The 54,720-nt window shown below is 72.3% G+C and carries 56 protein-coding genes (2 of these 56 running past the window's edge); 34 read left to right on the top strand and 22 right to left on the bottom strand.

Annotated elements, in window-relative coordinates; genetic code table 11:
* Positions 1 to 998: the 5' portion of an ATP-binding cassette domain-containing protein gene (locus ACIRB4_RS03320; RefSeq protein WP_403288122.1), read on the bottom strand. Its footprint begins 34 nt before the window's first position; the window shows 998 of its 1,032 coding nt (coding positions 1-998); it begins with the start codon at positions 996 to 998; its stop codon lies beyond the left edge, outside the window.
* Positions 999 to 1,212: 214 nt separating this feature from the next.
* On the bottom strand, positions 1,213 to 2,442 hold the full coding sequence (gene ilvA / locus ACIRB4_RS03315) for a threonine ammonia-lyase (protein ID WP_403288121.1): 1,230 nt from the start codon (positions 2,440 to 2,442) through the stop codon (positions 1,213 to 1,215).
* A gap of 147 nt (positions 2,443 to 2,589) precedes the next feature.
* Here ilvA and ACIRB4_RS03310 point away from each other — a divergent pair, with 147 nt between their 5' ends.
* From ACIRB4_RS03310 to ACIRB4_RS03295, 4 genes are read left to right on the top strand one after another with little or no spacing between them, the layout of a single operon-like run.
* A complete protein-coding gene (locus ACIRB4_RS03310) occupies positions 2,590 to 3,105 on the top strand; it encodes a MarR family winged helix-turn-helix transcriptional regulator (protein WP_403288119.1) in 516 nt (171 codons plus the stop codon).
* A gap of 31 nt (positions 3,106 to 3,136) precedes the next feature.
* Complete coding sequence (locus ACIRB4_RS03305) at positions 3,137 to 3,616, top strand: sigma factor-like helix-turn-helix DNA-binding protein (protein WP_403288118.1); 480 nt, start codon at positions 3,137 to 3,139, stop codon at positions 3,614 to 3,616.
* The gene (locus ACIRB4_RS03300) at positions 3,613 to 3,864 is read left to right on the top strand and encodes a hypothetical protein (protein WP_403288117.1); all 252 of its coding nucleotides are present in this window, start codon (positions 3,613 to 3,615) and stop codon (positions 3,862 to 3,864) included. The genes ACIRB4_RS03305 and ACIRB4_RS03300 overlap by 4 nt, the downstream gene beginning before the upstream one ends.
* Before the next feature lie 54 nt (positions 3,865 to 3,918).
* Entirely contained in the window at positions 3,919 to 4,110 is a 192-nt protein-coding gene (locus tag ACIRB4_RS03295; RefSeq protein WP_403288116.1) for a DUF1059 domain-containing protein, read from the top strand.
* A gap of 93 nt (positions 4,111 to 4,203) precedes the next feature.
* Here ACIRB4_RS03295 and ACIRB4_RS03290 read toward each other — a convergent pair whose 3' ends face one another.
* The gene (locus tag ACIRB4_RS03290; RefSeq protein WP_403288115.1) at positions 4,204 to 5,358 is read right to left on the bottom strand and encodes a cystathionine gamma-synthase; all 1,155 of its coding nucleotides are present in this window, start codon (positions 5,356 to 5,358) and stop codon (positions 4,204 to 4,206) included.
* Positions 5,359 to 5,442: 84 nt separating this feature from the next.
* Between ACIRB4_RS03290 and ACIRB4_RS03285 the strand changes: the two genes are divergently transcribed.
* The 5 genes from ACIRB4_RS03285 to ACIRB4_RS03265 all read left to right on the top strand — a co-directional run bounded on the left by ACIRB4_RS03285 (position 5,443) and on the right by ACIRB4_RS03265 (position 12,181).
* Positions 5,443 to 6,552: a hypothetical protein gene (locus ACIRB4_RS03285; RefSeq protein ID WP_403288114.1), complete on the top strand. Its 1,110-nt coding sequence runs from the start codon at positions 5,443 to 5,445 to the stop codon at positions 6,550 to 6,552.
* Between the two features lie 151 nt (positions 6,553 to 6,703).
* Entirely contained in the window at positions 6,704 to 8,293 is a 1,590-nt protein-coding gene (locus ACIRB4_RS03280) for a M48 family metalloprotease (protein WP_403288112.1), read from the top strand.
* A 32-nt stretch (positions 8,294 to 8,325) separates the two neighbouring features.
* On the top strand, positions 8,326 to 9,444 hold the full coding sequence (locus ACIRB4_RS03275) for a hypothetical protein (RefSeq protein WP_403288662.1): 1,119 nt from the start codon (positions 8,326 to 8,328) through the stop codon (positions 9,442 to 9,444).
* Between the two features lie 93 nt (positions 9,445 to 9,537).
* A complete protein-coding gene (gene msrA, locus ACIRB4_RS03270) occupies positions 9,538 to 10,197 on the top strand; it encodes a peptide-methionine (S)-S-oxide reductase MsrA (RefSeq protein WP_403288111.1) in 660 nt (219 codons plus the stop codon).
* Positions 10,198 to 10,465: 268 nt separating this feature from the next.
* Positions 10,466 to 12,181 (top strand): ABC-F family ATP-binding cassette domain-containing protein, encoded by a 1,716-nt coding sequence (locus tag ACIRB4_RS03265; RefSeq protein ID WP_403288110.1) that lies wholly within the window; start codon positions 10,466 to 10,468, stop codon positions 12,179 to 12,181.
* On the opposite strand, the gene ACIRB4_RS03260 is transcribed toward ACIRB4_RS03265, so the two are convergent.
* Together ACIRB4_RS03260 and ACIRB4_RS03255 are read right to left on the bottom strand one after the other, a co-directional pair.
* Positions 12,164 to 12,532, bottom strand: a complete 369-nt coding sequence (locus ACIRB4_RS03260) for a DUF1330 domain-containing protein (protein ID WP_403288109.1) — start codon at positions 12,530 to 12,532, stop codon at positions 12,164 to 12,166. The genes ACIRB4_RS03265 and ACIRB4_RS03260 overlap by 18 nt on opposite strands.
* 109 nt (positions 12,533 to 12,641) lie before the next feature.
* Positions 12,642 to 13,685, bottom strand: a complete 1,044-nt coding sequence (locus ACIRB4_RS03255; RefSeq protein WP_403288108.1) for an NAD(P)-dependent alcohol dehydrogenase — start codon at positions 13,683 to 13,685, stop codon at positions 12,642 to 12,644.
* 129 nt (positions 13,686 to 13,814) lie between these two features.
* Here ACIRB4_RS03255 and ACIRB4_RS03250 point away from each other — a divergent pair, with 129 nt between their 5' ends.
* Positions 13,815 to 14,678, top strand: a complete 864-nt coding sequence (locus tag ACIRB4_RS03250; RefSeq protein ID WP_403288107.1) for a helix-turn-helix domain-containing protein — start codon at positions 13,815 to 13,817, stop codon at positions 14,676 to 14,678.
* An 89-nt stretch (positions 14,679 to 14,767) separates the two neighbouring features.
* Here ACIRB4_RS03250 and ACIRB4_RS03245 read toward each other — a convergent pair whose 3' ends face one another.
* Together ACIRB4_RS03245 and ACIRB4_RS03240 are read right to left on the bottom strand one after the other, a co-directional pair.
* A complete protein-coding gene (locus tag ACIRB4_RS03245) occupies positions 14,768 to 16,036 on the bottom strand; it encodes an Ig-like domain-containing protein (RefSeq protein WP_403288106.1) in 1,269 nt (422 codons plus the stop codon).
* A gap of 203 nt (positions 16,037 to 16,239) precedes the next feature.
* Positions 16,240 to 16,614, bottom strand: a complete 375-nt coding sequence (locus tag ACIRB4_RS03240) for a hypothetical protein (RefSeq protein ID WP_403288105.1) — start codon at positions 16,612 to 16,614, stop codon at positions 16,240 to 16,242.
* Positions 16,615 to 16,722: 108 nt separating this feature from the next.
* Between ACIRB4_RS03240 and ACIRB4_RS03235 the strand changes: the two genes are divergently transcribed.
* Positions 16,723 to 17,010 (top strand): hypothetical protein, encoded by a 288-nt coding sequence (locus tag ACIRB4_RS03235; protein WP_403288104.1) that lies wholly within the window; start codon positions 16,723 to 16,725, stop codon positions 17,008 to 17,010.
* A 76-nt stretch (positions 17,011 to 17,086) separates the two neighbouring features.
* On the opposite strand, the gene hutH is transcribed toward ACIRB4_RS03235, so the two are convergent.
* From hutH to ACIRB4_RS03210, 5 genes are all read right to left on the bottom strand, one after another.
* Positions 17,087 to 18,628: a histidine ammonia-lyase gene (gene hutH / locus ACIRB4_RS03230; protein ID WP_403288661.1), complete on the bottom strand. Its 1,542-nt coding sequence runs from the start codon at positions 18,626 to 18,628 to the stop codon at positions 17,087 to 17,089.
* A 183-nt stretch (positions 18,629 to 18,811) separates the two neighbouring features.
* Positions 18,812 to 19,927 (bottom strand): diguanylate cyclase domain-containing protein, encoded by a 1,116-nt coding sequence (locus ACIRB4_RS03225; RefSeq protein WP_403288103.1) that lies wholly within the window; start codon positions 19,925 to 19,927, stop codon positions 18,812 to 18,814.
* 109 nt (positions 19,928 to 20,036) lie between these two features.
* On the bottom strand, positions 20,037 to 20,834 hold the full coding sequence (locus tag ACIRB4_RS03220; RefSeq protein ID WP_403288102.1) for an enoyl-CoA hydratase/isomerase family protein: 798 nt from the start codon (positions 20,832 to 20,834) through the stop codon (positions 20,037 to 20,039).
* A 76-nt stretch (positions 20,835 to 20,910) separates the two neighbouring features.
* The gene (locus tag ACIRB4_RS03215; RefSeq protein WP_403288101.1) at positions 20,911 to 22,047 is read right to left on the bottom strand and encodes an adenylate/guanylate cyclase domain-containing protein; all 1,137 of its coding nucleotides are present in this window, start codon (positions 22,045 to 22,047) and stop codon (positions 20,911 to 20,913) included.
* Positions 22,048 to 22,248: 201 nt separating this feature from the next.
* Entirely contained in the window at positions 22,249 to 23,100 is an 852-nt protein-coding gene (locus ACIRB4_RS03210; protein ID WP_403288100.1) for a biotin--[acetyl-CoA-carboxylase] ligase, read from the bottom strand.
* Positions 23,101 to 23,233: 133 nt separating this feature from the next.
* Here ACIRB4_RS03210 and ACIRB4_RS03205 point away from each other — a divergent pair, with 133 nt between their 5' ends.
* Together ACIRB4_RS03205 and ACIRB4_RS03200 are read left to right on the top strand one after the other, a co-directional pair.
* The gene (locus tag ACIRB4_RS03205; RefSeq protein ID WP_403288099.1) at positions 23,234 to 24,826 is read left to right on the top strand and encodes an acyl-CoA carboxylase subunit beta; all 1,593 of its coding nucleotides are present in this window, start codon (positions 23,234 to 23,236) and stop codon (positions 24,824 to 24,826) included.
* A 17-nt stretch (positions 24,827 to 24,843) separates the two neighbouring features.
* Positions 24,844 to 25,056, top strand: a complete 213-nt coding sequence (locus tag ACIRB4_RS03200) for an acyl-CoA carboxylase subunit epsilon (protein WP_403288098.1) — start codon at positions 24,844 to 24,846, stop codon at positions 25,054 to 25,056.
* Positions 25,057 to 25,143: 87 nt separating this feature from the next.
* On the opposite strand, the gene ACIRB4_RS03195 is transcribed toward ACIRB4_RS03200, so the two are convergent.
* The gene (locus tag ACIRB4_RS03195; protein WP_403288097.1) at positions 25,144 to 26,388 is read right to left on the bottom strand and encodes an SGNH/GDSL hydrolase family protein; all 1,245 of its coding nucleotides are present in this window, start codon (positions 26,386 to 26,388) and stop codon (positions 25,144 to 25,146) included.
* 79 nt (positions 26,389 to 26,467) lie between these two features.
* On the opposite strand from ACIRB4_RS03195, the gene ACIRB4_RS03190 reads away from it, so the two are divergent.
* The 3 genes from ACIRB4_RS03190 to ACIRB4_RS03180 all read left to right on the top strand — a co-directional run bounded on the left by ACIRB4_RS03190 (position 26,468) and on the right by ACIRB4_RS03180 (position 27,957).
* Positions 26,468 to 27,106, top strand: a complete 639-nt coding sequence (locus ACIRB4_RS03190) for a TetR/AcrR family transcriptional regulator (protein ID WP_403288096.1) — start codon at positions 26,468 to 26,470, stop codon at positions 27,104 to 27,106.
* Positions 27,107 to 27,181: 75 nt separating this feature from the next.
* Entirely contained in the window at positions 27,182 to 27,310 is a 129-nt protein-coding gene (mmpB, locus tag ACIRB4_RS03185; RefSeq protein WP_403288095.1) for a morphogenic membrane protein MmpB, read from the top strand.
* A gap of 41 nt (positions 27,311 to 27,351) precedes the next feature.
* Positions 27,352 to 27,957: a nucleoside triphosphate pyrophosphatase gene (locus ACIRB4_RS03180; protein ID WP_403288094.1), complete on the top strand. Its 606-nt coding sequence runs from the start codon at positions 27,352 to 27,354 to the stop codon at positions 27,955 to 27,957.
* A 6-nt stretch (positions 27,958 to 27,963) separates the two neighbouring features.
* Here ACIRB4_RS03180 and ACIRB4_RS03175 read toward each other — a convergent pair whose 3' ends face one another.
* On the bottom strand, positions 27,964 to 28,395 hold the full coding sequence (locus ACIRB4_RS03175) for a hypothetical protein (RefSeq protein ID WP_403288093.1): 432 nt from the start codon (positions 28,393 to 28,395) through the stop codon (positions 27,964 to 27,966).
* 361 nt (positions 28,396 to 28,756) lie between these two features.
* Here ACIRB4_RS03175 and ACIRB4_RS03170 point away from each other — a divergent pair, with 361 nt between their 5' ends.
* Positions 28,757 to 30,511: an acetyl/propionyl/methylcrotonyl-CoA carboxylase subunit alpha gene (locus ACIRB4_RS03170; protein WP_403288092.1), complete on the top strand. Its 1,755-nt coding sequence runs from the start codon at positions 28,757 to 28,759 to the stop codon at positions 30,509 to 30,511.
* 94 nt (positions 30,512 to 30,605) lie between these two features.
* A complete protein-coding gene (locus ACIRB4_RS03165; protein WP_403288091.1) occupies positions 30,606 to 31,151 on the top strand; it encodes a TetR/AcrR family transcriptional regulator in 546 nt (181 codons plus the stop codon).
* 100 nt (positions 31,152 to 31,251) lie between these two features.
* Here ACIRB4_RS03165 and ACIRB4_RS03160 read toward each other — a convergent pair whose 3' ends face one another.
* Positions 31,252 to 32,184 carry a DeoR/GlpR family DNA-binding transcription regulator gene (locus ACIRB4_RS03160; protein WP_403288660.1) on the bottom strand — a complete coding sequence of 311 codons (933 nt, stop codon included), beginning with the start codon at positions 32,182 to 32,184 and terminating at the stop codon, positions 31,252 to 31,254.
* A 214-nt stretch (positions 32,185 to 32,398) separates the two neighbouring features.
* Positions 32,399 to 33,838 carry an NAD(P)H-quinone dehydrogenase gene (locus tag ACIRB4_RS03155; protein WP_403288090.1) on the bottom strand — a complete coding sequence of 480 codons (1,440 nt, stop codon included), beginning with the start codon at positions 33,836 to 33,838 and terminating at the stop codon, positions 32,399 to 32,401.
* 194 nt (positions 33,839 to 34,032) lie between these two features.
* On the opposite strand from ACIRB4_RS03155, the gene ACIRB4_RS03150 reads away from it, so the two are divergent.
* From ACIRB4_RS03150 to ACIRB4_RS03135, 4 genes are all read left to right on the top strand, one after another.
* Positions 34,033 to 34,470: a gamma-glutamylcyclotransferase gene (locus ACIRB4_RS03150; protein WP_356885787.1), complete on the top strand. Its 438-nt coding sequence runs from the start codon at positions 34,033 to 34,035 to the stop codon at positions 34,468 to 34,470.
* Positions 34,471 to 34,694: 224 nt separating this feature from the next.
* A complete protein-coding gene (locus tag ACIRB4_RS03145) occupies positions 34,695 to 35,498 on the top strand; it encodes a purine-nucleoside phosphorylase (protein WP_403288089.1) in 804 nt (267 codons plus the stop codon).
* A gap of 149 nt (positions 35,499 to 35,647) precedes the next feature.
* On the top strand, positions 35,648 to 37,297 hold the full coding sequence (locus ACIRB4_RS03140) for a phospho-sugar mutase (RefSeq protein WP_403288088.1): 1,650 nt from the start codon (positions 35,648 to 35,650) through the stop codon (positions 37,295 to 37,297).
* A 170-nt stretch (positions 37,298 to 37,467) separates the two neighbouring features.
* Positions 37,468 to 38,652, top strand: coding sequence for a hypothetical protein (locus ACIRB4_RS03135; RefSeq protein ID WP_403288087.1), 1,185 nt, complete (start codon positions 37,468 to 37,470; stop codon positions 38,650 to 38,652).
* Positions 38,653 to 39,104: 452 nt separating this feature from the next.
* On the opposite strand, the gene ACIRB4_RS03130 is transcribed toward ACIRB4_RS03135, so the two are convergent.
* On the bottom strand, positions 39,105 to 39,740 hold the full coding sequence (locus ACIRB4_RS03130; protein WP_403288086.1) for a PH domain-containing protein: 636 nt from the start codon (positions 39,738 to 39,740) through the stop codon (positions 39,105 to 39,107).
* Positions 39,741 to 39,911: 171 nt separating this feature from the next.
* Between ACIRB4_RS03130 and deoC the strand changes: the two genes are divergently transcribed.
* The 3 genes from deoC to ACIRB4_RS03115 are packed head-to-tail and all read left to right on the top strand — an operon-like array spanning position 39,912 to position 43,191.
* A complete protein-coding gene (gene deoC, locus ACIRB4_RS03125; RefSeq protein WP_403288084.1) occupies positions 39,912 to 40,871 on the top strand; it encodes a deoxyribose-phosphate aldolase in 960 nt (319 codons plus the stop codon).
* A 6-nt stretch (positions 40,872 to 40,877) separates the two neighbouring features.
* The gene (locus ACIRB4_RS03120; protein WP_403288083.1) at positions 40,878 to 42,314 is read left to right on the top strand and encodes an aldehyde dehydrogenase family protein; all 1,437 of its coding nucleotides are present in this window, start codon (positions 40,878 to 40,880) and stop codon (positions 42,312 to 42,314) included.
* The gene (locus ACIRB4_RS03115) at positions 42,307 to 43,191 is read left to right on the top strand and encodes an aldehyde dehydrogenase family protein (RefSeq protein ID WP_403288081.1); all 885 of its coding nucleotides are present in this window, start codon (positions 42,307 to 42,309) and stop codon (positions 43,189 to 43,191) included. The genes ACIRB4_RS03120 and ACIRB4_RS03115 overlap by 8 nt, the downstream gene beginning before the upstream one ends.
* 132 nt (positions 43,192 to 43,323) lie before the next feature.
* Here ACIRB4_RS03115 and ACIRB4_RS03110 read toward each other — a convergent pair whose 3' ends face one another.
* The gene (locus tag ACIRB4_RS03110; protein WP_403288080.1) at positions 43,324 to 44,049 is read right to left on the bottom strand and encodes a TetR/AcrR family transcriptional regulator; all 726 of its coding nucleotides are present in this window, start codon (positions 44,047 to 44,049) and stop codon (positions 43,324 to 43,326) included.
* Positions 44,050 to 44,160: 111 nt separating this feature from the next.
* Here ACIRB4_RS03110 and ACIRB4_RS03105 point away from each other — a divergent pair, with 111 nt between their 5' ends.
* A complete protein-coding gene (locus tag ACIRB4_RS03105; protein ID WP_403288079.1) occupies positions 44,161 to 44,748 on the top strand; it encodes an NADPH-dependent FMN reductase in 588 nt (195 codons plus the stop codon).
* 57 nt (positions 44,749 to 44,805) lie between these two features.
* A complete protein-coding gene (locus ACIRB4_RS03100; protein WP_403288658.1) occupies positions 44,806 to 46,281 on the top strand; it encodes an MDR family MFS transporter in 1,476 nt (491 codons plus the stop codon).
* Here the strand turns inward: ACIRB4_RS03100 and ACIRB4_RS03095 are convergent.
* Complete coding sequence (locus ACIRB4_RS03095) at positions 46,208 to 46,585, bottom strand: hypothetical protein (protein WP_403288078.1); 378 nt, start codon at positions 46,583 to 46,585, stop codon at positions 46,208 to 46,210. The two genes, ACIRB4_RS03100 and ACIRB4_RS03095, sit on opposite strands and share 74 nt — an antisense overlap.
* A 119-nt stretch (positions 46,586 to 46,704) precedes the next feature.
* On the opposite strand from ACIRB4_RS03095, the gene ACIRB4_RS03090 reads away from it, so the two are divergent.
* A complete protein-coding gene (locus ACIRB4_RS03090; protein ID WP_403288076.1) occupies positions 46,705 to 47,334 on the top strand; it encodes an ATP-binding protein in 630 nt (209 codons plus the stop codon).
* 158 nt (positions 47,335 to 47,492) lie between these two features.
* Here the strand turns inward: ACIRB4_RS03090 and ACIRB4_RS03085 are convergent, their stop codons facing one another.
* Complete coding sequence (locus tag ACIRB4_RS03085; protein WP_403288075.1) at positions 47,493 to 48,221, bottom strand: SigE family RNA polymerase sigma factor; 729 nt, start codon at positions 48,219 to 48,221, stop codon at positions 47,493 to 47,495.
* A 158-nt stretch (positions 48,222 to 48,379) separates the two neighbouring features.
* Here ACIRB4_RS03085 and afsQ1 point away from each other — a divergent pair, with 158 nt between their 5' ends.
* The 5 genes from afsQ1 to ACIRB4_RS03060 all read left to right on the top strand — a co-directional run bounded on the left by afsQ1 (position 48,380) and on the right by ACIRB4_RS03060 (position 52,162).
* Positions 48,380 to 49,057, top strand: a complete 678-nt coding sequence (afsQ1, locus tag ACIRB4_RS03080; RefSeq protein WP_175439295.1) for a two-component system response regulator AfsQ1 — start codon at positions 48,380 to 48,382, stop codon at positions 49,055 to 49,057.
* 8 nt (positions 49,058 to 49,065) lie between these two features.
* Positions 49,066 to 50,538, top strand: a complete 1,473-nt coding sequence (locus ACIRB4_RS03075) for an ATP-binding protein (RefSeq protein WP_403288657.1) — start codon at positions 49,066 to 49,068, stop codon at positions 50,536 to 50,538.
* Positions 50,535 to 51,176, top strand: a complete 642-nt coding sequence (locus ACIRB4_RS03070; protein ID WP_403288074.1) for a hypothetical protein — start codon at positions 50,535 to 50,537, stop codon at positions 51,174 to 51,176. The genes ACIRB4_RS03075 and ACIRB4_RS03070 overlap by 4 nt, the downstream gene beginning before the upstream one ends.
* Positions 51,177 to 51,286: 110 nt before the next feature.
* Positions 51,287 to 51,868, top strand: a complete 582-nt coding sequence (locus tag ACIRB4_RS03065; protein WP_403288073.1) for a VanZ family protein — start codon at positions 51,287 to 51,289, stop codon at positions 51,866 to 51,868.
* A 93-nt stretch (positions 51,869 to 51,961) separates the two neighbouring features.
* Entirely contained in the window at positions 51,962 to 52,162 is a 201-nt protein-coding gene (locus ACIRB4_RS03060; protein ID WP_403288071.1) for a PspC domain-containing protein, read from the top strand.
* Positions 52,163 to 52,273: 111 nt separating this feature from the next.
* On the opposite strand, the gene ACIRB4_RS03055 is transcribed toward ACIRB4_RS03060, so the two are convergent.
* Both ACIRB4_RS03055 and ACIRB4_RS03050 read right to left on the bottom strand, forming a co-directional pair.
* On the bottom strand, positions 52,274 to 52,639 hold the full coding sequence (locus tag ACIRB4_RS03055) for a hypothetical protein (RefSeq protein WP_403288070.1): 366 nt from the start codon (positions 52,637 to 52,639) through the stop codon (positions 52,274 to 52,276).
* Between the two features lie 160 nt (positions 52,640 to 52,799).
* The gene (locus tag ACIRB4_RS03050; protein WP_403288069.1) at positions 52,800 to 53,954 is read right to left on the bottom strand and encodes an adenosine deaminase; all 1,155 of its coding nucleotides are present in this window, start codon (positions 53,952 to 53,954) and stop codon (positions 52,800 to 52,802) included.
* Between the two features lie 114 nt (positions 53,955 to 54,068).
* Between ACIRB4_RS03050 and ACIRB4_RS03045 the strand changes: the two genes are divergently transcribed.
* On the top strand, positions 54,069 to 54,720 hold the 5' portion of the coding sequence (locus ACIRB4_RS03045) for an alpha/beta hydrolase (protein WP_403288066.1). Its footprint extends 125 nt past the window's final position; 652 of the gene's 777 nt are visible here — the first part of the coding sequence; its start codon is at positions 54,069 to 54,071; its stop codon lies beyond the right edge, outside the window.

Below are 54,720 nucleotides of genomic sequence, written 5' to 3'. Positions count from 1 at the left end.
CCCTTGGCGTCCTGCGGCGCCTCGCCGTTCTCCTCTTCCGCCAGTTCGGCCGCGTGGCCGGTCAGGGAGATGAAGACGTCGTCGAGGGTGGGCCGCCGCAGTCCGATGTCGTCGATCTCGACGCCCCGGGTGTCGAGATCGCGGATGACCTCGGCGAGCAGCTTGGCGCCGCCGGTGACGGGGACGGTCAGCTTGCGGGTGTGTTCCTCGACCGCGACCTCGCCGTGGCCGATGCCGGCCAGGCCGTAGCGGGCGAGCACGTCGCGGGCGGGGCCGATCATCGCGCGTTCGTGGACGACGACCTCGACGCGCTCGCCGCCCGTCTGGGCCTTGAGCTGGTCGGAGGTGCCGCGCGCGATGACCTTGCCGTGGTCGACGACGCAGATGTCGTGGGCGAGGTGGTCGGCCTCCTCCAGATACTGGGTCGTCAGGAGCAGGGTCGTACCGCCCGCGACCAGCTCCTGGATGACTTCCCACAGCGCCTGCCGGTTGCGGGGGTCGAGGCCGGTGGTCGGCTCGTCCATGAACATCACCGGCGGTGAGACGACGAGGGCGGCGGCGAGGTCGAGGCGGCGGCGCATGCCGCCGGAGTAGGTCTTGGCGGGGCGGTCGGCCGCGTCGGCGAGGTTGAAGCGCTCCAGGAGTTCGCCCGCCCGGGCCTTCGCCCGCTTGGCGTTCATCTGGTAGAGCCGGCCCACCATCTGAAGGTTCTCACGTCCCGTCAGATACTCGTCGACGGCGGCGAACTGGCCGGAGAGGCCTATCGATCGGCGCACCTCGTTGGGGTGCTTGAGGACGTCGATTCCGGCGACGACCGCCCTTCCGCTGTCCGGCTGGAGCAGTGTCGTCAGGACGCGGACGGTGGTCGTCTTCCCCGCGCCGTTCGGGCCGAGCAGGCCCAGGACCGTGCCCTCGGGTACGTCGAGGTCCACTCCGTCCAGAGCTCGTACGTCGCCGAAGGTCTTCACCAGTCCTTCGGCGTAGATCGCGCCTGGCATGTGGTTTCTCCCAGGGATATGGGCGTTTCACGCGAGCTTAGGTTTGAAGGGCGGCTACCGCCCACTGAATTTGTGACCGCGACCACACGCTAACGCGATACATCGCGATACACAACCCCTGGGCGTACGAGCGGACGAAAAGGGCGCGGGAGACCTCTCCGGTCTCCCGCGCCACGCCGTTGCCTCTTCCGCCCGACGCCTGCGGCCGCCACCTCTAGCCGATCACCGTGTACCCCGCCTCCCGCAGCGCCGTCGCGACCTCCTCGCAGTGCTCCGGGCCCTTCGTCTCCAGGTGCAGCTCGACCTCCGCCTCCGTGAGCCCCAGCCGCGGATCGGTCCGCACATGGCTCACGTCCAGGACGTTCGCGTCGACCACCGTCAGCACGGCGAGCAACGTCGCCAGCGCCCCCGGCCGGTCCGTCACCCGCAGCCGCAGGCTCAGATAGCGGCCGCCCGCCGCCATGCCGTGGCGCAGGATCCGCTGCATCAGGAGCGGATCCACGTTCCCGCCGGACAGCACGGCCACCACCGGCCCCTGGAACGCCTTCGGGTCGCTCAGCAGCGCCGCCACCGGGCTCGCGCCCGCCGGTTCGACCACCAGCTTCGCCCGCTCCAGGCAGAGCAGCAGCGCCGTGGAGAGCGCGTCCTCCGAGACCGTACGGATCTCGTCGACGTACTCCTGGATGATCGCGAACGGTACGTCGCCGGGCCGCCCCACCTTGATGCCGTCCGCCATCGTCACCGGCGCGTCGATCGCGACCGGGTGCCCCGCGGCCAGCGAGGGCGGGTAGGCGGCCGCGCCCTCCGCCTGGACACCGATGACCTTCACATCGGGGCGCACCGACTTCACCGCGAGCCCGACGCCGGCCACCAGCCCGCCGCCGCCGACCCCGACCAGGATCGTGCGGACCTCCGGGCACTGCTCCAGGATCTCCAGGCCGACCGTGCCCTGGCCGGCGATGATGTCCGGGTGGTCGAAGGGGTGGATGAAGACCGCGCCGGTCTCCGCCGCGTACTGCTCCGCCGCCGCCAGCGTCTCGTCCACGACATGGCCGTGCAGCCGCACGTCGGCGCCGTACTCCCGGGTCGCGGCGACCTTCGGCAGCGGGGCCCCGACCGGCATGAAGACCGTCGCGTGGACGCCGAGGAGGGCGGAGGCGAGCGCGACGCCCTGCGCGTGGTTCCCCGCCGAGGCGGCGACCACCCCGGCCGCCCGCTGCTCGGGGCGCAGACCCGAGATCCGTACGTACGCCCCCCGCAGCTTGAACGAACCCGTGCGTTGGAGGTTCTCGCACTTGAAGTGGACCGGCGCCCCCACCAGCGAGGACAGATAGCGGCTGCCCTCCATCGCCGTCACCCTGGCCACCCCCGAGAGCATCTTCTGCGCCCCGCGCACATCGTCGAGGATCAGGGGATGCAAGGGGTGTGGCGTACGGAAGCTCATGACAGCAAGTCTCGCAGCTCACGGGCCCCATGGCCGCCCGGGGAGCGGGGCCGCATCGGGTTTGCGCAGCGCCGGTACGGACTCACGCCGCTCCGCGTACTCTGTCCCCCACCAACCGACCACCGCACGAGAGAGCCCCCCACAGCCATGCCCACATCTCAGGACATGACGACTGAGCTCGACCCCGGTCTCCTCGATGCCCTCCAGCACCAGGTGGCCGTCTTCGCCCGCCGGGCCGAACAGACCCGCCTCGGCGGCACCGGCCAGCTCCGCAACTCCATGGACCGCGCCGCGTACCTGCTCCTCAACCGGCTGGACCAGGAGGGCCCGATGGGCGTCAAGGCGCTCGCGGCGGGCATGGGCATCGACTCGTCCACCGTCACCCGCCAGGTCGCCCCGCTCGTCGACACGGGCCTGGTCAAACGCACCTCGCACCCGGAGGACGGGCGGGCGGTCGTGCTCCAGCTCTCCCCCCGCGGTCTGGCCCGCCTGGAGGAGGTCCGTTCCTCGCGCCGGCAGCTGATGGCCGAGGTGACGGAGGGCTGGACCCCGGCCGAGCGCGAGTCGTTCTGCACCCTGCTCACCCGTTTCAACTCGGCTCTGTCCGCCCGCCAGACGGGTCTTCCCGCCCACCCGGAAGCGGAGTCCTCCCCGACCTCTTGACCCGGGGCCCGGGCTGTCCTCATATGAGGACGTGCGAGATCGGCGGGACGGTCCGGGCGGTGAAGAGCGCCGCCGCACCCGGCAGTTCGAGGGATTCGTGGCGGGCGCGGCGGGGCGGCTGCTGCATGCGGCGACCCTGCTCACCGCCGAGACCCGGGCCCGCAACCCGCGCGCCCAGGCGCTGTTGACCGCCTCCCTCGCCCACACCTACGCCCACTGGGACCGGCTGCGGGGGGAGGATCCGTACGACGTCACCCGTGCCGACCTCGCCGCCCGCTTCGCCCGCGCCGCCTGGCGCCACCATCGCGCCCGGGGCGGCGGCATCCTCGCCGTACTCACTCCGCAGGAACGTCTCGTCGTCGTGCTGCGGCTGTACGAGGGGGTGGCCGAGGAACAGGCGGCGGCGCTCCTCGGACTGCCCGAGGAGCGGGTCCGGGCGATCTGCGCCCGCGCCGTCTCCGCCCTGAGCGACAGGCGGGCCGGCGCTCCGCCGAGGAAGGCGGCCTCATGATCCGGCCCGAGCGACCGGAGGACCGGGTCCGGCGCATGCTCGAATCCCCGCATCCGCAGGTCCCGCGCGACCTGGCGGCACGGGCGGTCGAGCGCGGCACCCGTCTGCTGCACCGGGGCCGGATGGTGCGCCGGATCCTGTGGGCGCTGCTGGCGGCGGCCGTGATCGCGTTCACGGTGTGGGCGTCGGTGGCGGAGCCGTGGGCGGTCCCGCCGGCCGGCACCACGCCGCCCCTCGAAGGCTGGTGACAGGGGGACTAGCGTGGAAGGTGCAACACGCGGTCCGACACCGAGGAGACCCTCATGACCAGGAAAGTCGCCGACTGCCGCAAGACGCCCAGCGTCATGAACTGCACGCTCACGATCATCGGTGAGGAAGAGGAAGTCGTACGGGCCGCGGCCGAGCACGCCGTCTCCGTGCACGGTCACACGGACAGCCCCGAGCTGCGCGCGATGGTCCGCGAATCGCTGGAGGACGAGAAGGTCCACGCCTGAGCCGTGACCGGGCGCCCCGACGGGAGCGCCCGGCCCGACGACGTACATGCAGGCGTACACAGGTCCGGAACGGCGTACGGACCGGCGTACCGACTAACCGAGCGCCTGGCGCAGGTCCGCGAGCAGGTCGTCGGCGTTCTCGATGCCCACGGAGAGGCGCACCAGGTCCGCCGGGACCTCCAGGGCCGAGCCGGCGACGCTGGCGTGCGTCATCCGGCCGGGGTGCTCGATCAGCGACTCGACGCCGCCCAGGGACTCGCCGAGCGTGAACAGCCGCGCCCGGTTGCAGACCTCGACGGCCGCCTCCTCGCCGCCCACCACCTGGAACGAGATCATTCCGCCGAACGCCCGCATCTGCTTCGCGGCGATCTCGTGGCCCGGGTGCTCCGGGAGACCCGGGTAGAGCACCTTGGTGACCTTGGGGTGCTGGGTGAGCATCTCGGCGATCTTGCCGGCGTTCTCGCTGTGCCGGTCCATCCGGACGGCGAGCGTCTTGATGCCGCGCAGCACGATCCACGAGTCGAACGGACCGGCGATCGCGCCCATCGCGTTCTGGTGGTACGCCAGCTCCTCGCCGAGCGCCTCGTCGGCCGTCACCAGCGCACCGCCGACGACGTCCGAGTGGCCGCCCATGTACTTGGTGAGCGAGTGCACCACGACGTCCGCGCCGAGGGCCAGCGGCTGCTGCAGATACGGGGAGGCGAAGGTGTTGTCGACGACCAGCTTCGCGCCGGCCGTGCGGGCCACGTCCGCGACCGCCGCGATGTCGGTGATGCCGAGCAGCGGGTTCGACGGGGTCTCGACCCAGATCACCTTCGTACGGTCGTTGACCGCTCCCCGCACCGAGGCGAGGTCGGAGGTGTCGGCGACCGAGAAGTCGACGCCCCAGCGCTCGACGACCTTGGCGAAGAGCCGGAAGGTGCCGCCGTAGGCGTCGTTGGGGATGACCACGTGGTCGCCGGGGGCCAGCAGCGTGCGCAGCAGGCAGTCCTCGGCGGCGAGCCCGGAGGCGAAGGCGAGGCCGCGGCGGCCGCCCTCCAGAGCCGCGAGGTTCTCCTCGAGGGCGGTACGGGTGGGGTTGGCGCTGCGGCTGTACTCGTAACCGCCGCGCAGCCCGCCCACGCCGTCCTGCTTGTAGGTGGACACCTGGTAGATGGGCGGGACGACCGCGCCGGTCAGCGGGTCGGCGGTGTTGCCCGCGTGGATCGCGCGGGTCTCGAAGCTCTGGTGGGAGTGCTGGTCGCTCATGAGTCAGGAGCGTAGTCCGGACAGCCGTCCGCCGCCGCCCACCGTCTCAGCCGGTGTCTCACGGGCGTACGGGACAATGGGCGCATGGAGATTCTCTGGTTCCTGCTCGCGATGGGCCTGCTGTTCGCGGTCGTCGCTCCGTACGTCCGCCGCCGTCGGGGCGGTGGCGGCATCCAGCAGGTCGCGCCCGGTTCGCCCGACGCCGCCGACCCGGAGGCGTACGGCTTCCTGCGCCAGGAGGAGCAGGACGTACGGATGCCGGGGCCGGACCGCGATCTGGTCGACGTCCTCGACGTGGTGCAGGCGACCCAGGACTGGCGGGCTGCCTCGCAGCTGCTCGCCGGCACGGACAAGGAGGGCGAGGTCCGCTGGCAGCGCGTCCAGGCGTTCGCGGGCGCGGCCTCCCTGGAGCTGCAGCAGCGGCCGGGAGCGGGCGGGGCGTGGCTGCGCGCCTGGCGCTCGGAGTCGCCCAAGGACGCGGGCGGCGCGGCGGTGCACGCCGAGTTCCTGGTGCAGCAGGCGTGGCGGTCCTCCGCGGCCGGCACGGACGACTTCCGGATCATCCTCGAAGAGGCCCGCAAGGTGAGCGAGGAGGCGGCGCTGCTGGCTCCGGGCGACCCCGTCCCGTACATCACGCAGCTCGCGGTCGCGCGGGGACTGGGCTACAGCCACGAGGAGTTCGACCAGGTCTGGGCGAAGATCATCGACCGGGCGCCGCATCACATGGGCGCGCATCTGGCGGCCCTGCACTACTGGTGCGAGAAGTGGCACGGCTCGCGCGAGGACGCCGACCGCTTCGCGACGGCGGCCGCGGCCCGCGCTCCGCGGGGCTCGCTGCTCGCCGCGCTGCCGCTGTTCGCGGTGTACGAGCATCTGCCCGAGGTGGCGCTGGTACGGGACTTCTACGGCTCCGCCGTGGTGAGCAGGGCGATCGAGGGCGCGCTGTACGCGGTCCACTCGGCCCGCCCCGACGACCCGATGCTCGCCCACGTCCGCCACCTCCTCGTCTTCTTCCTGGTCCGCGCGGAGCGCTGGTCCGAGGCGATGCACCAGCTGGTGCACGTGGACGGCCATGTCGGCGCCCTGCCGTGGACGATGAACGGCGACCCGGCGGCGGAGTACACCGTCTACCGCAACCTGGCGGTGGCGGGCTACGAGGCGAACGGCGGCAGCCCGGCGACGCTGCCGCGGTAGCCGTTCGACACCGTCCCGCCGGCCCTCCGTCCTCGTACGGTCACGGAGGTCGCTCCGGATCCCTGTGGACGGCATCGTGCCTGATGGGCGATACTCCGCTTCCCCCCACAGCTCAGCCGATCACACCTTTCCCGTGGGGGGACTCTGCCCGATGGGCGCTTCTCTGCGCGCTCTGCGCGCACTCGTACTGCTCGCCGGTTTCCATCTGCTCGGCGTGCTCATGCTCGCGCTGCTCGGCGCGATCGACTGGGCCGCCACGCTCTGGACGCCCGGCAGCGTCTACCTCAAGCTCTACGTCGTCACCGCGGTCCTGGCGATCCCGATCGTCCGCGGCATGTTCATGCTGCGGACGCCGAAGGACGAGGGCACCGCGGGCGTCCCCGTCAGCGAGTCCGACGAGCCGCGGCTGTGGCGGACCGTGCGGGAGCTGGCCGAGCGCGTCGGCACCCGGGCTCCCGACGAGATCCGGCTGACCGCCGACATGAACGCCGCCGTCAGCGAGGAGTCCCGCCTCCTCGGCCTGCTCGGCGGCAGGCGGCGCCTGTACCTCGGGCTGCCCCTGATGGCCGGGCTGAGCGAGGCCCAGCTGCGGGCCGTCCTCGCCCATGAGCTCGGGCACTACGGCAACGCCGACACCCGCCTCACCGGCATCACCGAGCGCGGTCGCGTCCAGGTCCTCCGGACCATCGCTCACTTCGAGGAGAAGGCCGGCGGCAAGGTCGCCAAGGAGCGGGCGCGGCAGGAGAGGAAGGCCGCGAAGCGCCTCGCCCGGGGCGAGGCGGCCAAGGAGGTCGACACGACCGGCGCGGGCATCACCTACCGCACGATGGCGAAGATCTACACCGCGTACGCGCACTTCTACATGCGGGCCACGCTGGCCGGTTCGCGCCGTCAGGAGCTCGCCGCCGACCTGGCGGCCGCCCGGATCGCCGGCCGGGACGCCACGGCGTCCGCGCTGCGCGAGATCCCCGTCCTGGACGCCGCGCACGGCTTCTACCTCAACGCGTACGCCACCCTGGGCGCCGAGTTCGGGATGCTGCCGCCGCGCGGTGAGGTGATCGGCGGCGTACGGCATCTGCTGGCCGCCCGGCGGGAGGAGCTGGACGAGCTGCGCCGCGAACTGCCGACCGAGCCCGCCTCGCCATACGACTCCCACCCGGCGATGGCCGAGCGGGTCGCCCGGATCGAGGCCCTGCCCGACGACGGGCGCGCCTCGGAGCCGGCCCTGCCCGCGCTCGGTCTGCTCGCCTCGGCCGAGGTCTCCCTGACGGCCGTCGAGGGCACCACCCTGACCCCGGAGGCGCTGCGGATGCGCCGCGTGGAGTGGCCGGACCTCGTCCACACGTCGATGACCGCGCACGCGGCCCGGCAGGCGGAGCCGCTGCTGAAGGCGACCGGCGAGGTCACGGGGAGCGCGTCGCTCCCGGCCCTGCTCGACGCGATCGACGCCGGCAAGGCCTGGCAGATCACCGACCGGCTGCCGAAGTCCGAGGAGGCCGCCTCCGCGACCGGCCGTGCCGCCCGCGAGTTCGCCCGGCCGGTGCTGCGCCAGGGGCTGTCGCGGCTGGTGACGACCGCTCTCACCGAGGACGGCCGGGCGCGCTGGCAGCTGTCCTGGGTGGAGTCGGCGACCCTGCGCCTCCCGCCCGGCTACGAGGACGAACTCCCGGAGGCCCTGGACGCGGCGGTCGCGGACCGCCCGGACACCGGCCCCCTCCGGCTCCTTCTGCACACCCCCTGAACCCGTCCCTCGAACCACTCACCGAGGTCGTCATTGTGATCATCCTCTGGGTCGTCCTGACCCCCCTCGTCCTGGGCGTGCTGGCCCTCGGGCTGTACTTCCTCAAGGCCATCGTCCAGGGCACCATCGAGGGCCTGCGCTCGGACCCGGAGGCCGAGGCCGCCGCCGAGGAGACGGCCGCGCGCGTCGCCGCGCTGGGGCTGCTCCCCGCCGAGCGCCAGAACACCGAACTCGCGGCGCCGCTGCGGCCGGCCCTCACGCTGGCCCTGGCGGCGGCCAAGGCCGGCGACTGGCAGCCCGCCGCCGATCTCCTCGACGAGACGGCGGAGAAGCGCGACTGGGAGCTCCGCGCGCACTTCTGCGAACGGCTGGCCGATCTGGCCGCCGACGACGACGCCTGGCTGCTGTCGTGGGAGGCCGCCAGCCCTGACGATCCGGCGGCGGCCCTGCTGCGGGCGCGCAGCACCGTGTTCCTGGCCTGGAACATACGGGGGGACAAGCGCGCGCGGTACACCACGCAGGAGCAGTTCGAGGGCTTCCGCCGCACCCTGCTCCGCTCACGCGACGAGCACGCGCGCGCCGTGGCCCTCGCACCGGACGACGACCCGGTTCCGCACGTCGGAGCCGTCTGGACGGCGATCGGTCTCGGCCTTCCGCACGAGGAGATGCGCCTCCTCTGGAAGGAGATCACCAGCCGCGCGCCGCACCACTACGAGGGCACCTTCTCGGCACTGCAGTACTGGTGCGCGAAGTGGCGCGGGTCCGAGGAACTCGCCCGGGCGTTCGCCGTACGGGCCGCGGCCGAGGCCCCGGCCGGGACGTTGATGTCGGTGTTCCCGCTGATCGCGCACTTCGAGCACGACGACTCCGACTCGGCCGACGTGGACCGCACCCCCGAGATGTTCGCGACGGTCGACGCGGTGCTCGCCGACGTGGCCTCCGCCGATCCGAACCACCCCCGGCTTCCGGAGGTGCGCCATCTGCTGGCGTACTACCTCTACCTCCAGGAGCGGTGGGACGAGGCGCTCGAACAGTTCCGCCACGTGGACGGCCACGCGGGCGCCTTCCTGCCCTGGCGCTACCGGGGCAACGCGGCGGAGGAGTTCTGCCGGATGCGGGACGAGTGCGTGGCCAACGGGTCGGGTTCCTGATCGCCGGAACCGCCGGGCGCCCCGGGGCCCGGCGGGGAATCCCTCCCGGGCCCCGGGTGTTGTGGGTAACGCCCACCGTCGAGGAGATGCCGCATGTTCCTGTCACGCACCCCCGTCCTCCCCACCCCCGAGCAGGCGCTCAAGGGGCGCCCGGAGCCCGAGTTCGCCGTGCCGGAGCGTCACACGGTCCTCGGCAACCCGCTGCTCGGGCCGTACCCCGAGGGTCTTGAGATCGCTGACTTCGGGCTCGGCTGCTTCTGGGGGGCCGAGCGCAAGTTCTGGCAGACCGAGGGCGTCTGGACGACCCTCGTCGGCTACCAGGGCGGTCTGACCCCGAACCCGGTCTACGAAGAGGTCTGCTCGGGCCTCACCGGCCACACCGAGGCCGTCCGGGTCGTCTTCGACCCGCGGATCGTCTCGTACGAGCGGCTGCTCAAGCTCTTCTGGGAGTCCCACGACCCGACCCAGGGCTTCCGCCAGGGCAACGACGTCGGCACCCAGTACCGCTCGGCGATCTACACCCACTCCCCCGCCCAGGCCGAGGCGGCCGAGTCCTCCCGCGCCGCGTACCAGAAGGTCCTGACCGGCTCCGGCCACGGCACCATCACCACCGAGATCCTCCCCGCCGAAGGCCGCGCCTTCTACCCGGCGGAGGCGTACCACCAGCAGTACCTGGACAAGAACCCGGCCGGCTACTGCGGCATCGGCGGTACGGGCGTCTCCTGCCCGATCGGCGTGGCGACGGCGGAGTAGTCCGCCCGCCCCAGCGGCGTGATCCCGGCCCCGGTGACGTTCCCGGGGCCGGGACCCCCGCCCGAGCGCGGCCGCCGGACGATATTCACCTCGTCGTCGTCCGGCCGGCCGCCTACACTCGAGCCCATGGGTGCGTACTACTTCTTTCTCTGATTCCGGCCGTGGACACGGCTCGACCCGCTGATCGCGTCGCACGGCGCGGCGGTGGCGGTCGCCGGTGTCCCCTTCCCGACCGGCCCGAAGGAACCCAGCTCTCAGGGAAAGAACCATGCGCGACCGCGCCCAGCTCACGCTCAGTCATGTCTCCAAGTCGTACGGGGACCGCTCCGTCCTCGACCAGGTCTCCCTCACCGTCCGCCCCGGCGAGAAGGCCGCCGTCATCGGGGAGAACGGCTCCGGCAAGTCCACCCTGCTCCGGCTGATCGCCGGTGCGGAGGCCCCCGACACCGGGCAGCTCACCGTCCGCTTCCCCTGCGGCACCGGCCATCTCGCCCAGACGCTCGCCGAGACGTTCGGCGTCGGCCCCGAGCAGACCGTGCGGGACACCGTCGACGCGGCCCTCGCCGATCTGCGCGCGATGGAGCGGGAGCTGCGCGCGGCCGAGGAGCTGCTCGGCTCCGCGACCCCCGCTGAACTCGCCGCCTACGGCGAGCTGTCGGCCCGGTACGAGGAGCGCGGCGGCTACCAGGCCGACGCCCGGGTCGGCGCCGCCCTGCACGGGCTCGGTCTCGGCCATGTGTCGTACGACCGCCGGATCGGCACGCTCTCCGGCGGTGAGCAGTCGAGGCTCGCCCTCGCCTGTGTGCTCGCCTCGGGGGCCGAGCTGCTGCTGCTCGACGAGCCGACGAACCATCTCGACCGGGCCGCCACCCGCTGGTTGGAGGAGCGGCTGCGGTCCCACCGGGGGACGGTGGTGGCGGTCACCCACGACCGGGCGTTCCTGGAGGGGATGGCGACGGCGATCCTGGAGGTCGACCGCGACACCCGCGCGGTCACCCGGTACGGCGACGGCTGGTCCGGCTACCGCGCGGCGAAGGCCGCTGCCCGCCACCGCCGGGCTCAGGAATACGAGGAGTGGCGGGAGGAGCTGGCCCGTACGGAGGAGCTGGTGGCCGCGGCCGAGCAGCGGCTCGCGGTCTCCGGCAGGGACCCCCGGCAGGGCTTCGGCAAGCACCGCCGCTCGCACGAGAACAAGCTGTCGGGGCAGGTCAGGGCGGCCCGCCAGCGGCTCGACCGACTGCGCCGGGAGCCGGTCCCGGCGCCGCCGGAGCCCTTGCGGTTCACGGCGAGGATCACCACGGCGCGGCCCGCCCCGGCGGTGACGGCCGACGCGGGACCGGGCACGACCGGCACCGGCCCGGGCCCGGCCGGCACCACCACCGGAACCGGCACCACCGGCACCACCACGCACCGTGTTCTCGCCGAGCTGTCCGACATCGTCGTCGGCGACCGGCTGCGTCTCGACCGGCTCCGGATCGGGGCGACGGACCGGCTTCTGGTCTCCGGTCCCAACGGCGCCGGGAAGACGACCCTGTTGCGTGTCCTCGCCGGTGACCTGGTGCCCGACAGCGGGACGGTCGCCCGGCAGGCCCGGGTCGGCTATCTGCCCCAGGAGCTGCCCGCCGTACCGTCCCGCGAGCCGCTGCTCACGGTGTACGCGGCGGGCCGCCCCGGCCCTCCCGAGGAGCACGCGGACGAACTGCTCGCCCTCGGGCTGTTCCGGGAGGAGGACCTGCGCGTACCGGTGGCCGCGCTCTCGGTGGGCCAGCGGCGCCGCCTCGAACTGGCCCGGCTGGTGACCCGGCCGGCCGATCTACTCGTCCTGGACGAGCCGACCAACCATGTGGCGCTCAGCCTGGTGGAGGACCTGGAGGCGGCGCTCGCCGTGTTCGAGGGCGCGGTGGTCGCGGTCTCCCACGACCGCCGCTTCCGCGCCGGTTTCGGCGGCGGGCGGCTCGACCTGCGCTCAGGCCGGGCCTCCTGAGGCGTCGGCCCGCGCTGCCCGCATCAGGGCCGCCGTCGCCGCCGGGTCGTAGTCGGGTCCGACGCCGTCGATCAGGAGGATGTCGCCGTCCATGTGCCGGGTCCGCAGCGGTATCAGCTCCTGGTAGGCGGCGGAGTCGTACCAGTCGCGGGCCTGGTCGAAGGACGGGAAGCCGATGATCACGAGCGCGCACGGCCACGCGCCCTCGCGGACCTCGCGCCTGGGCGCGCCGTGGACGAGGAAGCGGCCGCCGAAGGGGTCCAGCGTGGCCTGGATGCGCTCGATGTAGGTGAGGACCTCGTCGGCGGGGACGGGGCCGGGGCGCAGGTTTCCGATGGCGTAAGCGGTCATGACGCAAGAGTGCCGGGGCATGCCGTACGGGGTCGATTACCCCGCACGTCATGCCCCGGGGCTCAGGCGTTCAGCCGCTCAGGTGTTCAGGGCGCAGGGCCCTCACGGGTCAGATCGTCGACGCGTCGATCACGAAGCGGTAGCGCACGTCGCTCGCGAGCACCCGCTCGTACGCCTCGTTGATCTGGTCGGCGCGGATGACCTCGATCTCCGCGCCGAGGCCGTGCTCCGCGCAGAAGTCGAGCATCTCCTGGGTCTCGGCGATGCCGCCGATCATCGAGCCGGCCAGTGTCTTGCGGCCGCCGATGAGGGAGAAGAGGTTGAGGGCGATCGGCTCCTCGGGGGCGCCGACGTTGATGAGGGCGCCGTCCGTCCTGAGCAGGCTCAGATAGGCGCCGAAGTCCAGCGGGGCCGAGACCGTGGAGATGATCAGGTCGAAGGTGCCGGCGAGCATCTCGAAGGTCGCCGGGTCGCTGGTGGCGTGGTAGTGGTCGGCGCCGAGCTTGAGGCCGTCCTCCTGCTTCTTCAGCGACTGGCTGAGCACGGTCACCTCGGCGCCCAGCGCGTGGGCGATCTTGACGCCCATGTGGCCGAGGCCGCCGAGGCCGACGATCGCGACCTTCTTGCCGGGGCCGGCGTTCCAGTGGGCCAGCGGCGAGTAGAGGGTGATGCCGGCGCAGAGCAGCGGGGCGGCGACATCGAGGGAGAGGCCCTCCGGGATCCGCAGGACGTAGTTCTCGTCGACGACGATGTGGGTGGAGTAGCCGCCGTAGGTCGGCTCGCCGTTCTTGTCGAGCGCGTTGTACGTGCCGGTGCCGCCCTTGACGCAGTACTGCTCCAGGCCCTGGCGGCAGTACGCGCACTCCCGGCAGGAGTCGACGAAGCAGCCGACGCCCACCCGGTCGCCGACGGCGTACCTGCTCACCCCGGTGCCGACCTCGGTGACGATTCCGGCGATCTCGTGGCCCGGCACCATCGGGAAGATGCCCTCGCCCCAGCCGTCACGGGCCTGGTGGATGTCGGAGTGGCAGATACCGGCGTACTTGATCTCGATGAGGACGTCGTGCTCGCCGACCTGGCGGCGCGGCACGGTGGTGCGCTCCAGCGGGGCGTTGGCGGCGGGTGCGGCGTAAGCGGAAACGTTCGTGGTCATGGCGCCCAGCCTGCCCGAGCGGGCGAGATGTACCCAGGGCCCTGTTCTGCCTACGTCCAGCGTGCCTACCACTGGCAGGGACAGGAACGGCTTTCCGCCCGCGTCGTACGACCCGGATACTTGGGTCGTATGGATCTCAGTGCCGAACTCAGCGAATTCCTGCGCTCGCGCCGGGCGCGGCTGAAGCCCGAGGACGTGGGCCTGCCCGAGTTCGGGCGCCACCGCCGCGTTCCCGGGCTGCGCCGGGAGGAGCTGGCCCAGCTGGCCGGGGTGTCCGTGGCGTACTACACCCGGCTCGAGCAGGGAAACGGCCGCAATGTGTCCATGGAGGTGCTGGACTCGATCGCGCGGGCGCTGCGGCTGAACGACACCGAGCGGGCGCATCTGACGCATCTGGCCAAGCCGACCGTGAAGAAGCGGCAGCGGGCGGCGATCACGAGGCCGCAGCAGGTGCGGCCGGGGCTGCGGCATCTGCTGGAGTCGCTGGACGGGATCCCGGCGTTCGTGATCGGCCGCCGGCTGGACATCCTGGCCTGGAACCGGATGGCGCGGGCGCTGCTCGGCGACTTCGCGGCGATGGAGCCGGAGGAGCGGAACATGGCGCGGCTCGTGTTCCTGGGGCCCCACGCGCGCGACCTCTATCTCGACTGGGAGTGCAAGGCGACCGAGGTGGTGAGCGTGCTGCGGCTGTACGCGGGCTGCTACCCGGACGATCCGGCGCTGCTCGCGCTGGTCGGCGAGCTGTCGGTGAAGAGCGAGGATTTCCGCTCGCTGTGGGCGGCGCACACGGTCACGGACAAGGGGCACGGGACGAAGCGGCTGCGCCATCCGCTGGTCGGCGAGATGACGCTGGGCTACGAGACGTTGAAGGTGTCCGGCGGCGACCCGGACCTGGTGCTGGTGACCTATCAGGCGGAGCCGGGGTCCGCGTCGGCGGACGCGCTGCGGCTGCTCGCCAGCTGGGGCGCGGACGAACCCGTCGACGTACGGTGACGAGAGCGGCGGCCCCCTCGGAGTGAGGGGGCCGCCGCTCTTCGTGCGTGTACGGGCGGGTCAGAGCGCGTACGTACGTCCGGGCCCGGTCAGAGCGCCGAGCCGGCCTTCCACTGCGACCAGCTCATGTTCCAGCCGTTGAGGCCGTTGTCGGGCGCGATCGTCTTGTCCTTGGAGTTCTTGACGATGATGACGTCGCCGACGAGCGAGTGGTCGAAGAGCCAGGCGGCCATCTGCTTCGGGTCACCCGCGCCCTTGACGTCGTTCAGGCCCACGCAGCCGTGGCTGGTGTTGGAGTTGCCGAAGATCGAGTCCGGGCCCCAGTAGTTGCCGTGGATGAACGTGCCGGACGTGGAGAGCCGCATGGCGTGCGGGACGTCCTTGATGTCGTACTCGCCCTTGCCGTCGTCGTCGGTGAAGCCGACGGTGGCGCCGTTCATCCGGGTCTCCTTGAACTTCTCGGAGATCACCATCTGACCGTTGTAGGTCGGGTTCTCCGGGGAGCCGGCGGAGATCGGAATGGTCTTGATCGTCTTGCCGTCCTGCTTGACCGTCATGGTCTTGGTGGCGACGTCGACGGTCGAGACCTGGTTGCGGCCGATCTTGAAGGTGACCGTCTTCTGCTGGACGCCGTAGACGCCCTCGGCGCCCTCGACACCGTCGAGCTCCAGCTTCATGGTGACGGTCGAGCCCTCGGCCCAGTAGTTCTCGGGACGGAAGTCCAGGCGCTGGGAGTTGAACCAGTGCCCGACGACCTCCTGGCCGCTGCTGGAGGAGACCTTGATGCCGCTCTGGACGGCCTTCTTGTCGGTGATCGCCTTGTTGAAGTTGATCGAGACGGGCATGCCCACGCCGACGGTGGAGCCGTTGTCGGGGGTGAAGTTGCCGATGAAGCTGTTGGCCTGCGAGACGGTGGTGAAGGAGGAGTTCTCGTGCGCCTCCAGGCCCTCGGCGTCCTTCGCCGTGGCGGCGATCTTGTAGACGGTGGCCCGCTTCAGCTGCTCGCTGGGCTTCCAGCTCTTGCCGTCGGCGGATATCTCGCCCTTGACGCTCGCACCCTCGGCCGTGGTCATGGTGACCTCGGTGAGCGTGCCGTCGGTCACGGTGACCTTGGCGTCGTTGTTGATCGACGCGTTGGCGGCGCCGTTCTCCGGCGCGATGGTTATCTGCGCCTTCGAGGTCTTCTGCGCCGCGGCTTCGTCGACCTGGGCCTGTGAGTTCGGCGTGGGGGCACCGGCGCTGCCGCCCTTGTCCCCGTCGTCGCACGCCGAGAGCACCAATACGCCACCGAGCACCGCGGCCGCCGCCGCCAGGCTCTTGCGGCGGCGCTTGCTGTCCGTCATCACACGCTTCTCCATCGTCGCCGATTCCCTGCCACTACCACTTACCGCTGAGAACTGCCATGACACCCCGTCCGGTTCCGTAACCGGACAGTTTGTGGGGAACACCACTGATCGACACGCAGCCGCGGGGCGTCCGGTTCCCGTACACGGAGAAGCCCCGGCGGGCGCCGCGACGAGCGACGCCGTACCGGGGCTCCGAGCGGGGCCGATGCCGCCCGCTACACCCGTTCGTCGTCCACGTCCGCGGCCACGTCGTCGCCTTCGTCTTCGTCCGTGTCCGGACCATCTTCCTCGTCCAGGTCCCACTCCTGCGCATCGGGGTCGTAGTCGATCTCCTCGCTGCTCCAGGAGGCCTGCACCAGCTCGATCCCGGGAACCGTGCTGACCAGGTCGAAGGGCTCGACGAGATAGGCGAGGGCCTCGGCGCTGTCCTCCTGGACGGCGGAGCGGGCGTGGGCGCGCTCGTCCTCGGGCATGAACTCGTCGGTGTCGATCCGGCCGACGGCCGCCTCGGTCAGCTCCTCGGGGCCGTCGATCTCCAGAACGACCTCCACCCGAAGCCGTACATAGCGTGAAGTCTCGGAAGTACTCATACGTGGGAGCGTAGGCTGCCCGGGCTCCCGGCTTTCCCGCGACCCGCTGTGTTCATTAGCATCGGCGGACACACCAATTCGCGGTTTCCGCAAGGGGGATCGAAATCTGTGTCCGTCGCACGCCGCCCGCTGCTGACCGCCACCGCTGCCGGGACACTGCTGTGCGCGCTGTGGTTCGTTCCGTCCGCGAACGCCACCGATGAGGAACGCCCGGCCGACGGTGTGCGGACGACGGTGACACAGGACGGCGGCGAGGGCGGTGAGGCCGGCGGGGCGCGCCTGGCCGAGACCGGTGGCCCGGACACCACGCCGTATCTGATCGGCGGGACGGGCTTTCTCGCGGTGGGATCGGGTTTCGTGGCGCTGGCGATGCGGCGCGGCGGCCGGGCTTCGTAGCCACCGCGACCGTATGCCGGAAGGGCCGCCTCCACACCTGGGGGCGGCCCTTCCGGACGTGCTGCGGTCGCGGTGGTTACGCGAGCGGCCCGGTGACCGGCTCCACGGCCGCGACGAGCTTCCCCTCCCGTACGAAGGCGTCGGCGGCCTCCAGGTCGGGGGCGAGGAAGCGGTCGGGGCCGGGGCCCTGGACGCCGGCGGCGCGCAGGGCGTCGATGGCGGCCCGCGAGGCGGGGGCCGGGGTCAGACCGTGGCGGAGCTCGATCCCGCGGGTGGCGGCGTAGAGCTCCACGGCGATGATCCGGTTGAGGTTGCCGATCGCGGTGCGCAGCTTGCGGGCGGCCGACCAGCCCATGGAGACGTGGTCCTCCTGCATGGCGGAGGACGGGATGGAGTCGGCGGACGCCGGGACGGCCAGCCGCTTCATCTCGCTGACCAGGGCGGCTTGGGTGTACTGGGCGATCATCAGGCCCGAGTCGACGCCGGCGTCGTCGGCGAGGAAGGGCGGCAGCCCGTGGGACCGGTTCTTGTCGAGGAGCCGGTCGGTGCGGCGCTCGGCGATGGAGCCGAGGTCGGCGGCGGCGATGGCGAGGAAGTCGAGGACGTAGGCGACGGGGGCGCCGTGGAAGTTGCCGTTGGAGCGGACCTGGCCGTCCTGGAGCACGACGGGGTTGTCGACGGCCGAGGCGAGTTCGCGCTCGGCGACCAGGCGGGCGTGGGCCAGCGTGTCGCGGCCCGCGCCGGCGACCTGCGGGGCGCAGCGCACCGAGTACGCGTCCTGGACCCGGGGGGCCTCGTCGGCCTGGAAGTGGCCGGTGAGGCCGGAGCCCTTGAGCACGGCGAGCATGTTGGCGGCGGAGGCGCCCTGGCCCGGGTGCGGGCGGATGGCGTGCAGCTCGGGCTCGAGGACCTTCTCGGTGCCGAGGAGGGCTTCGAGGGAGAGGGCCGCGGTGATGTCGGCGGACTTGTAGAGGGTGTCGAGGTCGGCGAGGGCCATGATCAGCATGCCGAGCATGCCGTCGGTGCCGTTGAGGAGGGCGAGGCCCTCCTTCTCGCGGAGCTCGACGGGCTGGATACCGGCGGCGGCGAGCAGTTCGCCTGCGGGCCGCACGGTCCCGTCGGGGCCCTCCGCGTCGCCCTCGCCCATGAGCGTCAGCGCGCAGTGGGAGAGCGGGGCGAGGTCTCCGGAGCAGCCGAGGGAGCCGTACTCGTGCACGACCGGGGTGATACCGGCGTTGAGCACGTCGGCCATGGTCTGCGCGACCTCGGGGCGGACGCCGGTGTGTCCGGAGGCGACGGTCTTCAGCCGCAGGAACATCAGCGCGCGCACCACCTCGCGCTCGACGCGCGGGCCCATGCCGGCGGCGTGCGAGCGGACGATGTTGCGCTGCAGCTGGGCGCGGAGCTCCTGGCTGATGTGCCGGGTGGCCAGCGCGCCGAATCCGGTGGAGACGCCGTACACGGGCTCGGGCTTCGCGGCGAGCGCGTCGACGACGGCCCGGGACGCGGCGAGCGCCTCCACGGCTTCGGCCGACAGCTCGACGCGGGCGTCGTGACGGGCGACGTCGATGACGTCCTGCGCGGTGGTGCCGGAGGGTCCGAGGACGACAGAGTGCATATCCATATTCAGCAGCCTACGGACTGAATCCCAACGTGTCACTAGTCATCTGCGTGACGGCCCCTTACGCGGCGGGACGGCACCCCCGGGCGGTGCCGGGGCGGCCTGCCGGGCGGGGTGCCGGAGCGGCGGCGCCAGACGCGGGCCGCGGCCGGGTGCCCGGCCCGGCCCGGCGTGGCGTCCTCACACCGGTGGGGCGTCGCGGAAGCGGCGGCGGTCGCGGCCGCCCGGAGGGGCGTCGGCGAGGGCGATGACGCTACCGTCGCGCCCGGCCACCACCGGCTTCGAGGAGCGCGCGGCCTTCGCCTGGTACTGCGCCGCGTCCGCGAGCCGGAAGAGCCGGCGCGCCGACTTCAGCGGACCGATCGGGTCACCCGTGGAGGCCACCCCGCACGCCACCCCCTCACCGAGCTCCAGCTCCCCGGCCCGTACGCACAGCTCGTCCGCGACCGCCACCACCTCGTCGGCCGTCGGGCCCACCGACAGGAGGCAGAACTCGTCGCCGCCCAGACGCGCCGACAGCGCCCCCGGCAGCATCGCCCCGCACCGCGAGAGCACCGAGCCGAACCGTTCCAGCAGCCGGTCGCCGACCGCGTGTCCATGGGTGTCGTTCACCCGCTTCAGACCGTTCAGATCGCACACCACCAGGCTGACGACGGAGCCGTCCGCGCGGTAGCGCTCGACCGCCTCGTCGAGCCGGGTGTCGACCGCGCGCCGGTTCGCCAGGCCGGTCAGCGGGTCGGTGAAGGCGAGTTTCCGTACCTCCTCCAGGCGCTCGGCCTGCGCGATCCCGGCCGCCACCACGGCGGCGAGGACCGCCGCGAAGTCGGCGTCGTCGCGGTCGAAGGGGGGCGCCCCTGCCGGGCGCGCCACATACAGCTCGCCCCAGGCCCGGCCGTGCAGGATCACCGGCGCGACGACGCAGCAGCCGCGGCCGCGTCTGCGCAGCCCGGCGACCCGGCCGGTCACGACGTGGTCGTCCGCCGTCTCCACCCAGGCGTCCGGCTCCCCGCCACCGGCCCACCGGGCGTGCAGGAACTCGGTGATCTCGGGGAACTGGTGGACCGGATAGGTCTCGGCGTCCGGGAACTCCTCCTCGCCGAGCGCCCGCTCCCCGGCGTTCACCAGCACCTTCAACCGGCCGTGATCACGCTCCCAGACGGACAGCGCGGCGAAGCTGCCGCCGAGCCCGTCGCGGGCGCCCAGCGCCGCCGCCCGCCAGAACTCGCGCGGGGTGTGCGCCGCCGCCATCGCCTGCGCCAGCGCCACCACGGCCCGCAGCCGCACGTCCTCTCCCATTTCTACAGCTTAGGGACGTTTGGCCTGTTTTCACTGGTGGAGCGTCACGGAAAGTCACCTCAGCGACCGGCGGCCGGCTCTCCCCGCGCCTGCCCGGCGCCGGCGGGTCTCACTCGCCGGGCCACTGCGGCTTCCGCTTCTCGTTGAAGGCGGCCACGCCCTCCGCCCGGTCGCCGGAGAAGGCCACGGACCGCCACGCCGCGTCCTCGACCTCCAGGCCGGCCCGCAGATCGAGACCGTGCCCGAGCCGCATCGCCCGCTTGGCGGCCCGCAGGCCGACCGGGGAGTTCGCCGCGATCCGCCCGGCGAGCTCCAGCGCCGCCGTACGGGCGTCGTCCTCCAGGAGATCGACGAGGCCCAGCTCACGGGCCTCGGCCGCCTCCACCCGGCGCGCCGTGAAGACCAGCTCGGCGGCGCGCGCCGCGCCGACCCGGCGCGGGAGGAGCTGCGTACCGCCACCGCCGGGGATGACGCCCACGGAGACCTCGGGCAGACCGACGACGGCCGTCGCGTCGGCCACGATCACGTCGCAGGCCAGGGCCAGCTCGAAGCCACCGCCGAGGGCGAAGCCGTGCACCGCCGCGACGGTCGGCATGGGCAGTTCGAGGACCCCGGTGTAGGCGCCGCGCGCGGTGGGCCGCTGGCGGACGAGCTCGGCGTCCGTGAAGGAGTTGCGCTCCTTCAGGTCTGCGCCGACGCAGAAGGCCCGGTCGTTGGAGGAGGTCAGCACCGTCACCCGTACCGAGGCGTCGGCGGCGAGCGCGTCGCAGGCCGCACCGATGGAGCGGGCCATCTCGGAGGAGACGGCGTTCATGGCCTTGGGCCGGTCGAGGACCAGCTCGGCGACGTGCTCCGCCTTCCGGACCACGACGAACTCACCAAAGCGCTGCTCGGACTGGACCGACATGACCGCACACCCTCCCGGTTAACGACTGTTCACCGGGATCTTAGGGGCCTGCCCGGGTGACAGGGCCGGATGGGCTCTAACTCGGGCGGCGGCTCAGCTGCCAGGGCTCGACGACGCCGAGGCCGCGCACCGGGCGCTGCCACATCGGCTGGAGCGCGAAGCGGTACGCCGGGGGCTCCTCGCCCTCCTTCTCCGCGCGGGCCGCCTCCTCCGCCGCCTGGGTCTCCGAGACGGGCGCGTCCCCCGTCCTGGTGAGCTCCTCTGCAAGCGCCCCGTCGACCAGGACGGTGTCCTTGGGCGCTATCGAGGTGAGCCGGCTCGCCAGGTTCACGGTCGTGCCGAAGACATCGCCCATCCGGGTCGTGACGGTGCCGAAGGCGATGCCGACGCGCAGGGCGGGCATCGTCTCGTCGTGGCTGAGGGTCTCGATCAGCCGCAGCGCGATCTCGGCGGCGGTGCCGGCGTCGTCCGCCGCGTAGAGGACCTCGTCACCGAGGGTCTTGATCAGCCGCCCGCCGTGCGCGGCGACCAGGTCGGCGCAGGTCGTCTCGAAGGCCTCGACCAGCTCGCCGAGCTCCTCCTCCTCCAGGCGCCGGGTGAGCCGGGTGAAGCCGACGAGGTCCGCGAAGCCGACGGCGAGCCGCCGGTCGACCATCTCCTCGTCGTCGCCGGCCTGCACGACCCGGCCGGTGGCGGCCGCGAGCTGGCGGCGCCAGACGTAGATCAGAAACTCCTCCAGCTCGGGCAGGAGCAGCTCGACCAGCGGGTACGTGACCTCGGTGCGGGTCATCCCGGGTTCGGGCGGCTCGGTGAGGCCCTCCAGGAACGAGTCGATCTGCCACTCGGCCAGCCGCGCGGTGGTCTGGCCGGTGGAGCGGGCGACCTGCACGGCCATCGGCTCGCTGAGCAGTCCCGCCTCGACGAGACCGGCAAGGCGCCGCAGGGCGAGCACGTCGGCCTCGGTGAGCGCCTTGGCCTGCCCGATGTCGGCGAAGCCCATGGCGCGCCAGAAGCGTGAGGCGAGCTCCATGGAGACGCCGGCGGTGCGGGCGGCCTGGAAGGGGGTGTAGCGGCGCTCGGCGCCGAGGATGAGCTGTTCGAGGCGGATGGCGAGGGGGTTGTCGGTCGGCTCCGCCGTGTGGTCGACGACATGGTGGGGGGTGGGATACGTGGTCGGCTCGTCCCCGCCCGCGTTCTCGTCGTCGACGGTCACCGGCCGCCTCCTGCCCGTTCCCTGCCCACTGCCCTGCCGATCTGTCGCCTGGATCGCGCTCCACGATACGACAGGTGTGTGCCAGCTCACGCCGCGACGGTGCCCGCGACCTCCTTCGGAAGCACTGGCGCCCGTCTCTCCCCCGGGTCCGGTCCGGGGGAGAAACGCCTGCCCAGGCCCGCGCGGGCGGGGTGCGGTCCGTCAGTCGTCGGCACGCACGTGGACGATGTCGCCCGCCGAGACGGCCTCCGTGCCGCCGCCCTCCGTGGCGACCACCAGGCGGCCGTCGCCGTCCAGCGCCACCGCCTCGCCCTCCAGCATCCGCTCGCCGGGAAGCTCGGCCCGCACCCGGCGGCCCAGGGTGGCGCACCCGGCCGCGTACGCCGCCTGGAGCCCGCAGAGCTCGGGGTCTCCCTCCTCCCGCACCCAGTCCCGGTACCACTGCTCCATGGAGCGCAGGACGGACCGCAGCAGCGTGTCGCGGTCGGTCGAGACGGCGTTCGCGAGCAGCAGGGAACCGGCCGCGGGGACCGGCAGCTCGTCATCGCGCAGGGTGACGTTGATGCCGAGGCCGACGACGACGCCGTCCTCGCCCGACCGCTCGGCGAGGATGCCACCGGCCTTGCGTTCCTCGCCGCCGACGGAAACCAGCAGGTCGTTGGGCCACTTGAGGGACATGTCCACGCCGCCGGCCTTGGCGAGGCCGGTCGCGGCGGCGACGCCGGTCAGCAGCGGCAGCCAGCCCCAGCGGTGCACCGGCACGGCGGGCTTGAACAGGACGGACAGGAAGAGCCCGGACCGGGCGGGCGCCACCCAGTTGCGGTCGAGGCGGCCGCGCCCGGCGGTCTGCTCCTCGGCGATCAGGACCGCCCCCTCCGGCAGGACGCCGGCGCGGGCGGCCAGGTCGGAGTTGGTGGAGCCGGTGGTGGTGACCACGTCGAGCGAGGTCCACAGGCCGTCGGGGTGCAGGAGCGCGCGGCGCAGCGCGGGGACGTTGAGCGGGGGCCGGTCCAGGTCGGACCAGGGGCCTCCTGAGCCATGTGAAGACGTCATGCAAGGCAGCGTAGGTGTGGCAAACACCGCAGTGCCGAACCGTATCGGCGTCGATACGCTACGGATCAGTAGGCCATCACTAGCCCATTCGTACTCATCGAACCCCCGTGACCAGGCAGGGAGCCGCATCCCGATGTCCGAGCCGGTAGAGCCGCAAGAGATCGACATTCACACGACCGCGGGCAAGATCGCGGATCTGCAGCGCCGGATTGACGAGGCCACCCATGCCGGCTCCGCGCGCGCCGTGGAGAAGCAGCACGCGAAGGGGAAGCTGACCGCGCGCGAGCGGATCGAGCTGCTGCTCGACGAAGGCTCGTTCGTCGAGCTGGACGAGCTGGCCCGGCACCGCTCGACCAATTTCGGTCTGGAGAACAACCGCCCGTACGGCGACGGTGTCGTCACGGGTTACGGCACGGTCGACGGCCGTCCCGTCGCCGTCTTCTCGCAGGACTTCACGGTCTTCGGCGGCGCCCTGGGCGAGACCTTCGGCCAGAAGATCATCAAGGTGATGGACTTCGCGCTGAAGACCGGCTGCCCGGTCATCGGCATCAACGACTCCGGCGGCGCCCGTATCCAGGAGGGCGTCAGCGCGCTGGGCATGTACGGCGAGATCTTCCGCCGCAACACGCACGCCTCCGGTGTGATCCCGCAGATCTCGCTGGTCGTCGGCCCGTGCGCGGGCGGTGCGGTGTACTCCCCCGCGATCACCGACTTCACGGTGATGGTGGACCAGACCTCGCACATGTTCATCACCGGACCCGACGTCATCAAGACGGTGACCGGCGAGGACGTCGGTTTCGAGGAGCTGGGCGGCGCCCGGACGCACAACACCACGTCGGGTGTCGCACACCACATGGCGGGCGACGAGAAGGACGCGATCGAGTACGTCAAGTCCCTGCTGTCGTACCTGCCGTCGAACAACCTCTCCGAGCCGCCGGCCTTCCCCGAGGTCGCCGAGACCGAGGTGAACGACGAGGACCGCGAGCTGGACGTGCTGATCCCGGACTCCGCGAACCAGCCGTACGACATGCACCGGATCATCGAGCACGTCCTGGACGACGGCGAGTTCCTGGAGACCCAGCCGCTGTTCGCGCCGAACATCGTCACCGGCTTCGGCCGCGTGGAGGGCTTCCCGGTCGGCATCGTCGCCAACCAGCCGATGCAGTTCGCCGGCTGCCTGGACATCAACGCGAGCGAGAAGGCCGCGCGGTTCGTCCGTACCTGCGACGCGTTCAACGTCCCGGTCATCACCTTCGTCGACGTGCCGGGCTTCCTGCCGGGCGTGGACCAGGAGTACGGCGGCATCATCCGCCGGGGCGCGAAGCTGATCTACGCGTACGCCGAGGCGACCGTCCCGCTGATCACCGTCATCACGCGCAAGGCGTTCGGCGGCGCGTACGACGTCATGGGCTCCAAGCACCTGGGCGCGGACCTCAACCTGGCCTGGCCGACCGCGCAGATCGCGGTGATGGGCGCGCAGGGCGCGGTGAACATCCTGCACCGCCGCACGATCGCCGCGGCGGAGGACCAGGACGCGGAGCGCGCACGCCTGATCCAGGAGTACGAGGACACGCTGCTCAACCCGTACACGGCGGCCGAGCGCGGCTACATCGACGGTGTGATCATGCCGTCGGACACCCGTCCGCAGATCGTGAAGGGTCTGCGTCAGCTGCGCACGAAGCGGGAATCCCTGCCTCCGAAGAAGCACGGCAACATCCCCCTCTAGACCCGCAAGGAGCCGCTGTGATCAAGGTCGTTCGAGGCAATCCGACCCCGGAGGAGCTGGCCGCCGCACTGGCGGTGGTCCAGGCGCGGGCCGCCGCGACGGCGGCGGCGTCCGCCGCCGAGGGCGGCCCGGCGGTTCCGCAGGGCTGGTCGGACCCGTCGCGGATCGCCCGCGGCGTACGGCACCAGCCGGGCCCGCGCTCGTGGGCGCGCTCCTACTGGCCCGTCTGACACGGAAACAGGAAGACACGGGGACACGTACACACGCGAGAAGGCCGGACCTCTTGTGCGGGAGGTCCGGCCTTCGCGCGTCCGGGTTCAGACCAGGGGTGCGACCGCCTCGGCCATCAGGCGGTAGCCGGCGTCATCGGGGTGCAGCCGGTCCTCGTACGCGTAGGCGGGGTTCAGCGCCTGGGCGTCGCCGGGGTCGGCGAGGAGCGTCGCGAAGTCGACGACCGCGTCGAACTCACCGGAGGTACGGATCCAGTGGTTGACCTCGGCGCTGGTCCGTTCGGCCGTCGGGCCCCAGTGGCTGGTGCCCTTGAAGGGCAGCAGCGTCGCGCCGACGACCCGTATCCCCCGGTCGTGGGCCGCGTCGGTCAACTCGCGGTAGGCGGCGATGATCTCGGCGGAGGAGACGACGGGTGAGGGCTTGTAGGTGGGCTGGGGGTCGGGCTTGAGCGCCGCCTCGCTGAAGCCGATGTCGTTGAGCCCCTGCAGCAGGACGACGGTGGAGACGCCGGGCTGGTCGAGGGCGTCGCGGCGGAAGCGGGCGGTGGAGCGTTCGCCGTACCAGGCCGAGTCGTTGAGGAGCAGGTTGCCGCCGATGCCCGCGTTGACGACGGGCCGGTCGACGCGTTCGGCAAGGGCGTCGGAGTAGCGGCGGTCGGCGTTCGGGGTGGAGCCGAAGCCGTCGGTGATGGAGTCGCCGAACAGCACCACGCCGCCGCGGCGGGGCGGGGTGCCGCCGCTCACCTCGACCCCGCTGAGGTAGTACCAGGACTGGGTGCGGGCGGTGAACGCCCGCCCGTCGACGTCGGCGCGGTGGTCGCCCTCGGCCCGGTAGGTGTCGGCCCATGCCTGGGAGTGGAAGGTGGCGGGTCCGGTCGTCCCGGCGAGATAGAGGGTGACCGTGACCGACTCCAGGCGCCGCAGGTCCAGGGCGGCGGGATCGCTGCGCAGTTCGCCGTGGGCGGGGACGGTCGCGGACCGCTTCCCGCCGAAGGTGAGGTGGCGGACGGAGCCCGGTTCGACGGCGGCGCCGGTGCCGGTACGGGCTAGGGTGGCGCCGGTGACGGAGAGCGGCGAGGTCCCGTACGCGTTGGAGAGCCGGATACGGGCCCGGTCGCCGTCCTCGGTGAGACGGACGACCTGGCGGACGGTCTGGCGCGAGAAGCCCTCCTGGGACCAGTTGGGGGTGAACCCGGTGGCGGGGAGCTGGGGTGCGGCGCCCCAGGCGGCATACCACCTGGGGGCGGGGGCGGGGCCGGCGCCGGCCTGGGTGCCGGAGAGGAGGGTGAGGCCGAGCGCGGTGGCGAGCAGGGGTGCGACGAGCTTCTTCATGACACGACCCTTCCGAGGCGTTAACGGGAACGAAGTTTCGTTAACATGTGGCAGGACCGTAGCAGACTCGGAGGCACTAATGGAACAGCAGACCCGTTTGGGCAGGGGTGACGTGGACAGCACGCCGGGTTCCGTCCGTCCGGGCGGCCGTACGGCCAAGGTCCGCGCGGCCGTCCTGGAAGCGACCGAGGACGCGCTCGCGAGCACCGGCTTCCACGCGCTGAACATGGACCGGATCGCCGCGAGCGCGGGCGTCGGCAAGACCACCGTCTACCGCCGTTGGGGCTCCCCCGTCGGCCTCGTCGCCGACCTCCTGCGCGACATGGCGGACCGGTCCCTGCCCGCCGCCGACACCGGCACCCTCGCCGGTGACCTGCGCGCCAACGCCGAACTCGTACGCGAGACCCTCACCGATCCCCGGATGGGCGCCGTCTTCCGCGCGGTCATCGCCGCCGCGGCCTGCGACGAGGAGTGCGCCGCCGCCCTGAACGGCTTCTACCGCGCCCGCCTGGAGGAGTGGGCCCCGGTGGTGGACCGGGCCGCGGCGCGCGGCGAGGTCCCGGCCGGCACGGACGGCCTCGAACTGCTCCGCGCGGTCTCGGCCCCGCTCTACTACCGCTTCATGGTCACGCGCGAGCCACTGGGCCCGCGGGACGCGGAACGGGCGGTGGAGGCGGCCCTGGCGGCGGCCGGTGGCGGAGTGTTCACCCGCCGGTGAGTAGTCCGTCGGCACCGGGACGCTTGAGTACGCGTACTCAGGCGCCCGGGCCGTCCCGCCCGCAGGATCGGAAGCATGCTCTGGTCCGACCCGAAGAACGAGCCGCCGAAGGAGATGCGCGAGACGCAGGCCATGCTGCGCCGCGCGTCCATCCTGCTGGCCCTGGCGATGCTGGTGGCGATGTTCGCGGCCGGCCTGCACTGAGACGCGCCGCCTGACGGCCCGGTACTGGCTACGCTGCCTCCATGACTGCTGATCGCCGCCGTGTCGTGCTCGCCTCCGCCTCGCCCGCCCGTCTGGGACTGCTGCGCCAGGCCGGACTCGCTCCCGAGGTCATCGTGAGCGGCGTCGACGAGGACAAGGTGCACGCCCCGACCCCCGCCGAACTCGCCCTCGCCCTCGCCGAGGCGAAGGCCGCCCACGTCGCCGCCCGCCCCGAGGCGTTCGGCGCCCTGGTCATCGGCTGCGACTCGGTCCTGGAGCTCGACAAGCAGGCCCTCGGCAAGCCGGCCGACGCCGAGGAGGCCACGGCGCGCTGGAAGGCGATGCGGGGCCGGGTCGGCATCCTCCAGACGGGCCACTGCGTCTACGACACCGCCGCCAAGCGCTACGAGTCCGCGACCGCCTCCACCCTCGTCCGCTTCGGCGAGCCGACCGACGAGGAGATCGCCGCCTACGTCGCCAGCGGTGAACCCCTGCACGTGGCGGGCGCGTTCACCCTGGACGGCCGCTCGGCCCCCTTCATCGACGGCATCGACGGGGACCCGGGCAACGTGATCGGCCTCTCGCTTCCGCTGCTGCGCACCCTGCTCGGCAAGCTCGGGGTGTCGATCACCGACCTGTGGACCTGAGCGGGGTCACGCGGGCGCCGGAGCCTCCTCCGCGACCGGGTCCCCGGCGCCCTTCCCGTACGCCACCAGCGTCAGCACGATCAGGCTCAGCACCAGCATCATGAACGCGAAGGCGCCCCACCCGATCAGCCCGACCGTCACCGCGCCCAGCAGCCCGTGCACCACCGCGCAGCCGATGAGCAGGCCCCGGCCCGCGCGGCCGGGGCGGCGGTCGCGGATGCCCGCCAGGGCGGCCACCAGGGAGCACAGTCCCAGCAGGATGCCCGACACGATGCCGAGGGCCCATGTGCCCGTCACCATCGCGCCCGGGTCGAGGCCGTCGAGCGACATCGACTGGATCTCCACGAACCTCGCCATCACGGCGTTGAGGACGACGATCCCCGGCGCCTCCAGGAGGAGCACCGCCGCCGTCACGAGCGCTATCGGTCTGCGGGCCACGTGGGCCACCCCCTGAGTACGGCTGTTACCTGCAGTACGGACGATGGCGCGAAGGCTACTGACTGGTAAACCTCTCGACAAGGGTCGGCGCGGGCGCGGCCGGTGGCAAAGAATCATTGAGCCATTCGTAGGGACTCGACAAAGAAACCCGTTCGGCGACTGGTCGTCGGAACAGAGACCTGCGCCACACCTCGGAGCTACTGTGCCGTAAAGGAACCCTGCGTACCGTGGTACGACAAGGGATTTCACGACCCCGAACGCCTCGTATCACGCTCCGTGTGGGCAAGCTCACCACTGGGGACGGGTCGAAAGGCCGTGTCGGCAGTCCCTAAACTCAGCTTGTTTCAAGGAGGGAGCCATCGTGCGCAAGGTGCTCATCGCCAACCGTGGCGAAATCGCTGTCCGCGTCGCCCGGGCGTGCCGGGATGCCGGGATCGCGAGCGTAGCCGTCTACGCCGATCCGGACCGGGACGCTCTGCATGTCCGCGCGGCCGACGAGGCGTTCGCTCTGGGCGGTGACACCCCGGCCGCCAGCTATCTGGACATGGCCAAGGTGCTGCAGGCGGCCAAGGACTCGGGGGCGGACGCCATCCACCCCGGTTACGGCTTCCTCTCCGAGAACGCGGAGTTCGCCCAGGCCGTGATCGACGCCGGTCTGACCTGGATCGGCCCGCCGCCGCAGGCCATCCGCGACCTGGGTGACAAGGTGGCGGCCCGTCACATCGCCCAGCGCGCGGGCGCCCCGCTCGTCGCGGGCACCCCCGACCCGGTCTCGGGCGCGGACGAGGTCGTCGCCTTCGCCGAGGAGCACGGTCTGCCGATCGCGATCAAGGCCGCTTTCGGCGGTGGCGGTCGCGGCCTGAAGGTCGCCCGCACCCTCGAAGAGGTGCCGGAGCTGTACGACTCCGCCGTCCGCGAGGCGGTCGCCGCCTTCGGTCGCGGCGAGTGCTTCGTCGAGCGCTACCTCGACAAGCCGCGCCACGTGGAGACCCAGTGCCTGGCCGACACCCACGGCAACGTGGTCGTCGTCTCCACCCGTGACTGCTCCCTCCAGCGCCGCCACCAGAAGCTGGTCGAGGAGGCCCCCGCGCCGTTCCTCTCGGAGGAGCAGAACGCCCAGCTGTACGCGGCGTCCAAGGCCATCCTGAAGGAGGCCGGCTACGTCGGCGCCGGCACGGTGGAGTTCCTCGTCGGCGTCGACGGCACGATCTCCTTCCTGGAGGTCAACACCCGCCTCCAGGTCGAGCACCCGGTCACCGAAGAGGTCACCGGCATCGACCTGGTCCGCGAGATGTTCCGTATCGCCGACGGCGAGGAGCTCGGTTACGGCGACCCGGCGGTGCGCGGTCACTCCTTCGAGTTCCGTATCAACGGCGAGGACCCGGGCCGCAACTTCCTGCCCGCCCCCGGCACCGTCACCGCCTTCCAGGCGCCCAGCGGGCCCGGCGTCCGCCTCGACGCCGGTGTCGAGGCCGGTTCGGTCATCGGCCCCGCCTGGGACTCGCTGCTCGCCAAGCTGATCGTCACGGGCGCCACCCGCGAGCAGGCGTTGCAGCGCGCCGCCCGCGCGCTCGCGGAGTTCAAGGTGGAGGGCATGGCCACGGCCATCCCGTTCCACCAGGCCGTCGTGGTCGACCCGGCGTTCACCGCGGACCCGTTCCGGATCCACACCCGCTGGATCGAGACGGAGTTCGTCAACGAGATCAAGCCGTTCGCCCCGGCCGGCGCCGAGACCGACGAGGACGAGAGCGGTCGCGAGACGATCGTCGTCGAGGTCGGCGGCAAGCGCCTTGAGGTCTCCCTGCCGTCCTCCCTCGGCATGAGCCTGGCCCGCACCGGCCTGGCGGCGGGTGCCAAGCCGAAGCGCCGGGCGGCGAAGAAGTCGGGCCCGACCGCCTCGGGTGACACCCTCGCCTCCCCGATGCAGGGCACCATCGTGAAGGTGGCCGTCGAGGAGGGCCAGGAGGTCAAGGAGGGCGATCTGATCGTCGTCCTGGAGGCCATGAAGATGGAGCAGCCTCTCAACGCGCACCGCTCCGGTACGGTCAAGGGCCTGTCCGCCGAGATCGGCGCGTCCGTCACCTCCGGCGCCCCGATCTGCGAGATCAAGGACTGATCCCGCTCACCGGTACGGTACGAAGGGCCCGCAGGCGCAACGCCTGCGGGCCCTTCGTCGACATGGACCGCCTATCGAGAGGGAGACTGGGCTGATGCGTGCCGACGCGCGCCGCAACCACGAACGGCTGCTCGCCGAGGCCCGTGCCGCGTTCGCGGAACACGGCACGGACGCCTCCCTTGAGGACGTCGCCCGGCGTGCGGGCGTCGGGATCGGCACCCTCTACCGGCACTTCCCGAGCCGCGACGCCCTGATGAACGCGGTCTTCCAGGAGGCGCTGGCGGCACTCCTCCAGCGCTCCCGCGAGCTCGCCGGGGCCGAGGAGCCGTGCCGGGCGCTCGTGGAGTGGCTGCGCGCCCTGGTCACCCACGCGGGTGAGTACCGGGGCCTCGCGCGTGCGCTGATGTCGGCTTCGTACGACGAGACGTCGGCGCTCTCGCAGTGCAGCGTTCCGCTGCGCGCCGCCGGTGAGCGTCTGCTCGACCGGGCCCGGGAGGCGGGAGCGGTCCGTGACGACGTGTCGATCGGTGATCTGATGCAGCTCACCAACGCGATCGCCCTCGCCGCCGAACAGTCCCCGGACGACGAGGGCTTGGCGGACCGGCTTTTGACGCTGACCTTGCGGGGCCTCAAGCGCTGAGGCCCCGGAGGCCGGCGGCGGCGTCGCATGTCCGCTCAGGCCCCGGAGGCCGGCGGCGCCACTCGTCCGCTCAGGCCCCCGAGTTCAGCGGCGGCGCAGGTCAGCGGCGGCGCATGTCCGCGACGCGCGCGGTCCGTTCCGGTGCGAGCGGTTCGGCGGCCATCGCGGCGGCCACGCCGCGGAACTGTCCGGACGGGTGTCTGCCGCCGCGCTGACCGGGGAGGGGCACGTCACGGCGCGGGCGGCCGCCCGGGGGGACCGGGTCACCACCCGTGCCCGCACCCGCGCCCGTACCGGCCACGGCGATCTGGACGCCCTGGTCGGCCAGCGCCTGGAGCTCCGTCGCGGCCCGGTCGTCGTGCGCGGGGGGCTCGTCCGTGACGAGCCGTGTGATCACATCCGTCGGCACCGTCTGGAACATGGTGTCGGTGCCCAGCTTGGTGTGGTCGGCGAGGACCACCACCTCCGCCGCCGCCTGCACCAGCGCCCGGTCCACGCTCGCCGAGAGCATGTTGGACGTGGACAGACCGCGCTCGGCGGTCAGCCCGCTGCCCGACAGGAAGGCGCGGGAGACCCGGAGCCCCTGGAGGGACTGCTCGGCCCCGCTGCCCACCAGCGCGTAGTTGGAGCCGCGCAGCGTGCCGCCGGTCATGACGACCTCGACCCGGTTGGCGTGGGCGAGCGCCTGGGCGACGAGCAGGGAGTTGGTGACCACGGTCAGACCGGGCACGCGGGCGAGCCGGCGGGCCAGCTCCTGCGTGGTCGTCCCGGCGCCGACGACGATGGCCTCGCCCTCCTCGACGAGGCTCGCGGCGACGTCGGCGATCGCCGTCTTCTCCGCGGTCGCGAGATGGGACTTTTGCGGGAAGCCGGACTCTCGCGTGAACCCGCCCGGCAGTACCGCACCGCCGTGCCGGCGGTCGAGGAGTCCTTCTGCCTCCAGTGCCCGCACGTCTCGCCGTACGGTCACTTCTGAGGTCTGGACGACGCGGGCGAGCTCACGGAGCGACACGGCCCCGTTGGCGCGCACCATTTCGAGGATCAACTGACGACGTTCTGCAGCGAACACGAAACTGACAGTAACCTGAGCGGCAGATACTTTTCAGCACTATGCGGCGAATTGCAGAAGTTGCACACAGACGGGGCCTCCAAGTGATAAGGGAGGCCCCGTCGTTGTTTGCTCCATGCCCCTGCTTGCCGGGGGTTGTCCGGATCTCCCGGGGCGCGAGGGCGTCCCGGGGCGGGCGCTAGCTCTCGCCGCCGGTCTTTCGGTTGTGCAACTGCCGTGCCACTTCCGCGATCGAGCCCGACAGGGAGGGGTACACGGTGAACGCGTTCGCGATCTGTTCGACCGTCAGATTGTTGTCGACCGCGATCGAGATCGGGTGGATCAGCTCGCTCGCCTTCGGGGCGACGACACAGCCGCCGACCACGATCCCCGTGCCCGGGCGGCAGAAGATCTTGACGAAACCGTCCCGGATGCCCTGCATCTTCGCGCGGGGGTTGCGCAGCAGCGGCAGCTTGACGACCCGGGCGTCGATCTTGCCCGCGTCCACGTCCGCCTGGGTGTAGCCGACGGTCGCGATCTCCGGGTCGGTGAAGACGTTCGAGGAGACCGTCTTCAGGTTCAGCGGGGCCACCGCGTCGCCGAGGAAGTGGTACATCGCGATCCGGCCCTGCATCGCCGCCACCGAGGCGAGCGCGAAGACGCCGGTGACGTCACCGGCGGCGTAGACGCCCGGGGCGGAGGTGCGGGAGACCTTGTCGGTCCAGATGTGCCCGGAGTCCTTCAGCCGGACCCCGGCCTCCTCCAGGCCCATGCCGGCCGAGTTCGGGATCGCGCCGACCGCCATCAGGCAGTGCGTACCGGAGATGACCCGGCCGTCGGCGAGGGTGACCTCGACGCGCTCGCCCACGCGCTTGACGGACTCGGCGCGCGAGCGGGCCATGACGTTCATGCCGCGGCGGCGGAAGACCTCCTCCAGGACGGCGGCTGCGTCCGGGTCCTCGCCGGGCAGCACGCGGTCGCGAGAGGAGACGAGGGTGACCCGGGAGCCGAGGGCCTGGTAGGCGCCGGCGAACTCGGCACCGGTCACACCGGAGCCGACCACGATGAGCTCCTCGGGGAGCTCCTTGAGGTCGTAGACCTGGGTCCAGTTCAGGATCCGCTCGCCGTCGGGCTGCGCGTCGGGGAGCTCGCGCGGGTGCCCGCCGGTCGCGATCAGCACGGCGTCGGCGGTCAGCGACTCCTCGGAGCCGTCGGCGGCCGTCACGATCACCTGGCGCGAGCCGTCCACGGCCTGGCGGCCCGACAGCCGGCCCCGGCCGCGCAGCACGCGGGCGCCCGCCCGGGTGACGGAGGCCGTGATGTCGTGGGACTGGGCGAGCGCGAGGCGCTTCACCCGCCGGTTCACCTTGCCGAGGTCGACGCCGACGACGCGGGCGGCCTGCTCCACGTGCGGGGTGTCGTCGGCCACGATGATGCCCAGCTCCTCGTACGAGGAGTCGAAGGTGGTCATCACCTCGGCCGTCGCGATGAGGGTCTTCGAGGGGACGCAGTCGGTCAGGACGGACGCGCCGCCGAGGCCGTCGGTGTCGACGACGGTCACCTCCGCGCCGAGTTGGGCGCCCACGAGGGCCGCCTCGTATCCGCCGGGTCCGCCGCCGATGATCACGATCCGGGTCACTGGGATCTACGCCTCGCGCTCTCGTTCTGCCGGGGGGTCCCCCGCTGGGCTGCAGTGCGTACGCCATTGTCCCGCACGCTTCAAGTGCGTACCCCATTGTCCCGTACGCCCGGGGCGGCCACTCGTCGGGGCCTCCGTACGGCCCCGACACGGACTTCCGCGATCACCCCTTCCCCTCCCGTACCCTCGATCCCATGTCGCTCTACGCCGCGTACGCCGGCAACCTCGACGCGCGGCTCATGACCCGCCGCGCCCCGCACTCCCCGCTGCGCGGCACCGGCTGGCTCAACGGCTGGCGGCTGACCTTCGGCGGTGAGCAGATGGGCTGGGAGGGGGCGCTGGCCACGATCGTGGAGGCACCGCGTTCCCAGGTGTTCGTCGCGCTGTACGACATCGCGCCGATGGACGAGGACTCCATGGACCGCTGGGAGGGTGTCGGCCTGGACATCTACCGGCGGATGCGGGTGCGGGTGCACACCCTGGACGGCGAGGAGCCGGCCTGGGTGTACGTCCTCAACGCGTACGAGGGCGGCCTGCCGTCCGCCCGCTACCTCGGCGAGATCGCGGACGCGGCCGAGTCGGCGGGCGCGCCGCACGACTATGTGATGGAGCTGCGCAAGCGCCCCTGCTGAGGCGTCCCGCGTCCCGGGGAACGTACGCCCGCGTGGCCGGATCGGCTCGGCGGAACGTCTTGCGCGCGGCCAGCCGGGCCTTTTGTCGGAAACGACAAGACAACGATCGCATGTCCGTCAGCATCGTCATCTACGCGCGTAGGGATTCTCGGGCTACGCTTCTGCGCGTATGAAATCCGTCCGGGGCCTTCCTCGGACACCCCCTCCCCGAGGCGAGAGAGTCAGTGAACGCAACTGCCACCCCGTACGAGGCCGCCGAGGCCGCTGCCGCGCGCCTTCGCGAGCTGACCGGCACCGAGAACCACGACGTCGCCCTGGTGATGGGTTCCGGCTGGGCGCCGGCCGTCGACGCGCTCGGAGCGCCGGAGGCCGAGTTCCCGGTCACCGAGCTGCCCGGCTTCCCGCCCCCGGCCGTCGAGGGCCACGGCGGCAAGGTCCGTTCGTACAAGATCGGCGAGAAGCGGGTGCTGGTCTTCCTCGGCCGCACGCACTTCTACGAGGGCCGGGGCGTCGCCTCCGTCGCCCACGGTGTGCGCACCGCCGTCGCCGCCGGCTGCAAGACGGTCGTGCTGACCAACGGCTGCGGCGGTCTGCGCGAGGGCATGCGCCCCGGCCAGCCGGTCCTGATCAGCGACCACATCAACCTGACGGCCGCCTCGCCGATCGTCGGCGCGAACTTCGTGGACCTCACCGACCTGTACTCGCCGCGGCTGCGCGCGCTGTGCAAGGAGGTCGACGAGACCCTCGAAGAGGGCGTCTACGTGCAGTTCCCCGGCCCGCACTACGAGACCCCGGCCGAGATCAACATGGTCCGCGTCCTGGGCGGCGACCTGGTCGGCATGTCCACCGTCCTCGAGGCCATCGCGGCCCGCGAGGCCGGCGCCGAGGTCCTCGGCATCTCCCTGGTGACCAACCTGGCGGCGGGCCTGTCGGGTGAGCCGCTGAACCACGAGGAGGTCCTCCAGGCGGGCCGCGACTCGGCCGCGCGCATGGGCGAGCTGCTCACCCGGGTGCTCGACCGGATCTGACGGCCGCCATTCGGCGCCACCGGGGTACGGGTACGAGCGAGGCGGGCGAAGGGGCGCGAGCGGCGACGGCCGCCGGGCCCCGGAGGCGCGCCGGCAGAGCGCGTACCCGTACCCCGCACGTGTAAGACAGCAGCAGAGAGGCACACACCGTGACGCAGGACCTCATCGCCCGGGCCGAGGCGTGGCTCGCCGAGGACCCCGACAGCGAGACCCGCGAGGAGCTCGCCCAGCTCATCGAGGCCGGTGAGAGCGAGGAGCTCGCCGCCCGGTTCAGCGGCACGCTGCAGTTCGGTACGGCCGGGCTGCGCGGCGAGCTGGGCGCCGGGCCCATGCGGATGAACCGTTCCGTCGTCATCCGGGCCGCCGCCGGTCTCGCCGCGTACCTCAAGGCCAAGGGGCAGGCGGGCGGGCTTGTCGTCATCGGCTACGACGCCCGCTACAAGTCGGCGGACTTCGCCCGGGACACCGCCGCGGTGATGACCGGAGCCGGACTGCGCGCCGCCCTGCTCCCCCGCCCGCTGCCGACGCCCGTCCTCGCCTTCGCCATAAGGCATCTGGGCGCCGTCGCGGGCGTCGAGGTGACCGCGAGCCACAACCCGCCGCGGGACAACGGCTACAAGGTCTACCTCGGCGACGGCTCGCAGATCGTGCCGCCGGCCGACGCGGAGATCGCCGCCGAGATCGACGCGGTCCGCTCGCTGCACAACGTGCCCCGCCCGTCGCAGGGCTGGGAGACCCTGGGCGACGAGGTCCTCGATGCCTATCTGGCCCGTACCGACGCCGTCCTGACCCCGGGCTCGCCCCGTACCGTGCGGACCGTCTACACCGCCATGCACGGCGTCGGCAAGGAGGTCCTGACGGCCGCCTTCGCCCGCGCCGGCTTCCCGGCGCCGGCGCTCGTCGTCGAGCAGGCCGAGCCGGACCCGGCGTTCCCGACGGTGGCGTTCCCGAACCCGGAGGAGCCGGGCGCGATGGACCTCGCCTTCCAGGCGGCCCGTGTCGTGGAGCCCGACATCGTCATCGCCAACGACCCGGACGCCGACCGCTGCGCGGTGGCGGTGCCGGACGGCACCGTCGAGGGCGGCTGGCGGATGCTGCGCGGCGACGAGGTGGGCGCGCTGCTCGCGGCGCACCTGGTCCACAAGGGGGCCCGGGGCGTCTTCGCCGAGTCGATCGTGTCGTCCTCGCTGCTCGGCCGGATCGCCGGGGCCGCCGGGGTCGGCCACGAGGAGACCCTGACCGGCTTCAAGTGGATCGCCCGCGTCGAGGGCCTGCGGTACGGCTACGAGGAGGCGCTGGGGTACTGCGTCGACCCCGAGGGCGTCCGCGACAAGGACGGCATCACGGCCGCGCTGGCCGTCGCCGAGCTGGCCTCGGAGCTGAAGGAGAAGGACCGGACGCTGACGGACCTCCTCGACGACCTGGCGGTGGCCCACGGGCTGCACGCGACCGACCAGCTGTCGGTGCGGGTGGAGGACCTGAGCATCATCGCGAACGCGATGAGCGCGCTGCGCGAGCGGCCGCCGGTGTCGCTGGCCGGGCTGACGGTCACCGAGGCCGAGGACCTGACGAAGGGCACGGAGACGCTGCCGCCGACGGACGGGCTGCGCTACTACCTGGACGGCGCGTACAAGGCGCGGGTCATCGTCCGCCCGAGCGGCACCGAGCCGAAGCTCAAGTGCTACCTGGAGGTCGTGGTCCCGGTCGGCGGCGCGAGCGAGCTGTCGTCGGCCCGCGCGAAGGGCGCGGAGATCCTCGCGGCGATCAAGCGGGACCTGGCGGACGCCGCGGGTCTCTGACCGCCGTCTCCGTACACGCCTGGGGCCCCTGTGGACAGGGGCCCCTCGGCGTGCGGTGGGTGTCCCGTACGAGTGAATTCGGTACGGCAACGGACCCAACGCGCGTCCCGCGGTCAGGTGGTCCGGGCCAGGGTGACCCGGTGTCCCGCCACCCACCGCCTGGAGCCGCCGTGCCCCCGGTCCTGACCGTCCGACCGACCGTCCCCGCCTCCCGGCGGCCCCCTTCCCCGCCCCGGGACGGCCTGCCGGAACGGGTGCGCGGCACTCTGCGGCACGCGGCCCCGGCGCTGCTGGGCTATCTGGCCGTACGGCTCGTGGGGCTGGCCGTGCTGGCCCGCTGGGCGCATCTGAAGGGCCACGGCGTCTGGCCGGAGCTCGCGGCGAGCTGGGACTCCCGCTGGTACCTCGGGATCGCGGAGCACGGGTACGGGCCGGTGGACAGCGCCTCCGGCGACCCGAGGAGCATGGCGTTCTTCCCGCTCTACCCGGCGCTGGTGAAGGCCCTCGCGGCCGTCACGCCCGGTTCGCGGGCCTCCGTCGGCCTGGTGCTCGCGGTGGTCTGCTCACTGGTCGCCGCCTGGGGGATCTTCGCGGTCGGCGACCGGCTCCACGGCCGCCGGGTGGGGACGGTCCTCGCGGTGCTGTGGGGCTCGCTGCCGGTCGCCGTCGTCCAGTGGATGGGGTACACGGAGTCGCTCTTCACGGCGCTCGCCGCGTGGGGGCTGTATGCGGCGCTCGACGGGCGCTGGGCGTGGGCGGCGGGGCTCTCCGTCGCGGCGGGGCTGACCCGCCCGACCGGGGTCGCGGTCGCGGCGGCGGTGATGGTCGCCGCTCTCCTCGCGGCCCGGCGCGGCAGCCGCCCGGCGCTGGCCGCCGCGCTCGTCGCGCCGCTGGGCTGGCTGGGCTACGTCGGATGGGTGGGGTGGCGCCTCGGCCGCTGGGACGGCTACTTCGCGGTGCAGAGGCTCTGGGGCAACGAGTGGGACGGTGGCGAGGTCACCCGCCTCGCACTGCGCACGCACCTCGTCTACAACCAGGACCCGCAGTTCTTCCTGGCGGTCGTGTCGGTGGTCCTGGTGGTGTCCGCTGGCCTGTACCTGCTCTGCCTCGCCGACCGACAGCCCCTGCCGCTGCTGGTCTTCGCGGGCGTGCTGCTCCTGGTGGTCCTGGGCAGCGGAGGCGTCTACTTCCCCCGCGCCCGCTTCCTCCTCCCGGCCTTCCCCCTGCTGCTCCCCCTGGCCCTCGCGATCACCCACGCCCGCCGCCACGTGGCGGCCCTGGCACTGACGACCGCGGCCCTGTCCTCGGCCTGGCTGGGCGGCCACATGCTCCTGGTCTGGTACGGGCCACCGTGACGCCGCCGGGGGGCCGGGCCCGGGGGGCGGCGGTCGAGGCGTCCGGGCCCGGCGGGCGGTCGGCCGAGGCGTCCGGCGGGACGCGTGGCCACGCAGGTGGGCGTGGTCTGCGACCGCCGCGTCCGGCGGGGCCCTCAGCGGGGACGTAGTCAGCGACACGCCCGTCCCACGAGGCGCTCGCCGAGCGGCTGGCGGGATCAGCGGCCCGCCGCATCCCGACCCGGCGCCGGCAGCCGCCGCGTCCCGCACGACGCGCGCCGAGCCCCTGGCGCGATCAGCCGCCCGCCGTACCCGCCCCGGTGTCCCCCAGCCGCCTCGCCCGGGCAGGACGCCCGCCCAGCAGGTGGCACGGTCAACGATCACCGCGCCCCGCGAGGCGCGCGCCGAGCACCTGCCGCGGTCGGCGGCCCGCCGCATACCGCCCGGTGTCCGGCAGCCGCCGCGTCCCGCGCTCAGCGGGTGGCCAGCAGCACCACGAGCAGGACCAGGCCCGCCGTCGCCGGTGCGATGATCTCGTATGCCCAGCGCACCTGGGGAGCGCCCTGGGCGCCGGGGCGGTCGGCGCAGCGTGCCGCGAGGTCGCGGAGGTCGGCGATCGTCTGGTCGGCCGGTGCCCGCAGGGCCCCGTCGGACACGCCGGCCGGGCGGCCCTGCGGCGCGCCCTGCGCGGCGTCGCGTGCCTGGCGGAGGGCCGCGCTCTTGCGCCGGCGCAGGGAGACGGGGATGGACCAGAGCTGGTACTTGTTCCCCTCCCGCGTGAAGACCTCACTGGAGTATCCGGCCCGGACGTCCGCGACCGCGGCCCACGGCAGCGTGATGTCGCGGAACGGGTTGCGGACCCGGAGCCGGTCCTCGTTGGCGAACACGGCGGGCCGGATCGTGAAGGCCGCGATGAGCGGCATCACGAGGAGCAGCGCCGCAAGCGCCAGCCACGGCGTCCGGCCCTCGCCGCGCACGATCGCGTCGCCGCAGAACCAGGCGCTGAGGCCGATCATCAGGACACCGCTCGTGATCCCGAGGGGCGAGCGGAAGACGCGGTCGGCGTAGGCGGGCTCGGCGGGCTCGGCGGGCGGCTGGGGGCTCGTCATGGGCCCGATTGTGCCTCAGCGCCTCCACGCGGGGTCCAGGCGGCTCGACCGGCCCCGGCCCCGGCCTGTGAGAGCCGTCACGGCGACACGTGCCGACCAGGGCGTTCACCCCCGTAACAGACCCGGCCCTGTACAGGTCGCTACGCGCGTAGATATGCTCGACTGGTGACCATGCCCACCACTGCACCCGCAGCACACGCATTCGCCGACGTGACCGCGTCCGACAGTGCGCTGCGCCGCTTCCTCCACGGGCTGCCCGGCGTCGACGCCGTCGGCCTGGAGGCGCGCGCCGCGTCCCTCGGCACCCGCTCGATCAAGACCACGGCCAAGGCGTACGCCATCGACCTGGCCATCTCGATGATCGACCTGACGACGCTCGAAGGCGCGGACACCCCGGGCAAGGTCCGGGCGCTCGCCGCCAAGGCCGTCAACCCCGATCCGACCGACCGTACGACCCCGACGACCGCCGCCGTCTGCGTCTACCCCGACATGGTGGCCACCGCCAAGGCCGCCCTCGCGGGCTCCGGCGTCAAGGTCGCCTCCGTCGCCACCGCCTTCCCGGCCGGGCGCGCCGCGCTCCCCGTGAAGCTCGCGGACACCGCCGACGCGATCGCCGCCGGCGCCGACGAGATCGACATGGTCATCGACCGTGGCGCCTTCCTCGCCGGCCACTATCTGGAGGTCTTCGAGCAGATCTCCGCCATCAAGGCCGCGTGCGGCGACAAGGCCCGCCTCAAGGTCATCTTCGAGACCGGCGAACTCTCCACGTACGACAACATCCGCCGCGCCTGCTGGCTCGGGATGATGGCGGGCGCGGACTTCATCAAGACCTCGACGGGCAAGGTCGCGGTCAACGCCACCCCGGCCAACACGCTGCTGATGCTGGAGGCCGTGCGCGACTTCCGCGCCCAGACCGGTGTCCAGATCGGCGTGAAGCCGGCCGGCGGCATCCGCAACACCAAGGACGCCGTCAAGTTCCTGGTGCTGGTCAACGAGACCGCGGGGCCGGACTGGCTGGACAACCACTGGTTCCGCTTCGGCGCCTCCAGCCTGCTCAACGACCTGCTCATGCAGCGTCAGAAGCTGGCGACCGGCCGCTACTCCGGCCCCGACTACGTCACGGTGGACTGATCGATCATGGCATCTGTATTCGAGTACGCACCGGCGCCCGAGTCGCGCTCGGTCGTGGACATCGCCCCGTCGTACGGCCTGTTCATCGACGGCGAGTTCGTCGAGGCGGCCGACGGCAAGGTCTTCAAGACCGTCTCGCCCTCCTCCGAGGAGGTCCTCTCCGAGGTCGCCCGTGCGGGCGCCGAGGACGTGGACCGCGCGGTGAAGGCGGCCCGCGCGGCGTTCGGCAAGTGGTCCGCGCTGCCCGGCTCCGAACGCGCCAAGTACCTCTTCCGTATCGCCCGGATCATCCAGGAGCGCAGCCGTGAGCTGGCCGTCCTGGAGACCCTGGACAACGGCAAGCCGATCAAGGAGACCCGCGACGCGGACCTCCCGCTGGTCGCCGCGCACTTCTTCTACTACGCGGGCTGGGCCGACAAGCTCGACCACGCCGGTTACGGTGCGAACCCGCGCCCGCTGGGCGTGGCCGGCCAGGTCATCCCGTGGAACTTCCCGCTGCTGATGCTGGCGTGGAAGATCGCCCCGGCGCTCGCGACCGGCAACACGGTCGTCCTGAAGCCCGCCGAGACCACCCCGCTGTCCGCCCTCTTCTTCGCGGACATCTGCCGCCAGGCCGGACTGCCCAAGGGCGTCGTCAACATCCTGCCCGGGTACGGGGACGCCGGCGCCGCGCTGGTCGAGCACCCGGACGTGAACAAGGTGGCCTTCACCGGCTCCACCGCCGTCGGCAAGTCCATCGCGCGCTCGGTCGCCGGCACGCACAAGAAGCTGACCCTCGAACTGGGCGGCAAGGGCGCGAACATCGTCTTCGACGACGCGCCGATCGACCAGGCCGTCGAGGGCATCGTCAACGGCATCTTCTTCAACCAGGGCCAGGTCTGCTGCGCGGGCTCGCGCCTGCTGGTCCAGGAGTCGATCCAGGACGAGCTGCTGGACAGCCTGAAGCGGCGGCTCTCCACCCTCCGCCTCGGTGACCCGCTGGACAAGAACACCGACATCGGCGCCATCAACTCGGCCGAGCAGCTGTCCCGGATCACCACTCTGGTGGAGAAGGGCGAGGCGGAGGGCGCCGAGCGCTGGTCGCCGGCCTGCGAACTGCCCACGTCCGGTTACTGGTTCGCCCCGACGCTCTTCACCAACGTCACGCAGGCGCACACCATCGCCCGCGACGAGATCTTCGGCCCGGTGCTCTCCGTGCTGACGTTCCGTACGCCGGACGAGGCGGTCGCCAAGGCGAACAACAGCCAGTACGGCCTGTCGGCCGGCATCTGGACGGAGAAGGGCTCGCGGATGCTGGCCGTGGCCAACAAGCTCCGGGCCGGTGTCGTCTGGGCCAACACGTTCAACAAGTTCGACCCGACCTCGCCGTTCGGCGGTTACAAGGAGTCGGGCTACGGCCGCGAGGGCGGTCGCCACGGCCTGGAGGCGTACCTCGATGTCTGACCGTTTGAGCGTCCTCAAGACCTACAAGCTGTACGTCGGGGGCAAGTTCCCCCGCTCCGAAAGCGGCCGGGTGTACGAAGTGACCGACTCCAAGGGCAAGTGGCTGGCCAACGCGCCGCTCTCCTCGCGCAAGGACGCCCGTGACGCGGTCGTCGCGGCGCGCAAGGCGTTCGGAGGCTGGTCGGGGGCGACGGCGTACAACCGGGGCCAGATCCTCTACCGCGTCGCCGAGATGCTGGAGGGCCGCAAGAGCCAGTTCGTGCACGAGGTGGCGCACGCGGAGGGCCTGTCGAAGTCGAAGGCGGCGGAGGTCGTCGATGCCGCGATCGACCGCTGGGTCTGGTACGCGGGCTGGACGGACAAGATCGGTCAGATCGCGGGCGGGGCGAACCCGGTCGCGGGCCCGTTCTTCAACCTGTCGACGCCCGAGCCGACGGGCGTGGTGGCGGTCGTCGCCCCGCAGGAGTCCTCCTTCCTCGGCCTGGTGTCGGTGATCGCCCCGGTGATCGCGACGGGCAACACGGCCGTGGTGATCGCTTCGGAGAGCTCCCCGCTGCCGGCGCTGTCCCTGGGCGAGGTGCTGGCCACCTCCGACCTGCCGGGCGGTGTGGTGAACATCCTCTCGGGCAAGGCCGCGGAGATGGGCCCGCACCTGGCGGCCCACCAGGACGTCAACGCGATCGACCTGACGGGCGCGGACGCGGAGCTCGCGCGCGATCTGGAGATCGCGGCGGCGGACAACCTCAAGCGCGTCCTGCGCCCGCGTACGGCGGACTTCACGACCGACCCGGGCACGGACCGCCTGACGGCCTTCCTGGAGACGAAGACGGTCTGGCACCCGACGGGCAGCCTGGGAGCCTCGGGCTCCGCGTACTGATCAACGCCCCGGGTGTGATGGGCATCTGTTCCGCTGGGCGGAACGGGTGGGCACGCACCCGGGGCGCACCGCGCTCTCGGGGCCGTTCACCATCGGGGCCCCGAGGCCGTGGTGAAACCCCCACGGCGGTGGTCATCCCCGCTCGACCAGCCCCGCCACCCCGTCCAGGACGCAGTCGAGGCCCGTCTCGAACTGCCAGCCCGCGTCGTCCTTCCGGGCCGCCCCCTGCGCGTACCGCCGATAGGTCGGGTAGCGGCCCGTCTCCATCAGATACGACATCTGCGGCGCGAGCCCCCGCCGCGTCTCGTCGGCGCTCTCCCAGCCCTGTTCCCGCATGTACTGCGCCAGGGCCACCTCCGCCTGCGTCGCCCCGTGCACATACGCGCCGACCGTCCGGAACGCGGCCATCATCGTGTCGACGTCGAGCCCGAGCCCGTCCAGGGACGCCAGCTGACGCTCCGCCGCCGCCAGCCGCCTCGGCGTGAGCGCGAACAACGGGGTCGGCAGCTGCGCCAGCCAGGGATGGCGCACCATCATCGCGCGGGTCTGGACGGCGTACGCGCGCAGCGTCTCGCGCCAGCCCGTCACGTCCTCCTCCGGCTCCAGTTCGGCCGAGACCTGGTCGACCATGAGCGCCCACAGATCGTCCTTGCCGGAGACGTGCCGGTAGGCGGCCATCGGCGCGACTCCCAGCTCCGTCGCGATCCGGCGCATGGTGACCGCCGCGAAGCCCTCGCCGTCGGCCAGCCGGATCGCGACCTCCGCGATGCGCTGCGGCGTCAGGGACGTGCGCGCGGGCGCGGGCCGTTCGAGCCGCTCCCACAGCGAGCCGTCCTTCGCCTGGTCCTTCTTCGGCACGGCTGACCTCCCTCTCTCGCGTACAGCGTATGCGGAGTAGACGGCGTACACATCGAAGTGTACGTTGTACACAGCTGCCGTACGCCGTACACATTCATCGTTGGGGGACCCATGAATCCGCTCCGCCTCGCCGTCGTCCAGGGCTCCACCCGTGACGGCCGCCTCGGCCCCGTCGTTGCCGACTGGGTCGTCTCGCACGCCGCCGCCCGTTCCGACATGACGACGGATCTGATCGACCTCGCCGAGACCCCGCTGCCCACCGTCTTCCCGCAGCTCGGCCAGGCGCCCGCCGCCGAGGAGGACCGCCGGCTGCTCGGCGCCGTCTCGCCCCGCCTCGCCGCCGCCGACGCCTTCGTCGTCGTCACCCCCGAGTACAACCGCAGCTATCCCGCCTCCCTGAAGAACGCCATCGACTGGCACAACAAGGAGTGGCACGCCAAGCCGGTCGCCTTCGTCGCGTACGGCGGCTTCTCCGCCGGCCTCCGCGCGGTCGAGCACCTGCGCGGGGTCTTCGCCGAACTGCACGCCGTCACCATCCGCGAAGCGGTCGGCCTCCAAGGCGTCTGGGGACAGTTCGGCCCCGACGGACGGGCCACCGATCCGGCGGCCGACACCGCCGCGAAGTCGATGCTCGACCAACTCGCCTGGTGGGGCGAGGCCCTGCGCGACGCCCGCGCCAAGAAGCCGTACGGGGCCTGATCCGTGACGATCCCTCAGGCCGCCCCGCGCATCCCCTACCTCGGGATCTCCGGGCTCATGCTCGGCATCGTCCTCGCCACCCTCGACGGCACCATCGTCGGCACCGCGCTGCCCACCATCGTCGGTGAGCTCGGCGGCCTCGACCAGCTCTCCTGGGTGGTCACCTCCTACCTCCTCACCGCCGCCGTCTCCACCCCCCTGTGGGGCAAGACCGGCGACCTGTACGGACGCAAGGGCGGCTACCTCGCCTCGGTCGCCGTCTTCCTCGCCGGCTCCGTCCTCTCCGGCCTCGCCCAGACCATGGGCCAGCTCATCGCCTTCCGCGCCCTCCAGGGCATCGGCGCCGGCGGCCTCATGGTCGGCGCCTTCGCGCTCATCGGCGTCCTCGTGCCGCCGCGCGACAGCGCCAAGGTCCAGTCGGTCAGCGCGGCGATGCTACCGGTCGCGTTCGTCGGCGGCCCGCTGCTCGGCGGCTTCCTCACCGACCACCTGAGCTGGCGCTGGGCCTTCTACGTCAACGTGCCCGTCGGTCTCGCCGCCCTGCTGATCGTGGGGTTCGGCATCCGGGTGCGCACGGAGCGGATCCACGCCCGTATCGACCGGTCCGGCGCGCTGCTGCTCACGCTCGGCATCCTCACCCTGACCCTGCTCGCGAGCTGGGCGGGCACCACGTACGCCTGGACCTCGCCGCAGATCCTCTGCCTCGGCGCGGTCTCGGCCGCCTCGCTCGCCCTGTTCGTACGCGCCGAGCGGCGGGCCGAGGAACCGATCATCCCGCCCCGGCTCTTCCACAGCCGTGACTTCACCCTCGCCCAGATTCTCAGCTTCCTTGTCGGCGCGGGCATGCTCGCGGCGATGAACTACCTGCCGCAGTATCTGCAGTTCGCCAGGGGCCAGTCGTCCACGGCGAGCGGACTGCTGCTCCTGCCGCTGATGCTCGGGATGCTGGTGGTCCAGCTGTCGACGGGCCGGATCATCAGCCGGACCGGCCGCTACCGGATCTACCCGATCCTCGGCGGCGCCGTCATGACCGCCGGCGCGCTGGCGCTGCTGCTCCTCGACGTCGACACCCCGACCGCCGCCGCCTCCGCGCTCACCCTCGTCATCGGCGCGGGCATGGGCTTCCTCATGCAGTCGACGCTGCTGATCACCATGAACAGCGCGGAGCCGCGCGACCTGGGGGCGGCGAGCGGCACGGTCACCCTCGTCCGGACGATCGGCGGCTCGCTCGGCGTCGCCCTGCTCGGCGCCGTCTTCACGGCGCGCCTCGGGTCCGTGGACCCGCGGCTGACCCCCGCGCAGGTCGGAGAGCTTCCGGAGCCGGCACGGGACGGGTTCCGGGCAGCGGTGACGAGCGGGCTGCACGGAGTGTTCCTGGGCACCGCGGCCCTGGCGGCGATCGCCTTCGCCCTCGCCTGGTTCGTACGAGAGGTGCCGCTGCGGTCCGCACCCGGCGCCGCTACCGGGGCGGAAGAAGTTCCTGCGTCACCGGCCCGGCCACCGGCGGACCGGCCGGAGCCCCGTCCTTCGTGACGTGGTCGGTGACCGGCGCCGTGTCCGCCGGCTCGATGTCGGCGGCCCCGGTGTCGGCCTGCGGGTCGAGCCGGAGCCCCGACAACGGGCCCCTGTGGCGGCCGACGTCGCCGACCAGCTCCTGGCCCAGCTCGGTCGCGTCGCTGCCGAGGAGCGTGCTCATGGGCGTCGGCGTGGGGGTGACCGGGGCCGCCTGGGCGGTGGCGGCCAGGGCGAGGACCGCCGCCCCCGCGGCCGTCACAGTCAGCCCGGCCTTCAGCAGGGCGCCGCGGCGAGAGGTCCTGGGGAGTGCGTGACGCGCCATGAGAGTCCTTTGACGATGAGTGATCAGGAGGCCACAGAGCGTAGTTGAGATGTGACGCTCGATACCACCGCCTCCCTCGGGGGTCCCCTGCCCGGGGGAATGCCTCACACTGGTGTCCCGTGAGTTCCCAACCGATACCGACCCGTGTCGTCCTGCTCGCGGGCCCCTCCGGCTCCGGCAAGTCGTCCCTCGCCGCCGTCACCGGCCTCCCGGTCCTGCGCCTCGACGACTTCTACAAGGAGGCCGACGACCCGACGCTCCCGCTGGTGACCGGCAGCGCCGACATCGACTGGGACTCCCCGCTCTCCTGGGACGCGGACGCCGCCGTCGCGGCGATCGTGGAGCTGTGCGGCACCGGCCGGACGGACGTCCCCGTGTACGACATCGCCACCAGCGCGCGCGTGGACCGCGAGCGGCTGGACATCGGGCGGGCGCCGCTGTTCGTCGCGGAGGGCATCTTCGCGGCGGAGATCGTGGCCCGCTGCCGTGAACTCGGCGTCCTGGCCGACGCGCTGTGCCTGCGGGGCCGCCCGTCGACGACGTTCCGCCGCCGCCTGCTGCGGGATCTGAGGGAGGGCCGCAAGTCGGTCCCGTTCCTGCTGCGCCGCGGTTGGCGCCTGATGCGCGCCGAACGCGCCATCGTCGCCCGCCAGGGCGCCCTGGGCGCCCATCCCTGCGCGAAGCCGGAGGCCCTGGGCCGCCTCACCGCGGCCGCCGCCGACCACCCCCGCACGCCGGCCGCCCACTGACGCGCCACCCCTGACGCACGACGCGGGCCGTACAGGCCCCCCGGCCCGTCCGACCCGCGCAGCACGCACGACGCGGGTCGTACAAGCCCCCCCGGCTCGTCCGACCCGCGTCTCTTTCCCCCGTACCCCCGTACGCCCCCCGTTGCCCCCCGTGCGCCTCAGGCCACCAGCTCGCCGAAGGACTCCTCCTCGTCACGGCCGAAGCTGAGGACCTCGTCCTCGCGCAGCCGGCGCAGGGAGCGCCAGATGCTCGACTTCACCGTGCCGACACTGATGTCCAGGATCTCCGCGATCTCCGGATCCGTACGGCCCTCGTAGTAGCGCAGCACCAGCATCGTGCGCTGGATCTCGGGCAGTCGGGCCAGCGCCTGCCACAGCACGGCCCGCAGCTCGGTCCCGCGCATCGCGTCCGTGTCGCCCGCCGTCTCCGGCAGCTCCTCCGTCGGGTACTCGTTGAGCTTGCGCCGGCGCCACGCGCTGATGTGCAGGTTCGTCATGGTGCGGCGCAGATAGCCGCCCACGGCCGCCTTGTCGCTGATCCGGTCCCAGGCGCGGTACGTCGAGAACAGCGCGCTCTGGAGCAGGTCCTCGGCCTCGAACCGGTCACCGGTCAGGTGGTAGGCGGTGGCGTACAGGGAGGCTCGGCGCTCGGCGACGTAGGCGGTGAACTCCGCCTCGGACGCCGACCGCCGCTCCCCCGTGCCCTCCCCGTACGCCGCTCCCCCGTCAGCCACGGCGACCATGTAGGACGCCTTGTGCTGACGCCCGGCGCTGCGAACACACCCCCGTCCGTTCACCGCGCCGGACTTCTCCGTACCGCCCCGCACGACGACATCGTGGAGACGCGTGACAACTGCGCTTGAGGTGGTGCTGTGCAGTGCGTTCATCGTGCGCCCCCCGTCGGTTGGAGTCTGTTCGGTCCGTGTGCCAAGAAGCTTGCCCGGGCACTTTCATCGAGGTGTCCGCCGACTGTCACAGCCGTGTCACAGGCCCAGGTGTCGCCGCACAGTCGAACTCGGGTGGCCGCATGGGACAGAATGGCGCCGTGCCTTTCCTGTTGCTGATCGAGGACGACGACGCCATCCGCACGGCCCTCGAGCTCTCCCTGTCACGCCAGGGCCACCGAGTGGCCACCGCGGCGACGGGCGAGGACGGCCTGAAGCTGCTGCGCGAGCAGCGGCCCGACCTGGTCGTGCTGGACGTGATGCTGCCCGGGATCGACGGTTTCGAGGTGTGCCGGCGCATCCGGCGCACCGACCAGCTGCCGATCATTCTGCTGACCGCGCGCAGCGACGACATCGACGTGGTCGTCGGCCTGGAGTCCGGGGCGGACGACTATGTCGTCAAGCCGGTCCAGGGGCGGGTCCTCGACGCCCGGATCCGTGCCGTGCTGCGGCGCGGCGAGCGGGAGTCCACCGACTCGGCGACGTTCGGTTCGCTCGTCATCGACCGTTCGGCGATGACGGTGACGAAGAACGGGGAGGATCTGCAGCTCACGCCGACCGAGCTGCGGCTGCTCCTGGAGCTGAGCCGGCGGCCCGGGCAGGCGCTGTCGCGCCAGCAGCTGCTGCGCCTGGTGTGGGAGCACGACTACCTGGGCGATTCGCGTCTGGTCGATGCCTGTGTCCAGCGCCTGCGCGCCAAGGTGGAGGACGTGCCGTCCTCCCCGACCCTGATCCGTACCGTGCGGGGCGTCGGCTACCGACTGGACGTCCCTGCGTGAGAAAGGGGATGTTCGCCGGGCTGCGCTTCACCAGCCTGCGACTGCGTCTGGTCGTCGTCTTCGCCCTGGTGGCGCTCACCGCCGCCGCGTCCGCCTCCGGCATCGCCTACTGGCTGAACCGCGAGGCGGTCCTCACCCGTACCCAGGACGGGGCGCTGAACGACTTCCGGCAGGAGATGCAGAACCGGGCCGCGACGCTGCCGCTGCACCCCACCGAGGAGGAACTGCGGCGCGCCGCCGAGCAGATGGCGAGCGGCAGCGCCGGGTACAGCGTGCTGCTGCTCGGCGAGCGGGACGAGGGCAAGCCGATCGTCGGCGCCTCGGACCCGGACACCTTCACGCTGACGGACGTCCCGCCCGAGCTGCGGAAGCAGGTGGAGACGGCGCGGCCCGTGACGGACGCCAACGCCTATCCGTACCACCTGTTCTGGCAGCGCACCCAGCGCGGCGGGACGCCTTACCTGGTGGGCGGGGCGAAGGTCGAGGGCGGTGGCCCGACGGGGTACATGTTCAAGTCGCTGGAGGCCGAGCGGGCGGATCTGAACTCGCTGGCCTGGTCGCTGGGGATCGCGACCGCCCTGGCCCTGATCGGCTCCGCGCTGCTCGCGCAGGCCGCGGCCACGACCGTGTTGCGGCCGGTGCACCGGCTCGGGGAGGCGGCCCGGCGGCTGGGCGAGGGGAAGCTCGACACCCGGCTGCGGGTGTCGGGTACGGACGAACTGGCCGAGCTGTCCCGGACGTTCAACCGCGCGGCGGAGTCGCTGCAGCAGCGGGTCGCGGAGATGAGCGCGCGGGAGGAGTCCAGCCGGCGCTTCGTCGCCGACATGTCGCACGAGCTGCGCACCCCGCTGACCGCGCTGACCGCGGTGACGGAGGTCCTGGAGGACGAGCAGGACTCCCTGGACCCGATGATCGCGCCGGCGGTGGCGCTGGTGGTGAGCGAGACGCGCCGCCTCAACGACCTGGTGGAGAACCTGATGGAGGTGACCCGCTTCGACGCGGGCACCGCCCGGCTCGTCCTGGACGACGTGGACGTGGCCGATCAGGTCACCGCCTGCATCGACGCGCGGGCGTGGCTGGACGCGGTGGAGCTGGACGCCGAGCGCGGCATCGTGGCGCGGCTCGATCCGCGCCGTCTCGACGTGATCCTGGCGAATCTGATCGGCAACGCGCTCAAGCACGGCGGATCGCCGGTGCGGGTGGCGATCCGTACGGAGGACGGGGAGCTGGTCATCGAGGTACGGGACCACGGCCCGGGCATCCCGGAGGAGGTCCTGCCGCATGTCTTCGACCGGTTCTACAAGGCGAGCGCGTCACGGCCGCGTTCGGACGGCAGCGGTCTGGGTCTGTCGATCGCGATGGAGAACGCGTTGATCCACGGCGGTTCGATCACGGCGGCGAACTCACCGGACGGCGACGGCGCGGTGTTCGTGCTGCGGCTGCCGAGCCAGGGGGAGCCGGGAGAGGGTGGGGAGCGTTGATACGACGTCGCCGTACGGGAGTGGGGCGCCGTACCGGGGTGGGCCCCGTCGCGGCGGCCGTGGCCGCGCTGTCGGTGCTGCTGCCGGGCTGCGGGATCAGGACCACGTCCGTGCCCGTGGACGCGGGTCCGGCCCCGTCGCGGGTGCCGTGCAGCGTCTCCGGGGAGGACGTCACCACGCGGTCGGCGGGGATTCCGGTCCAGGTATTCCTGGTCTGTGGTTCGCAGTTGACGGCGGTGGACCGGCGGGCGCCGCTGCCGGAGGAGAAGACGAGCGGGGATCCGGTGCCGACCGCGTCGGCGCTGCTGGAGCAGTTGCGGAGCGAGCCGTCGGAGAGCGAGCGCGGGGCCGGGTTCGCCACGGCCGTGAAGGGGCCGCTGTCCGTCACCGGCGGGCGCGGGGGCGATCCGGCGGGCACGCTGCGGCTGAGCCGGCAGCCGGAGGATCTGACGGCGACCGCGCTGTCCCAGATCGTCTGCACCTTCGCGCGGAGTTCGGCGGGCGCGGGCGCGGACACCGTCGTGCTCGGGGGCCCCGGCGCCTACGCGCCGCGCCGCTACCAGTGCACGACCGAGCTGCGGGAGCGCCCGGAGTCGGTGGCGCCGACGGTGCCCGTGTCGTCGCCTTCGGCCTCGTGAAGCGGGTCGGGGGCGTCCGCCAGGAGCCGACCGGGGCGGAACGTTCCTCCGGACGAGGTGTTCCGCGCGGCGGCGGAACCGATTCCGGGCCTGTGCGCGTCTAGGGGGGCGTGCAGCGTCAAGGTTCGAGCGGCAGTGCCGCCGTGGTCGTACGCGTGGCGGGGTTCGCCCTTCTCCTCGCACATCTGATGCTCGTCGCCTGGGTGACGCTCCGCCCACTCGACGTCGCCTGGGTGGCGGCGCCGAACCTGACCCCACTCGCCGGGATCAAGGCCGATCTGGCGCTCGGCCCGGCCGAGGCGGCCCGCCGCTTCGGCGAGGGCCTGCTGCTGCTCGCCCCGCTCGGTGTCCTGCTGCCGATGGCGGAGGGGCGGCTGTACGTGTCGCCGTGGGCGTCCCTGGCCCGGACCGTCGCGGCCGGGGCGCTGGTGTCCCTCGCGGTGGAGCTGCTGCAGACCGCCGTGCCCGGGCAGGTGGTGGACGTGGACTCGCTGCTGCTGAACAGCGCCGGGGTGGCGCTGGCCCATCTGCTCGTGGTGCCCGCCGGGCGGGCGCGCCTGCGCCGCCGGGAGGACGTGGGAGGGGGCCGGTCCTCCTCGGGGACGGGTCGGGGGCCGGGTGCGGCCCTGCTGCGGGAGGAGGGCTCTCAGGGGCCTACCCCGACGATTACCAGGGTCGGAGTCGCCCCGTAGACCGACGTTTTGTCCCCCGGTCCGGGGCGATGATGGATGCATCGGGAGCCCGACGGAGCGGCTTCCGGGACACGCCTCACGAAGGAGCCCACCATGGCCGCACTTGTCCGCCCCCGTGACGGCCGCATGATCGGCGGAGTGTGCGCAGCGCTGGCACGGCGCTTCGGCATGTCGGCCACGACCATGCGGGTCATCTTCCTCGTCTCGTGCCTGCTGCCCGGTCCGCAGTTCCTGCTCTACCTGGCGCTGTGGATACTGCTGCCGGCGGAGAAGTCGGCGAGCACGGCCTGGTAGTCCGCCGGGACACGCGCGAGGGCGCCCACCCCTGCTCGGGGTGGGCGCCCTCGCGCCGTACGGGACCGGACAGGACCGGACGGTCCGTACGGGAGGCTCAGAGGCCGGGGCTCAGAGGCCGAGGCCCAGCGGCAGGCCGCCGAGAAGGCCGGTGACCTGGCCGACCGGGGCGCCGTCCAGCAGGTCGGTCGCGCCGTCGACGCGGACGCTCTCCATGGGGTGGGCCAGCGCGCCCGGGACCGCCTTGACGCCCTGGTCGAGACCGTTGCCCAGCGCGCCCTCCCCGGCGACGAGAGTCTCCGAGACGCCGGCGGGGAGCTGGGTGAGACCGTCGCCCAGCGGCACCGCCTGGGTCACCAGACCCAGGGCGGCGGGTTCGGCGGGCGCGGCCGCGGCGGCGGCCGTGCCGGCGGCGGCAGCGGCGAAAGCGGCACCGAGGGCGGCGACACCGAGCGTCTTGGCGGCAGACTGCTTCATCAGAAAATCATCCTTGGGGATCTGGGAGCTTCCGGGAAAGCGGAATTCGGAGATGCGGAGCGGCTTCGAAACCTAGCCAGCAAAAGAAGCTCCCGCAAACACCGAAAAGCGGCCGGGATCGTGTCACCCGACCGCTTCGGCCTTTCTCCCGAATGCTGTATCAGCCGTCCCGGCGGGGAGACTCGCTGGTCGTAGCGGTCTGCTGGAACAGCCATTCGGACTTCAGCTCGGCATATCCTGGCTTGATCACGTCGTTGATCATGGCGAGGCGTTCGTCGAAAGGAATGAAAGCTGATTTCATCGCATTGACCGTGAACCACGCCATGTCGTCGAGCGTGTAATCGAATGCCTCGGTCAGCAGCTCGAATTCCCGGCTCATGCTCGTCCCGCTCATCAGGCGGTTGTCGGTGTTGACGGTGGTCCTGAAGTGCAGCCTGCGGAGCAGTCCGATGGGGTGCTCGGCGATGGAGGCGGCGGCGCCGGTCTGGAGGTTGGAGGTCGGGCACATCTCCAGCGGGATGCGCTTGTCGCGTACGTACGCGGCGAGCCGGCCGAGCTTCACCGAACCGTCCTCCGACACCTCGATGTCGTCGATGATGCGGACGCCGTGGCCCAGCCGGTCGGCGCCGCACCACTGCAGGGCCTGCCAGATGGACGGCAGCCCGAAGGCCTCGCCGGCGTGGATGGTGAAGTGGTTGTTCTCCCGCTTGAGGTACTCGAAGGCGTCGAGGTGGCGGGTGGGCGGGAAGCCGGCCTCGGCGCCGGCGATGTCGAAGCCGACGACCCCGGAGTCGCGGTACTGGTTGGCCAGTTCGGCGATCTCCAGGGCACGGGCGGCGTGCCGCATGGCGGTCAGCAGGGCGCCGACCCGGATGCGGTGGCCGTTCGCCCTGGCCTGCCGCTCGCCCTGCCGGAAGCCCTCGTTGACGGCTTCGACGACCTCTTCGAGGGTGAGTCCGGCCTCCAGGTGCTGCTCGGGGGCGTAGCGCACCTCGGCGTAGACGACACCGTCCTCGGCGAGATCCACCGCGCACTCGGCGGCCACGCGTACGAGCGCCTCGCGGGTCTGCATGACGGCGCAGGTGTGCGCGAAGGTCTCCAGATAGCGCTCCAGCGAACCCGAGTCGGCGGCTTCGCGGAACCAGACGCCGAGCTTGTCGGGATCGGTCTCGGGGAGATTGGCATAGCCCTGGGCGGCGGCGAGGTCGAGGATCGTTCCGGGGCGCAGACCGCCGTCGAGGTGGTCGTGGAGGAGCACCTTCGGGGCGCGGCGGATCTGGTCCAGGGTGGGGACGTTCGGGATCTGGCTCGTCATTGCGGCACTCTAGCCCCTACGCGCGTAGAACTCCCCTCTCCACCGACCTGTCGATACGTAACAGTGACCGCGCGTACGGATGGCGTACACCTCGGCTTCTGAGACTGTTCTGCCATGGCGCACTCCGCACTCGTAGGGACTGCCGACATCCGGACACCCCGGCTCGGACGGCCCGTCGGCGCATCGCACCCGGTCACCTCGGTGGGCGGGGTGGTCCTGCTCCTTCCCGACGGCGAGGCGGCGTCCGGGCGGCGCGCCTCCGGCCGTGCCCATCTGGCCCTGCTGCCGCTGGCCCGGCGGCTGGTGACAGCCGGCCGGGCGGACGGTCTCGTGGCGCACGTGGTGCGGTACCGGGGCCGGGGCTGGAACGGCGCGGACGCGATGCTCGCCTCGGACGCGAGCTGGGCGGTGGCGGAGGTGGTACGCCGCTATGGCGACGTGCCGGTCTGCCTGGCCGGCCACGGGATGGGCGCGCGGGCCGCGTTGCGGGCGGGCGGGCACGAGGCGGTCGACGCGGTGCTCGCGCTGGCGCCCTGGCTGCCGGAGGACGACGTGGCGGCGGAGCCGGAGCCGGTGCGGCAGCTGGTGGGGCGCCGGGTGCTGATCGTGCACGGCACGAACGACGCGCGGACGGACCCGGAGCTGTCGTACCGGCTCGCGGAGCGGGCGAAGAAGTCGAACCGCGACACCTGCCGCTTCGAGGTCCACTCGGACGGCCACGCGCTGCGCCAGTACCACGCCGAAGTCCGGGCCCTGGCCTGTGACT

The sequence above is a fragment of the Streptomyces sp. NPDC093600 genome (assembly GCF_044764755.1).
GTDB lineage: Bacteria > Actinomycetota > Actinomycetes > Streptomycetales > Streptomycetaceae > Streptomyces.
The sequence above is the reverse complement of the archived record's forward strand: the minus strand, read 5'-3'. Positions and strand labels throughout refer to the sequence as shown.

Coding starts and splice junctions, on each gene's coding strand:
- ACIRB4_RS03265 (WP_403288110.1), top strand. CDS start 10,466: ATGCGCGACCGCGCCCAGCTCACGCTCAGTCATGTCTCCAAGTCGTAC.
- ACIRB4_RS03210 (WP_403288100.1), bottom strand. CDS start 23,100: ATGACGTCTTCACATGGCTCAGGAGGCCCCTGGTCCGACCTGGACCGG.
- ACIRB4_RS03075 (WP_403288657.1), top strand. CDS start 49,066: ATGTTCGCCGGGCTGCGCTTCACCAGCCTGCGACTGCGTCTGGTCGTC.
- mmpB (WP_403288095.1), top strand. CDS start 27,182: ATGCTCTGGTCCGACCCGAAGAACGAGCCGCCGAAGGAGATGCGCGAG.
- ACIRB4_RS03105 (WP_403288079.1), top strand. CDS start 44,161: ATGAATCCGCTCCGCCTCGCCGTCGTCCAGGGCTCCACCCGTGACGGC.
- ACIRB4_RS03050 (WP_403288069.1), bottom strand. CDS start 53,954: ATGACGAGCCAGATCCCGAACGTCCCCACCCTGGACCAGATCCGCCGC.
- ACIRB4_RS03190 (WP_403288096.1), top strand. CDS start 26,468: ATGGAACAGCAGACCCGTTTGGGCAGGGGTGACGTGGACAGCACGCCG.
- ACIRB4_RS03085 (WP_403288075.1), bottom strand. CDS start 48,221: ATGAACGCACTGCACAGCACCACCTCAAGCGCAGTTGTCACGCGTCTC.
- ACIRB4_RS03160 (WP_403288660.1), bottom strand. CDS start 32,184: ATGGTGCGCGCCAACGGGGCCGTGTCGCTCCGTGAGCTCGCCCGCGTC.
- ACIRB4_RS03250 (WP_403288107.1), top strand. CDS start 13,815: ATGGATCTCAGTGCCGAACTCAGCGAATTCCTGCGCTCGCGCCGGGCG.
- ACIRB4_RS03130 (WP_403288086.1), bottom strand. CDS start 39,740: ATGACGAGCCCCCAGCCGCCCGCCGAGCCCGCCGAGCCCGCCTACGCC.
- ACIRB4_RS03120 (WP_403288083.1), top strand. CDS start 40,878: ATGGCATCTGTATTCGAGTACGCACCGGCGCCCGAGTCGCGCTCGGTC.
- ACIRB4_RS03220 (WP_403288102.1), bottom strand. CDS start 20,834: ATGTCGGTCCAGTCCGAGCAGCGCTTTGGTGAGTTCGTCGTGGTCCGG.
- ACIRB4_RS03295 (WP_403288116.1), top strand. CDS start 3,919: ATGACCAGGAAAGTCGCCGACTGCCGCAAGACGCCCAGCGTCATGAAC.
- ACIRB4_RS03150 (WP_356885787.1), top strand. CDS start 34,033: ATGTCGCTCTACGCCGCGTACGCCGGCAACCTCGACGCGCGGCTCATG.
- ACIRB4_RS03195 (WP_403288097.1), bottom strand. CDS start 26,388: ATGAAGAAGCTCGTCGCACCCCTGCTCGCCACCGCGCTCGGCCTCACC.
- ACIRB4_RS03280 (WP_403288112.1), top strand. CDS start 6,704: ATGGGCGCTTCTCTGCGCGCTCTGCGCGCACTCGTACTGCTCGCCGGT.
- ACIRB4_RS03205 (WP_403288099.1), top strand. CDS start 23,234: ATGTCCGAGCCGGTAGAGCCGCAAGAGATCGACATTCACACGACCGCG.
- deoC (WP_403288084.1), top strand. CDS start 39,912: ATGCCCACCACTGCACCCGCAGCACACGCATTCGCCGACGTGACCGCG.
- ACIRB4_RS03255 (WP_403288108.1), bottom strand. CDS start 13,685: ATGACCACGAACGTTTCCGCTTACGCCGCACCCGCCGCCAACGCCCCG.
- ilvA (WP_403288121.1), bottom strand. CDS start 2,442: ATGAGCTTCCGTACGCCACACCCCTTGCATCCCCTGATCCTCGACGAT.
- ACIRB4_RS03240 (WP_403288105.1), bottom strand. CDS start 16,614: ATGAGTACTTCCGAGACTTCACGCTATGTACGGCTTCGGGTGGAGGTC.
- ACIRB4_RS03060 (WP_403288071.1), top strand. CDS start 51,962: ATGGCCGCACTTGTCCGCCCCCGTGACGGCCGCATGATCGGCGGAGTG.
- ACIRB4_RS03180 (WP_403288094.1), top strand. CDS start 27,352: ATGACTGCTGATCGCCGCCGTGTCGTGCTCGCCTCCGCCTCGCCCGCC.
- ACIRB4_RS03165 (WP_403288091.1), top strand. CDS start 30,606: ATGCGTGCCGACGCGCGCCGCAACCACGAACGGCTGCTCGCCGAGGCC.
- ACIRB4_RS03225 (WP_403288103.1), bottom strand. CDS start 19,927: ATGGGAGAGGACGTGCGGCTGCGGGCCGTGGTGGCGCTGGCGCAGGCG.
- ACIRB4_RS03115 (WP_403288081.1), top strand. CDS start 42,307: ATGTCTGACCGTTTGAGCGTCCTCAAGACCTACAAGCTGTACGTCGGG.
- ACIRB4_RS03095 (WP_403288078.1), bottom strand. CDS start 46,585: ATGGCGCGTCACGCACTCCCCAGGACCTCTCGCCGCGGCGCCCTGCTG.
- ACIRB4_RS03290 (WP_403288115.1), bottom strand. CDS start 5,358: ATGAGCGACCAGCACTCCCACCAGAGCTTCGAGACCCGCGCGATCCAC.
- ACIRB4_RS03260 (WP_403288109.1), bottom strand. CDS start 12,532: ATGACCGCTTACGCCATCGGAAACCTGCGCCCCGGCCCCGTCCCCGCC.
- ACIRB4_RS03285 (WP_403288114.1), top strand. CDS start 5,443: ATGGAGATTCTCTGGTTCCTGCTCGCGATGGGCCTGCTGTTCGCGGTC.
- msrA (WP_403288111.1), top strand. CDS start 9,538: ATGTTCCTGTCACGCACCCCCGTCCTCCCCACCCCCGAGCAGGCGCTC.
- ACIRB4_RS03300 (WP_403288117.1), top strand. CDS start 3,613: ATGATCCGGCCCGAGCGACCGGAGGACCGGGTCCGGCGCATGCTCGAA.
- ACIRB4_RS03055 (WP_403288070.1), bottom strand. CDS start 52,639: ATGAAGCAGTCTGCCGCCAAGACGCTCGGTGTCGCCGCCCTCGGTGCC.
- hutH (WP_403288661.1), bottom strand. CDS start 18,628: ATGCACTCTGTCGTCCTCGGACCCTCCGGCACCACCGCGCAGGACGTC.
- ACIRB4_RS03100 (WP_403288658.1), top strand. CDS start 44,806: ATGCTCGGCATCGTCCTCGCCACCCTCGACGGCACCATCGTCGGCACC.
- ACIRB4_RS03310 (WP_403288119.1), top strand. CDS start 2,590: ATGCCCACATCTCAGGACATGACGACTGAGCTCGACCCCGGTCTCCTC.
- ACIRB4_RS03245 (WP_403288106.1), bottom strand. CDS start 16,036: ATGGAGAAGCGTGTGATGACGGACAGCAAGCGCCGCCGCAAGAGCCTG.